The following is a 57671-nucleotide window of genomic DNA, read 5'->3' on the forward strand; positions in this document are numbered from 1 at the left end:
CGCCGGAACTCGGCGCGCCGTCAGAAGCCGACGATATTGTCGGTGACTATCAGTCGATGGGTCTTACGCTCGGACGACATCCTCTCGCGCTTCTGCGGCCCCAGTTGCTCGAAAACCGGTTGATGCCGGCGTCCACCCTCCATACCTACCGGAACGGCCGGCTCGCGCGCGGATGCGGCATCGTTACCGTGCGACAGCGGCCAGAGACGGCGAAAGGTGTCATCTTTATCACCCTCGAGGACGAGACCGGCAACGTCAACGTCATTATCTGGCCCAAGGTGCTGGAGCGGCAGCGCAAGGAGGTGCTAGGCGCATCGTTGCTCGGAGTGCTGGGTCTATGGCAGTGCGAAGGCGAAGTACGGCACCTTGTCGCGCAACACCTTATCGACATGTCGTACCTCCTTGGCGAGTTGCCATCAGTGAGCCGTAATTTCCATTGATGACGTACTCCTGGACCGGCGACTGACATCTGGCTCGTGTCTTCGCTTCAACCGGTTCACCGCAACATACGAAACCATCCACGTTCGTCGGCTCACACTCAATGTGCTACCGCAGCAGGGCTTATTGGGCCGACTGCCCACGAGGGTGGATTATCATGGGACGAAGACGGGAGGTTCATATGTGTTATTCGGCGCAGATTCTGGCTGACTATCGCAGGTTCGTACGGATGTTTGGCGCGACGATGAGCCTCAAGGAATTCGCACGCCTTTTCTTCGAGCGGGCGGAGGGCGGCAAGGCGAAGATTCCGAAAGCGATGGAAGATGCGTTTTCCGAGCCGCAATCGGCCGACGAATTCGAGATTAAGGCTCTCATCGACAAATTTAACGCAGACCAGGTGACGAAGCTGGAGCAAGACCTGTTCAAGCAACGTGCACGACTCGCCGATGCAGAACGCGCACTTCAGACGAAGGTCACGAAGGCAGCAACTGAAAGCATGCGAATAGCCACCGACAAAATCGCGTGGACCCTCGGCAAGCTCGGCGACATACAGCGGACCGAACCCAAGACACGCGATTCACGCATTTTCCCTGGGCACTATGCGCTAGTCATGGTTATGGAAAATGGCCAACGTGTCATCAAACCAATGCGCTACCAGTGCCGTGTCGCGGGCAAACCCGCCTCGTACGACGTGAAGTATCCCGGCACTTACAATGCACGCCGCGATAACCTCGAAGGTTTCTGGAAACCACTTTTTGGGCACTCGCACGGAATCCTCGTAGCCAGCGTTTTCTACGAGAACGTAAGCAGGGCAAAAATGGATGGTCGCGAGCTCGCGGAGGGCGAGAAAGCCGAAAACGTCGTCCTGGAGTTCAAGCCCAGTCCCGAGCATGAGATGCTGGTCGCCTGCCTGTGGTCGAAATGGACTTCGCCAGGCGAACCAGACCTGTTGTCATTCGCGGCAATCACAGACGACCCTCCGCCAGAGATTGCTGCAGTGGGACATGACCGGCGCATTATTCCGATCAAGCCTGAAAACATCGATGCGTGGCTCAACCCGAACCCTGAAGACCTGGCGGCATCGTACGCAATTCTGGATGACCGGGACCGGCCTTACTACGAGCATCGTCTTGCTGCCTGAGCGCCCTCAATTATCGACTACTACGAATGGACCTTTGGATTCAACCCTGCGCGCGATGTGCTGACCAATATGGAAAGTCGGCGGGTGAGCATCCGCATCAGGACCTCACCCTCAATGGCGCCGGCACGGTGAAAGATGCCAGAGCGGAAGAGCACTACACGTGCGTTCGCTGCCAAGCGGTGTTTGCGCGGATTCTTGTTGGGCCACCAACGCGTCAGATCTGGATGCTGTTGAACGCCGGCCAGCATTGACGGGTACTCTGCCGCATAGCTGTGTCAGCCAGGATGGCCCCAAAGAACCCGAGTTCGACGTGCCGTTCTTTGAGTCAGGCAGCCGTTCGAATGGCCCCTTGACGACGAAGCGAGGGCGGCTTCTGGCGGGTCTGAGTCTGCCAGCACCTTTCTTTTCCTGTTCGAAAACCCACCACCTTTCTACGTCGCCCGCTGTTATCTGTGAGCCTTTCTTCGGTCGTGCGTCTGCGTGAGCCGGCTATCCCTCAGTGGATTGTCTTTGTCTGTCCAGCTACATTGAACTCAGCGGCCATTTCCCCTCCGGTCGCACAAGGAGTGTCTCGTGGATCACGAAACGGAATTGATGAAAGCCCGGCTCAACGCGCTAGAGACGCTAGTGTCTGTTGGCGCGAAGAAAGATGCGTCCCTCCTCGCGGAAATCCGGGAGGTAATGACGCAGGAGTACCAGTTGGCGGTCAAGGAGTCCAACAGACGCGGACGAGCCTTCGTTCGCCCGACCCGTGATGATTGAATCGCGCGCACCACGCAACCTGCTGGCCGAACGGGCCAGGGTGGAGGCATGGGACGCGCTTTGCCGGAAGTTCGGAGCACTCTCCTGACGCGATTTTCCCTCTTCAGCGTTGGTGAATCCGTGCCGATAAGATGGATAGACACTGGAGGTTGAAATGATCTATGCCATCTTGACGCCGAAGATTGATGAACCGCTCGGCTACTACTCGGCAACCGTCGCGCCGACGCCGGAGGACCTCGCTGACCACATGGCAAAAGCATCCGGCTTTGCGGATCGCGATGAATGGATGGCTTCTGCGGGAGTCGACGTCATCGGATACGCGCCGGTGCACTGAAGGCCTTGGCCAGTCGCAAGGAACAGGTGAGAGTGTCGGTTTTGGCGCCGACGCTGACTTTCCACACCTGGTTCGCCCCGCTGCACTCAGTAATGCCACCAACCTGCTCGTTGACCCTGGCAGTAGTGACCTTCACATCTATGCCGTCAGGGATTGAGGCAGGAAGGTCGTTCAACTTGCGCAACTCATCTTTCACTTCCCCTACCCACTGCGTCTGGGCAGCCAGGCTAATGTCGGTGCCCAATTCGTCTCCGCTACGTGCGCGCCGCTAGCCCGCGCACCGGGCACGGGACTACGGTTATCTGGCTACCAGCCGCCCAGCAGTGCGCCCAGCTATTGGCCTGCCGCGGCTGTTAGCGCGACGACGACGTCAGCGTCGCGCAAACCTCGCCGTCAGCCGCTCTACGATCTCCACAATCATCTCCCGGTCTCTACTGGCCACCCCCGATAGTAACCGCGCCAGGTGCTTGGCCTGATCGCTCGACCTGCCGCTGACCTCTGTCAGAAGATCGGCGATATCGCAGTCGAAGATATCCGCCAGCTCCATGAGCCGTGCTACGTTGGGCATGACAAGTCCCCGCTCGATCCTCGAGACCGCCTCGTTTCCTATTCCCAGCTGTTCTGCGACCTGCTCCTGGGTGAGACCTGCCGCGACGCGGTTTCTCGCAATCGCCCGTCCCACCATCCCGGTCAACCGGTCCATGTCGGTATTCGCCATCCCCCCTCCTGTCCACCCGAATGGTTGGCGATCACCTCATCTATCTGAAGGGTCTAATAGGTTGATATTCAACTTTTCAGGATGTTTGCCGTTATCTATTTTGTCCGCCGGTTTTCAGTCTGCTCCTACAGACCCGCGAGCACGACGGCCCGACGTATATGGCCGGCCTGTCCGCCATTTAGTAAAGCAGCCAGGTAACCCGGTCCCTGACTGGCCGCAAGGGTGTCGGACGCCCCGGTCGTACAACCACTGACAAACCATAGAGAGGGTAAGAAATTGAAGACTTATGCGAATGCAGGACTTGCGAAACTGACACTGTGCGCGTCGGCAGCCGTCGCGCTTGCCGGCTGCGGGGGCGGCGGTGGTGGATCTTCGGGGTCCCCCACCAACTCGACACCTGCCGCGACGACCCAGCTCAGCGGCAAAGCGATCGACGGCTATCTGGCTGGAGCCACCGTCTGTCTCGACAACGGCTCGGGCGCGTGCGACACCTCGCAGCCGACCACGACCACTGACGCCAGCGGCAACTACTCGCTGCAGGTTACCGGCAGCGTCACGGGCAAGACACTGGATGTCCTGGTTACCCCGACGACGACCGACACAACGAACGGTAATACCGCCTTCGCAAGCAGCTTCACGCTCTCGGCGGTGCTGCAGGGCGGCACGACCCAGAACGTCACCCCGCTTACCTCGATGGTGGCCGCGCAGATGCAGGCAGGGCTGAGCTTCCAGCAGGCCACCACCGCTGTGCAGGGTGTCATCGGCAGCAGCGTCGATCCCGGCGCCGACTATGTCGCCAATGCCGACAGCAAGACCGCGTCGCTTGCGTCCCAGGTGGTCAGCACCATGGTGGGTTACGCCGCCAACGGTAAGCTGGCGCCGACCATGGCTCGCAACGTCCTGAATGCGATCGTTGCAACCGGCAGTCCGGCAGCGGTGACACCGGCGGCTGTTCTGGTGCAGGCAAATGCGCTGGCCACGCCGGTAGACGCCTCCACGGCACTGGCCAGCCCGCTGTATGTGACTGATGACTTTCTGGTGAATGTTTCCGCTTTCACGACTGGCCAGACCTCGGCTGGCCCCACGGTCAATATCGCGCTGCGGGATGCCTACACGCTCTCCGGCTCCACGCTCACTATTGGGCAACAGCAGTTCGGCTACCCGAACGGAAGCTGGGCACCGGTCTCGCCAGTGGGCGTCTGGGATGAAGACCGGGACACCGGGCTCGGCGTCAGCCTGCTCGACGGGGCCACGGGTGTGTACGAGATGAAGGCGGACGGCACCTGGACCGGCTTCCTTTCCAATGCCCAGCTGTATCCCGCGATCAGTCTCAGTTCGACTGGCAGCAGCCTTGCCGGTACCGATCCGAACACGGGCGTCGGCTATACGTTGCAATACCGTCAGACAGATGTGAGCGGCCAGCCGCTGGTGAGCGCCGTCCCCTTCTATTACAGTTTCGCCGGCCAGAGCCCGGCCACCGCAATAATGCAGGGAGTGTTCGCTTCAGGCACGACCGAATATCTCGGCAATGCTTCGTACTCGGACGATCAGGTGATCCTGCCGGTCGACGCCGACACAGTCCAGACCAGCATCTACGGCAGCGACACCACGGCCGATTTCGGCGAAGGCATCACGCTCAACGGCGTGGCGATTCCAGACCCCAACAACCTGGGCACGGTCGGCCAGACGTACACCTCCGTACAGCAGGTGATCGGCATGCCGCTGACCGTGAGCACCAGCCCGACGACCGGTGGCCCGGGCGGCACGCTTGTGCTCTCAGCCAATGGACAGTTTCAGATCACGGGCCTGCCCGTTTATGCCACTTACCCGCCCACCGTTTCCGCCACTCCCGCCGGTACGGCGCCAGCCACGACCAGCGTGAATGTCACCGGTACCTGGACAACCTATGCGCGCAACCCGAATGTGCTGGTCCTCAGTCTGCCGGCCACGTTCACCCAGGCGATCTATTCACAGGACAACGTGACAGAAGCCATCCGCGACGGCGCGAAGTTTGTCATCGCGCTCCAGAACGGGCGGCTGAAGTCCGGCTTCCTGATTCCGGCCGGTACGGTGAATATCACGCCGCAGTTCACAGGACCGGTCGCCAGCCAGATCGCGAGCGCACTTCTGGCCACAGGCCCGCAGATCGTCTCGCAGACGCCCGTAGCTGCCGTTCAACAGATCTCTGCACGGCAGATGAAAGCCGCTCAATAGCAATGTTCTAGTGGCTCGCGCCGCCGTCGTGCGGCGCGAATCCAGCGGCCAGCGTAATGCGATCGGCCGGCGGCATTTCATGTCAGCCCGCGTCCCATTGGTGCGTGGCGGACGAACTACGGCGGCCATCACGCTCCACCTTCACTCAACATGAACATGAAAACCTTCAGGCATAGACTTCTGCTGGCAGGCATTGCCAGCTTTATGACATTCGGACTTGCGGCGTGCAGCAGCAAGCTCCTCGACTACCAGAACATGACGGTTTCTGGCGGCAAGATTTATGAACAGGGAAGCAATACGCCGTTCTCGGGAAAGGTCACAAACGTGCCGTCCCGGCAGGTCTTCGCTGGTGCGCCAGCGCTTGACACGATTCTCAAGACTGCCGCTGACCGCAACGGACTGACGTACTACACCGCAGCGAACTGGTTCTCGACCGTATGTGACATCGGCGTCAAAGACGGGTATCGCGACGGCGCTGCCGCGTGCAGCAAGGCTGACACCGGCGTGAAATATTTCGACCTCGCGTTCAAGGGCGGCGAGCTTGATGGCGACGTGACGATCTACTCCAGTAACGGTAGTGGGAAACCTGCCGCCACCGCCACTGTTTCGGACGGGAAAATCGACGGAGAGTTGAAAATCTTCAGCGTATCAAACGGCGCGCTTGTCACCCGTGCGAAGTACAGGGAGGGTGTCCTGATATCCGATGAGGATTTTGACGCTGACACAGGCAAGACTGTCCGCACATTCAGCGACGACGATCAGGGGCAGATTGATGGAAAGATGCTCGGCTATTCTCCGGACGGCACGCTCACCAGCTACGCCGAATACAGTCACGGCAAGCAGACCGGCGAAGCTTACTGGTTCTATCCGGATACCGGCAAAGTCAAGCGGTGCATCGACACGCAGACGCCCAGTGTGCCGGTAACGTGGGACGAGAACAGCAAGCTCATTGATAACGTCGAAACGGAAATAGACCAGGGTTCCGGCCAGCCGCTGAAGGAGCCGATCCCCCAATCCAGTATTGACGCCTGCGTCGCTCATCTTCCCCCGGACACGGCCGGAGCGAGTACCCTCGAAACCCGCTCCGCCGCGAACCCCGCAGTTGACGACTGCGTAAAAAACTGGATTTCCACCTATCAACAGGAACGCATGGCACAAGGGCTAAACATCCTGATCTCGAATGACCAGACCGCTGACTGGCGACAATGGTGCAAGCAGGGAAAGACGCCTGCCACGCAAGCGAGTGACAATCAGCCGCCCTCTGCGCGTCCCGCCCCCCTTCCCGCGATGAGTAGCCAGACCAGCACAGTAACTGACGCCTGCGTGAGAAGTTGGACCATCGCGTATCAGAATGAGCGTGAAAAGATGGGCCTGAGCGAGTCCGTCTCGGACGATCAACTTGGGGAATGGCAGGATTGGTGTCGCGAGGGGAAAAAGCCGGGATAGACCGGAGCAAGCTATACTGGTCCGTCGCCGCTTGCCGCGCACATCGTTCGTACTGGAAGAGATAACGCGATTCTCTCTGATTCTGGCACGGCCCTCGAAATCGCCAGAATCTTTAGCCGACCTTATAGGTCGGCTTTTTTACGACGACCAATGCCAAACGCATATCCGCCATCGACGAAAGCGTGGTCTACCGGTTGATGGCCAGATGCATCCGCACGGCATAAGACGGCTGTCAGGACATCTGTCTCGATGCCTTGTTCGAAGAGGGTCGGAGCCGCAAGCCACGCACTTCACGCCAGTTCGACCTCGATAACGATCTTGCCAGTGGTAAAGATGTCGCGAGCTGTGTTTCCAATTATATTGGTGACAGTCGCGCCAAACGCCCCACCGATCACTCCACCAAGAAATGGAACCATCTTGGTCAGGTTAATGACGCCGGTAGTGTCGGCCTTAGCGACAAGCCGAAAGCCGACAGCCTAGTTGATCTTCAGAATCACGGCGCCACTGATTTTGTTGATGGCGATCTGCGCAGCCTTCTTACCGACCTGAACCCCCACATCCCGGAGAATCTCCATGGTCGCATCGCCCGCAAGACAGGCAAGCACCAAGGTACGGGCCTTGTCGCTTCTCAGATCGTGCCCACCCATTTTTGCGATCGTCGCAATCATGCGAATCTGCAAATAGAGAACCGAAGCGAGGTTTGCCGGAATCGCCACGGTCATGCTTACCTGATGATAGCCGGCGTGACAAATCCTCCGTGGATCTTTATGCTGCGCTGAGTGACGAGGGGCTACGCTCGGCCGCAGCCTCGCCACAAACTGGGCACCTCTTGCAAGGCAATAAATGTCCACTGCTACTTTCGACAGAAAGCGCGCCAGACGCGCATTGAAGATTCGTGATGCGATTCCGCTGGAAAGCGCGGCCATCAATCAGTTCGAGAAACTGGTGCAAGTGGTGGATCGGCTCGCGCGCCTTTCTCCCCCAGAGAAACGCATCATCACGGGACAGGTCTTTGTTCCGGTAGGAACCCAGCAATGCAAGCCGGAGCGTTTGCGCTACAGTCAGGAGTACGAGTTTATCCGAACGATGACAGCCCGCGCAGATAGCAGGTACACGAAGCCACGCGAGACCAAGGAACTTGTTTGCGCATTATCGGTAAAAAGCAATCCCGGTGCTTGGGCGCTCAGTTGCGGCGACTTTGACGCGGTTGTCGTAAGTACCGCTCTCATCGACAAAGTCAGTAAGCTTGCCGAGTATTTCGTGAACACGATGTTTGGTCCAATGTCGCGGGATGGCATGCCACCAATTACCTTCACAAGTACGTTTCTCGGCCGGTTCCGGGACCACTCGAATGAGTCCCGCAACGCATTGAAGCACCTCATCGACCGAACCGCGCTCAACTACATTCTCGGGCATGAGTTCGGGCACCTCGCACAGGGCCATCTAACGCGCGCGGCGGTTGGAGAGCCCCCGGATGACGGGGCCGAAACCGCCGATGGTGAACCGTTGATGTCGGTGGATAGTGTAGGATCCTGCAGCAATAGCCCACAAAACCAAGCGAGAGAACTGGACGCCGACGTGCAAGGATGGCACTGGGCCAAGAACGCGTTTTTGGCTTTACACGCACCGGATGGTCCCGATCGCGAGCGCATTGCCTGGCAGGTCCTCGACTGGATTCAGGAAGATATTGCTAGAGTAAGTTTTGCACTGACCGCCGCGACTCAAATTGCGTATCTTTCCCTAGGTGCCGAGCAGTTTGATGTTGTGCAACACATCCGAGACGGCACACACCCTCCAACGAGTCTGCGTGCGATGGTCGCCACTGATACCATAATCGTCGCGAGCTTGGGCTCGAACGAGGTGGCAAACAGGGGCGCACTCGACTATTCGGCCGAGGCTCGCCTGACGGCAGCGCTGGCTGCGACTATCGATGCACTTGAAATGCGCTCTGACGATGATAGCAATGCTCAAGATCTTGCTCGCGAGCTTAAGGGAATGAATTTCCGCGACGCTGGCAACAGAGGGATGGTGGTTCTGGGTGTCGCACCACCTACGCCGAAAAATCGTGGCGAACTCGACACCTACCTGAATACTCTCGCTAGCGAGAAGCGTCGCATCGAAGTGACTGCCCGGTGGAATGTGTTGCACACCGTACAATGGACGACATCAGGCATAGCGGCCATGAGGGACTCTCGAACCTGATTCAGGTTTGTAGCGACGTGTGGCAAGCTGCCCGCCATAACGGCTCAGGCTAACGAACGTGGGTGAATCACCGTCACCTGATCAGCTTGCGCCCTTACGGCACGTTAGGTTTGCAAACGGCCTCACGACGGCAGACTCCCTAATCGATGAGCATCCTAGAGTCAGATGGGCCCGAGTCCCAGCCACCCGCCCGGCCCGATCCCCTTCTTCGACATATACGAAAACACTACCGCGTCGAGCACTGCGAGATTTTCGATATCTGACCGCTCCGTATGAACGCGAACGAGTGCCGACCGAAGTACATTCTCTACCGCAAGGTAGCGCTCAGTATTCTGAAACGTGGCGGAGTTCGTCACCATAATATTGCCGAAGAAATTCTGCCACCGTGAATCCAAGGGCACCACGTTGTGGGCTAGCCCGGAGTTCACAAGAATATTTCGTATCTGCTTGTTGCCGATGTACGGAAACGCGGAATGATCGAGCGATTGACTAAACGTGGCAGACATGGCGACATCGTGGTCATCAATGTCGCCACGCGCGAGGTCACAGAACACTTTCAATGCACCGGCCCGCCGACACAGGTCAGCGAGCAGATCGCCTGGCGCGCCAGCCTCCACGAAGTGCGGATATGCGCCCAGCACAAGGCCGACCTTATTACGTAACTGCCTGCTCAAGTGAGTCCGAACTTCGCGTGTCACCCAAGCACTGTCGCATCGGTTGGCGCATACTTGAGCGAGATCGAGAAGCGGGCCATTTGCAGCAACAAAGCTGCTGAGCGCGCCACCCTCCTCGCTATTTTCCTGACTCGAGAACCCGCAAATCACGAACTGCCGCCACAGCTCGCTGAGCGTTTTCGTTGGGCTCTGCTGAAGGGCAAGCCGGGTGACTCCATTAGGTACACTCAACGCGTGGGGAAGGGTCAGAATAATCCCGGTTACTGCGTCAATCGCATTCTCGGGGATCGAGAAGCTCCGCGGCAGTCCAGCGCCGGCCGCGACAATACGGTTGGTCTTGCGCGTGCGCGCGCGGGCTGACTTACGTTCGGCTTCGACCTGATCACAACGCCTCACAATCTCCATGTTTCCGCGCTTGATAGCATTTTCGCGAAGCGATTTCAGCTCTACGTCGGAGAGGAGGCGGATCCTCTCGATGGTCCAGTCGATACCTTTGGGTTTGTCACTCATTTCACACGATGTCGGGATGGCGGATTTATATTACGAACTGCGGCCACGCGCCGCACGTCTCAAATCATGAGCGTTCGACGAAGACAGGGCGACTCGTGCTTCTCGCATCGTCATCTTGAGGTGGCGCAGGGTGAGCAGCCGGTACCGGCATAGAGGTAGGAGCGAAACATCGCACAAGATGGGGGCTCGCTTTACCTTAGGCGCTGCGCGATATTGAATACTAATTCACGAGACGTCAGTCAGTGGAGAATTCCGCTATTACGCGCCGATCTGATCAATGATTCGATTTCGATAGCGAGCTCTGTGGCTTTCTTCACAGCAGCTGCGGAACCTAGCTTGCTGTCGACGACCACTCGTCTCACCGCGCTCTGTCCAAACTTGGTCAACTTCGGAAAACTCTGCGCCACGTGTTGCCGCAGCGCTTCCAAATCACAGCCGTCTTCTTTAAAACTCTCAGCTACCCAAATGAGCCTTACAGTGAACCGGGAGTTTTCGTCGTCGCTTTTCGTTTCACGGAAGATATTGACAAAAATTGGCCAATACCCATCCGCAGTTCGCATGAGGGATTGCATGGCATCGGTCGCGAACCGAAGCCACGTGCGTCCGTGTTCAATCTCGTCGTGCGAAAGAGCGGGCAATGTCTTTCGCAGGCCAACCAGGACCGACCCAATTCCACGGGCCTGAACCAGGTGATCGCACAATTGCCGGTTTTGCTGTATGAACAGCAGAAGCTCTCCGCGCTCACCACTGAAGCTGGTGGGAGTCCATTCAGTCGGCTCAACCTTTCTGAGCTCCCGGATTGTTTCCACGACGGCCTCATGCTGCGATGCCAGTTCCGCCGATAACTCAGACACCTGCTTCTCGTTTGGGCTTTGCCACCCGGTTTGCTTTTGACAATACGCCATCAGCAGTTGAGCAGCCTCGTTATTGCGCTCCATGTGGCGACGGGCGCGATTTGCGGAAGCCTCGAGCCAGCTATAGTCCAGAAGAGCCCACTTGTTTCCGAGCGCTTTCAAATCCTCTTCGGCGTATTCTTCCAGATCACGATCTACAACCACGTATGCGAAATCGTAGTCTCTGAACACCGGTCGGCGACCAATCTGATCGCTTACGCGGTCGTAGTAGCCGCTCAACTGCTCCTCGGTTAGAGAGGCCCCCGCTTTGTTTTCGATAGTCACAACAATGCGATTGCTTGGATCAATCAAAAACAGGTCCAGTCTGCGCCGCTTGCTGATTTCTCCGGTGCTCAGGCTAAACTCCCGCGCAATGAATGCGGAGCCGAAGCTTGACGTCCGGATCCGACCCGGCGTCCATCTTTCGAAGAACGTCTTGTTTGAGAATTTGTTGGTTGGCGCCCCCGCGTTGTAAGTCGCAATCAGAAAGTCCTTCACAACAGCGTCTCCCTGACCGTGGCCCTCGTTGGGATGGAGGCACCAGGCGAGCATATCCGAGTGCTGCGTCTCCGATAGCGACACAACATCGAGAAAGTCGTCGGATATCTTTACCCGTTCGACCAGATCCAGAAGGCGCGCGTCCGACAGGAAAGTGTAGAGGTCTTGTGGTGTCATCGTGTCTTTGAAGTTGCCGTGTCGATATCGAAAGGGCCGATGACAATTCGAAGGCTACACGCGCCGATTGCGCGGAATCGCAAAGGAGCATGCTGCTTTCCACCGGTACCGGTGATCATCACTCGCATTCGATTTTCCATTTCTTTGTCCAGCTCAAATTCCACATTGAGGTAGCCTTTAGATTCATGCACCTCGCATTCGTCCACTTCGAACGCTCATCACGGGATATCGGAAAGGGAACGATGCTTCTGAATAGTGCAGAGTGAAAAAATAAGGGCAGACACTGACGACGGCCGTAGTACCCTTACGCGGGGAAATAAGTCAACAGCTACAACGAAGCTATATGGCGCTCATCAGATAGGCATGACGCATCCGCGACAGGTGACGGTGCCCGAGATGTGATACCAAGTCAGTTAGCCAAGGGCGCTGTTCGCAACGTCCTGTTTCCGAGAACGACAAGAGGAGAGCACGCTTTGAGCACGGCGATCCGACCACCCATCTGGGAACTTCTGAAAGACGCAGTTCAACATCTTGGCGGTGAATGCACCTACGCGGCCATCAAGCAACATCTGTGGGCGCAATACCCTGATCTTAATCCGGCCACGATCACGTGCCAGTTGATCAGTTGCTCGGTCAACCATGCCTCACGCATCCACTACCACGACAACAAGGAGCCGAGGCTGAGCGTCGGTGAAACCGATTTCTTGTACAACACCGGCCGAGGCAAGGTGGTCTGGTACGAATCGGACAAGCATGGGATGTGGGAAATCGTTCGGGCCAGCGACGGTACCCTGTCTGTGCAGCAATCGCAAGCGGGCGACTACGGTATAGACGTAGGCACCGACATCGTGGAACTTGCTGACGACGCCTACGGGGCGTTCGCTCTCGAAGCGCATCTTCGGGATTACCTGGCGAAGAACCTACCCACGATGCCCGGGCAAAATGCGCCGTTAAAGCTCTACACGTCGGAGGGACGCGACGGCGTGGAATACCAAACAGACGACGTCGGACCAATCGACATTCTGGCGGTAGCGCCCAATGGTGATTTCTACGTGCTTGAACTGAAACTCGGTCGTGGCCCAGACGCGGCACTGGGTCAGATTCTGCGGTACATGGGCTGGGTGCAAGAACACCTCGCCCAAGGCAAGCCCGTCTACGGCGTGATCGTCGCCTCGGAAATTTCCAAAAAGCTCAAATACGCCACCACCCAGACGCCGAACGTCCGGTTGATGGAGTACCAGCTGGCCGTGACGCTCAAACCGGTCTCGCTCCACACCTGACTGCCACGCCATGACCTGCGCACGGTACTTCGCGCCGTTACACTCCTTTCTCGACCGATTGCGCGACGCCAGTGGCCTCGGCTTCCCCCATCGGGTCCGGGTCGCGTGTACACGTAAGCCAGAATCCGTGCACGTGCTGGCGATTGCTTGCGCGCTCCTTCGATCACATAACCGTCGTCGAGACCCGTCTAGTCCTGCTGATCGAAAGGCAACCGCCGGCTCGGGTGCGTGTCCGGTATTCCGATGAAACCCTTGGCCATACGCTCGTCCGAATACATACAGTCAGTCGGCAATTCGTGGAACGGACGGAAGAGTCGAGACGCTCGGGTTCCTCTCCGACCCGTCGGGGTTGTAAAGCATTTCGAAGGCGTCCTCCCCGTTGTCGTACGAGAGGAGGTTCAGCAACGGCGCCTCAGTTTCAAATTTGATCAGCCGTTCGCGGTATAGTCCAAGCCGAGCAGAGCGCATGTAACCGGCGGGCAGGGGAATGTCGCGCGCTCCGTCCATGGCGTCCATGCCTTCGAATGTGAGCATGCCGCTATCGTGGTTCAGAAAACACGCCGGAGGCATCGAAGGTTCGGCGAGCACAACACGTTGCTTCCGCTCTATAAAGTGACGGGCATCCCCATTGGGGAAAACCGATTTTCTGAGATGTGTCCACATTGTGTCCCATCGGCTCTTCCGGCTCTCGAGGTCGGTGCCGTAATGATCGATCCCACTTCTGAACAGAGTGAGCGGGACTGAATACAGCATCGGGTAGCCCGCCTGCACGTATAGGTGGAGCTGAAGGAACTCGTAATGTCGACCCAGTGCATGGACCTCCTGCTTAAGCAGCGAACTTCGTGTCGCATGATCCTTGTGGACCACCCCTGTCTCGATCAAATCTGGGAACATCAACATCGGCAGGAACGAGTGCACATGCAACTGCTGTCCATCCGCACACGCGGTAGCGAGTCCGTCCTGTTGCGCCTTGCGAGATTCGCGAACGATGTCGCCGATGGCCTTTGCGACGCATATTCCGTTGGGCAAGCCGCCCCCGTCTTCCTCTTCCCACCGCCGCACGCGATCCCACAAGTCAGCCACAGGAATTCCGAGAAAATAGAGACCCAACCAGGTCGCGGTCAGCAGTTCCACGAACAGGCGATCTCTATCGTCCTTGCGCACTTCCTTGCCGAAGCCTTCCATCAACCTCTCGTTCGTACTAAGGAAAGCCTCCGCCGAACCCGCCTCGACCAGCACCTCGGTAAACCGCAACAGCCGATCAGCGATCGCTCTTGATCGCGATCCATCCGCTTGCGCATCCAGCGGCGACTCTTCTAACGCTTTCCGCACGGCAATGGAAATAGCGTCCCGTCGCGGCGATTTGGTGGCGGGGAGCCCACTTATGGTCACTTTGCTCACGACCCGTTCCAGTAGTGCAAGGTCATCGAGCATTATCGCCACTGACCTTGACGGTTGATCCAACATCATTCGACCTCTTTCGCAAGGGAATTGATCGTTCCGGCATAGTTCCCATCACTCGAGGGCGCGTGACCAGTGGATGCGATCGCGAGGAAGTGGCGAAGAAGCAAGCTGCAGCGCTGGCGGGCGCGCGTTTCATCAACGCCTGGTGGTGGTGTTGTATCCAGCCATTGTTCAATGCCAAGGCTGTCGAGCAACCCTGTCGTCGTCGGGCCATCAACCTGCCGGTTTCCGTCGACAGTTAGCGTTTTATCGGCCTCAAGCAAGCGGGCACAGATATATTCTTTTGCTGTGGGGCCTCTCATCGCGACGTCCTTGATGTCCTTGCGCGCCCATTCTGCAAGTGCCGCTCCGGAATCCTTGAGGTCGAACGTCAGGTTGCGAACCCTGAGGTGCTCCGCCTGTGCGCCGAGTATCTGATAGACACTGTTGCCCACCACGTGAAGCCATTGCTGCGTGCGCGCGACCCGGATGCTGTAATTGACGAGATCTTTAGTATTGGCAGCCTGAAGCTTCTGTTGGACGTACCAGAGAACCGTCCAGTGCCACATAAGTCCGAGCAGCTGGCCGAATTGGCGGCCCCGTGTCTGGTCGTCGAAGGCTGTCTGCGACGGCCACTTGAGCGATGCGACAATCAGCACGTTTCGGCGCTCCCCCTTCACGAGAGCATCATGCAAGGTGCCCTGCGTGAGGTCCCGGTAGGCGTCCCAACTTCGAGCAGTCCACCATTCGGAATCGATAGTGAAAAATCTGTATACCGCGTGGATATCGCGATTTTCCGGGGCCCCGCCAGCGGCCGGTTGCTCTGGCCCGATAGGAGGCTTGCGGGCATACGCCTCATAGATTTTTTGCGTGCCATATTGCGTACCGAGCGCGTTCTCGATGCCGCCAACTTTTTCAGCCAGGGCCTTATTCAACTTTGCCAGTCGGCCTCGTTGAACTGCCGCTACTCGTCGAAGGCGACGCGACGCACGCTGCTGCGCATCGAGGTTCGCGCCCGTCCCCCGTTTGATCCTTCGAAGTGCTCGCTCCTGTTCGTTCACGAGTTGTCGCTGCCGTTCAAGCGAGGAATAGTGCTCGGCCGCGACGTAGATTGCCGCAAGGGCGATCGAAAAGGCCGCGGCGTCCTTATATCCGTGCTGGATCATCGCCCCAAAAAGGACGCCCGCTGGCAGGAACCAGCCAACAAATAACCAGAACCAGTTTCGCGCTCGATCTCTCCACGTGCGCCGGTCGTGGTCATAAATAGCGTCTTCCTCCAAGTCGTCCTGCTCGACCGCCCCCGCGCGCTGAGTCTCAGCTCTCGCTTCCTCGAATTGGGCTCGGACAATATGCAGGCTGAAAGCAAGAAAAGTGAGCATGACAGCTAGTGCAGCGAGTTGCCAGCTCACGTCCGGCCCGACAGCTCCATCGCCGTTGAGTGGATGTGCGAGTCCGTACCAGGACGAGTAGAAGCAGATCTGCTTCGGGTTGGCTACACAGGGGCCATGCATCGACTCCATTAGCGCGGCTCGCCAGTATCGCGAACCAATCACCATGACTGCGCACCAAAAGACCCCGGTCAGAAGGATCTTCCACCAGGCAGGCCTGCGTGGCCTTGGATGGGAATTCGCCATTTAGCCTCCGCTTCATCACCGTTGCCTAGATTGGTGCCCGTTGTGCCGACTTGCGTGCTCGATAGGCCACGTGGTTGCGCCAACGTGCGCCTGCAACGGGTCGGATCAGCACAGCCTAGACAGGAACGAGACCACGTGCCCGCTATCGTAAACCCTGAGCAACGCTTTCACACAGACGTTGCCGCGCTGGCAATGTCCGGCATGCTCTGATGCTCAGCCGTCCGGAAGTGCCTGTAGCTTTTATCGTCGCGGAGCAATTGTGGCAACCCTCAACGCAGCCTATGAAATCCACAGGAACCTTAATTTGGCAACTCTAGCAATCGTAGGAGTCTTGTGAAATCCATTTCCCCGAGTAAAACACGACGCTTGGTCAAAGAGGCATCGGGTGCGCTCGCAACTAGAAAGCGATGTTCTTCAGAATTCCCGCTCTTGCGATTGAGCCATATCGCGACAATGTGGCGCTCTGGTATATGTAGTAGCTTGGCGTCAAACGGATTTTCCATATCGTCCAGCTTACGGTCTAGCCAGAGCGCAGCTTTGTGTATTGCACCCGTTAGGTGAGATTCAAGCAGGCCACCGATTTCTGGAGCGACCTCTGATTCCTCCTCCCGGTACTTCGACACAGCATAGTAGGCCGGCTGGCGTCCGCGATAGATCTGGTGGTGGAGGATATTAGACCGTTTGAACGCTCTCGGAAGCACACCGGCAGCATCAAGAGACTCTGCTTTATCGAAATCGTCGGCAAGCGTCAGGGTCCAAACGCTGTAGGTTTCGCCCAAACGATGGACCGGGTCTCGTCTAGGTTGGTAGCGGGGATGTCGGCGCAACCATCTTCCCAATTGACTCGAAAGGTATAGTGCGTGCTCGCTCTGGAGAAGATAAGAATTTGCCATGTTGCTAAACCCTGAATCCGTACCACGACGATGTCCATCTCCCAGAATTCCAATACCCGCCAGCAATTAGATCAAAATCAATCGGACCTTCACCATAGATGGGATCCATTATGTATACGTCCTTGTTGTCTTCGTAATATCCGACGATCAATGCGGTGTGAGCCTGTGCTCCCCAAGCGATCCGATATTGAAGCGGTCCATTCCGACCCGTTAGCAGGTTGACCACGTACGTAATATCAAGCGGTCCAGCTGAGACTGTCGGATCACCGGGCGATGGAGCAAAATTGATGTTCAATCTGCTGTATGCATTACCTGGATCCCACGCTTCGTCACACGCGAATGCATTGGTGCACTGGTCGCCGATGACCTCTTGCACGATTGTGTCGAGAGACTGAGGAGATCCTGTCAGGATCTGTTGTACCATTTGCGCACAACAAGCCCAGCACAAATCGGCATAGTGCGCCGTCGTTGAATACCATTGCGAAGCGAAACGTGCGGTCGGAATATTCTGGGGCGCACCAGTTTCGTCGGGATCCATTGGAGAAACGTTGGGATAGAGGGCGGAATCTGGAATGAGCTGCCCCTGCTCTGAATAAATGGTCATCTCAGTGGGCTCCTCCGTTCGTCGGTTCTGCAACCTGCCCATTTGCGTTGCACAAAGGGACGCTTCCATAAGGGTGCCCAACGGGTGGTCGCGGCCCAAACGTTTGTGCGGCACAAAACCCAGCAAGCTCTCCTGTCTTTTTGTCATAGTCAAAGGCGTAGAGGCCGGGAAGCAGGATATTTCCAGGAATGGGGACACCGCCGGTTTTGTTTGAGCCGCCACCACCACCGCCGCCACCTCCAGAAGAGCTGCCCGTTCCCTTCAATGCCGCGATGATGGTTCCCACGGCAGTCAGCGTCTCTGCAACCTTATTATCAGAGCTGCCGTTGACGCTCGTGAGCATCCACCCGTTCTGCAGATCAAGCTGGATACTCGATGTCCCTATCAATCCGCTATGAACGTTTACCGCCATCGGTTGGGTACGGTCGGGCAGATAAATGAGTTTAGCAACGTAGTTCATATTGCCTGCGAAAAATGAGGTGTCGCCGGTTACGACAGCACTGGTTTCGCTCGCCGAGGCGGGTGCGTTCGCTTTGTTCGTTGCGTCCGATGCGGGTGCCGCTGCGCCCGCTACGTGATTGGCAGAAGGAGCGTGCGCTACACGATGATTTGGTGCAGGTGCAGGTGCAGGTGCAGGTGCAGGTGCAGGTGCAGGTGCAGCAATAACCGGTGGATTGTTGTTGTTTGCGTTTGGTGCTGGAGCCCCAGCGCCTGGCGCTACGTTCGCTGCCGCAGGGGGCGTTTGAGGTTGCGACGAATCACTAGAGTTTGTTGGTGTTTGCGGCAGTTCTATAACCAGGAGGTATGGCTTGGGGAGGTAATATCGAAAGCCATCCTTCTGGGACGTATCGACCATACCGTTTGGCAGCAGCGGTGTCACGCTAACCCCCGCACATCCCGAGAACGCCATTGTGGACGCAAAGATTGCCACCCTCATCAACATGGCGTGCCCTCCGTTGAATTATTGTCCGGCGATCTAGAAGCGCGCTCACTTCACCCACTGGTTTGCACTGCTTGAGAATATTCGGATACTCGGTCCATGCAAGGAAGCTTTGCGGCGGTATGTGCGATACCGCACAGAGTTTGACTCACGCTTTGCATGCCCCGATATGGACTCTGCTGCTCGTTGATGCCACAACAATGACACGGATTGCAGTAGCCCTATACCCGAGTCAGTCCCTTCGTCAGTGTCGAACACCAAACCCTGGCCAGCGTAATGCCCTGCCAGCGTCGATCAAACCCGTCCGTGATTGCATCCGTACGCGCAATCGTGACGCCCCTAGCCGGATAGAGAAAGACGCAGAGGATACCTTGAGCTTCGTGCACGCCCCCGGCCTCGGCTTTGGTAGCGAAATCCACCATCGAATCGAATTACGTCAGCACCCCGCCGGTTATCAAGCAGGCTTGCCCGGTCCAGCATCCCCACGAGGACGTCCTGACTTCACCTTTGTAGGCAAGTGTCCCATATCGAAGGTGCGGACTCGTTCGGCGCCCCTGATCATCAGGTACTGCCCAGCCTTGGCGAGGTACAGCAGATTCTTACGTAACGCCCTTCGCTTCTCCGCGTCGTTCCAGTTGATCTGCCCCACGCCGACTCCGTGACCATATGTCTGGTATCGCCTCTTGAGCCAGGCTTCGTTACTACTCCAGGCGGCGCCTCTTCCTTGGGTAACCTCCTTGTCCCAATACTCGCAAATCTGCCTAGCGATGAACTGGTCATGACTGTGGTCTCCGGAATAGAACAGGATTACGTGCAGATGCAGTCCTGTGTCCTCACCCTGTTCGATTTTCCAGACATAGTTCTTGATGCCCGATATAAGCGCGTTGTATCGCCGCGCCCCAAAGAAGCGATCGCGGTGACGCTGAACGTCTTTGATCTTGATCGAACCGCAGACTTCTGGCTTATAGCGCAGCGTCAATGACAGCAGCAGCCAGCGAGACTTTCCTGTTTCGGAGAACATTGCCTTTTCCATAGCCAGAACATTTCGGCCGTTCCTCTCGGCGCGCTTGCGCCTCAAACGTCCGCTTTCCTTGAACTCCCGGGACTGACAGCGCTCCCTGATGCGATCAATCAACGTGTTGAACTTGTCCATGTGCTGCACGCCATCCGCACCCGCGATATCATCCGGCTTTCCAAATCGAAAAGGCGCTTGGCCCATTAGACCGAGCTCCTTGCATACATCGTAAAAAACTTCCGCTCGAGCAGAATAGCGATGTATGTCACGGTATTGCCTAATCCAGTTATTCAAAGATCGATAATATTCGTGACCTAGCCGCAGCTTTCGAACCTTAATATGGCGAGCATAACGGGTAATTTCCTTAACAAATCCCGCTGCCCACGTCTTTTGGATCGCCTCGACGAATCTTTCAATCTCGTGGAGGTGTCTGTAAACAAACGAGGCATGATTGGCATCGGTTACGATACTTCCGGCAACATTAGTTTTTCTAGAATTTACGCGTTGATCAAGGTTAACGAAGAACTCCCATTCCTCAGCACTTTCGTCGAAGTCATTCATTGTCGTATAAAGATAGTCCCTTGCACTGACCGCAAAGGTGGTTGACGGTCGCTCTCTCAGTTTTCGCTCTATCCGTCTGGCAGATTAACTGCCCAGCTATTGGTCAGGTAGAGGCTATTATTTATCGAAGTTCGCTTGAATTCAACGCGCAAAAATAGTTGCGAGTCCAGACATTTTTAAACTATGCTATGGTCACTTCCAGACATGTTTTCACAATTACTAGTCATTTATCTTTCATAATAAATATGACTATCCTATATCCTATATCCTATTCCTACTCCTATTCCTATTCCATAGGAAGCAATAGTCTGGCTGCATGCAACGGAAAGAGACTCACGATAATTCATCTGAGTTACTCGAGGAAGCTTTATATTTCGAGAACTTCTCTCATATACATACATACGCACGCACTGAAAAATGCGTTGTTCATCCCAGCGATGCAGTGAGCCGCGAATAACTTTGATATAGGCGGCCATCGACACCAACAGATTGTCACGAGAAGACGCCATGTCGCGGGAGGAGGGACGTCCGCGAATGTCCAGAATACTGCGGAAGAGGTATGGGCATGGCGCCCACGTTGATCATCACTCACTCAGGGAACAGGACAACGATCGTGTACCTGACGCTATCTCGGTCGAGAACGCATCCGGCATAGTTGGAGCGATTGGTAGACACGGGACACTGCTCCAAGGAAACGTGTCCGGTGACTTGAGCCAGGTGCCGCGTCACCAGAAGACGCCTTCATTCGGAGGTCTGCCGCTCAACGTAGGCTCTCCTCAACTCGGCGGCCTGGCCACGCCCGCACCAAAAGTAGGCCTGAGTGTCATTTACTGTCAGCTTGACCTGATTAACCTTAACAGCCTGATCAAGCCGTTCCAGGCGACTGTCGAACTCGGTGACAGATGCTTCGGCAAGCATCCGATGGATCGTGCCTTGGTCGTTCCTGGGGGTGCCCGACACCGTGCCGCGCCGTGCCTCAGGAGCACTCGAAAGGGAACGCTGCTCGAACCACAGCAGCCGGCACAGGCCCGCCGTTCCTTTGATTGTCTGTTCGCTCAATCGTAGCCAGTCCGTCAACTGCGCAGTGACGGGATCTTCCCGCAAGGCGTCACGCACGGCTATTGCACGCTCAGTAAGCTCGACCTGTCGATCTTCACCGGCTTCCTGGCGTTTCGCTTCATCCGTCTCGGTATCAAGAAATTCAAGCCGGGAATCGAGTTCCCCGCGACGCAACCGCAACGATGCGCAATGCACCAGACACCCCTGTGCGTTGATCGCGGCCAGTTCGCTCACCACCGCCTCCTGGTCGTGAGCAATAGCGATGCGGCTACGCGCCGGGAGACGCAATCCGGCTCGAACTCGCCTCAAAGATGACCGTACTAGCGCGGTGATCGCCGGCATGTCGCTCTGCGGCCATAGAAAATTCGGTTTGGCCATAGCAGGCAAACCCGATGACTACAACCCATACGACGGACGCCAAGCCACGCACACTGGAGCCGCGGTACGGAATAGGGTCGGCATCAAGTGCGCAGAAAGAACCATGAAAACGCTACCGGCAACCAGCACCAGCCGTTCCGGCAGTGATGCACCCCGCTCCCAGCCCGCGAGTGCAGACATGCAAATGGATATAACCGTGGCGCTCGCAGCCAACATCCAAACACTCGGCTGCATCTTGCTACCAAGCCAGCCACAGCCGAACGCTGCATTCAGCCGTCCCGCGCGCGTCCGAACGTCAAATTGGGCACGCGGGTAACCGTTCCCCTGATTTGTGTGGATATTGTTCATCGCGAATCCCGTTCTCTTTGCCATGTTCAGTCGAGCCGAGCGGCTCTCAATTGCGGATATCCGCGTGTTCAAGTGCCCTTCGGTATACCTCGCTCCAATATGGCCAGTCCGGGCGACCCAGCCAATCCTGGAAATATGTAATCAGGACGCTTTCGATGACCTGCCTCACAACGTCGTCCTCATCTTCACCGTCATACCCCTTACGATCCCGATATTCCTGCTTAGCCTCCGCAATCAGATGCGACAATTCACCCGGATCTAATTGGATTGGCCGTGTCCCAACTTGCTCAACTTGCTCAACTTGCTCAACTTGCCCAACTTGCCCAACTTGCTCAACTTGCTCAACTTGCTCACCGTTTTGCGGAGTCCGGTATTGCGGCGGCGTTGCTAGCTGGTCTTCATACGACACCTGCTGCGACGGGCATCCTGCGGGAAGATTCCGCATGTCCCACGACGAACAGATCGCGTTTAAGAACGGCACCCCGCTCGGCAAACCACCCTCGCCGAAATTACTCAACGAGTTCGGTTGATCGAATTGCATCGGAGAACGGTTATCCAATCTCCAATACCAGTGATCTGTCCCAATGGGGCGAAACTTGTTCACCCCCATTTCCCCGGCCGCCCGGCGGACCGTCGTGCCAGAGAAGCCGGCCTCACGTGCCGCAGCTTCAATCGCTTTAGTCGGCACAGGACCATGCGCAAGCTGGACCGCCAGAAAATCGACAGCGGCCTGCTTCCGGTTGTCGCGGACAAAAGCGCTACCGCCCTCGGCGTCACCCAGGACGTCCCTCGGCGCCCCCTGCAGTGGACCATCCCATCCGATTCGCGTGCTATGTATGGCGCCGCCCTGGAGAGTCGGAACATCGATTTGATCAATGTGGTACGCGAAGCCGCCATTGCTTGGGCCGAGATTAGACTTTGCCCGCACGAGGACATTTCGAGAGACACCATCGGCGCCGTCGCTTTCATCACGTGCAACAACCCATACGAGGCGGGCTAATGCACCGATAGCCACACTCCCATTCACTCGGTCAAGCGGATCCCTCTTCTTCGATCCCTTGTTAAGGTGCGTCAGCCCCAACACTGCGGCACCAGTCGACTCTGCAAATTCCACCATGGGACTTAAGGCCTTACGTATCCGGCTGTTGTTATTCGATGCAGGGACGGCCTGGGCAATCGAATCAATGATGACTAGCGCAACATCTCCGCGCGCGCGTACCGCGGCTTCCAGACCCGGCATGTCACGCTCGAAGTCGAACGGGCGACGGCGCCCACGCTCTGTGCCCCCGTACAAGATCAAAGCGCGCCGAAGATCGGCGCCCGCGGCACTTAGACGAGGCTTCACTGTATCCTCGATGCCATCTTCGCAGGACCAGACCACCACGCTCCCTACCGGAGCAGCGGTCCCGTCCGGCCAGGTGCCGAGAGCAGTACCACCATTTGTCACTATCGCTGCAACGGCCAGCGCTAGCGTTGTTTTCCCAGTCGACGGCGGTCCAGCGAGAAGATGGAGCTTGCCGCGAGCCAGCCAGAACTTCCACAACCAGATAACCGGCAGCGTGGGAATCTCGCTGGCGGGAACGAGAGCAACTCCACAACTGCCGCCTGTTAAGGCGTTCGAAAAGCGTTGGGCCCGGTCAAATGCGTCCATATTGCCCTCCTATCACATTGAATTCGGACTCCGGAAAGCTGATTGAACGCGCGGACAAATGGATCTTGCGAGGGAACGCGTGATCGCTCGAAATAAGTGGGTACATCCAACGCGACAGATTTTTACGCTCGATCGGATGCTTCTTGCGCATGATACGCAGCCTCTCGTCATGTAGCATGCAAGCGCTTCTCGGCGAGACTGTACGAATGTCGTTGCAATCGAGATGTGCAATTTGCCGCGGCAGACCGCGAGGTCTGTCGTCGGCTTGTTCCACGGGGCAGTACGAAGTAATTCGATTTGACCAGCGCAACTCGTGAAAATTTAGGCTCATGATGTGGTCACGATGGGAAATGGCGTTTTACCGCCATGTGAATGGATGGAGCTAAGAACACCAGGGAGAAATTCCCTGGAATCGGAACCCCAGCGAGATAGTCGCGGGAGTGCATAAACCGCGATCGAATTTGCGGGTGTCATAGGCCCATCTTAATGAGGTGAATGCAGCCGACATGAAAACCAAAGCTGACGGACAGGCTTTAACGGCTTGCCACACACGTAGCGACTCTGCTGACATAGCTCTCAGCTCCATTCGAACATGCAAGCTGGGCATGAACTGTCTTGCCAATCGTCGTCATCGTTAAAACCGGGTGGGTTGTCTTCCAGATCCTGAGCAATGACACAGGCTTCGATGTATTCCGAGCTATCAAAGACACTGTCCCCGTCTTCGCCAAGCTCGAACTCGTCATCAAAATGAAAATATAATTCTGAAAACATATGTAGTCCTACATAAATAAGTTTAACTTACAATGACGTAAGATAGGCCAAGATCCGCGAGGTCAGGTATCGCTTTCCGGGCGGAGTAGTAACTCGTGACGGCAAGCACAGCAAAGTCTAGCCGTTTGACTCCTCTAACTCCTGTGCAAAGATGCGCTGCGCAAGGAACTCGTTTTCCGAGCCGTCGTGCCACCGCCATTTCGCTAACGACCCCGGTTGGAGAAAGTCGCACGATATCGACTGCTTGCATCTTGAAAGACTGATCTACGGTCTCCCGCGCTTCATTGCTCCTTTGAGCGTTGGCAGTTTCGATAAGGCTCTAACTGTTTTTCTATATGACATTCGTACTCCTTAGTTTTCGTTAAAGTTAAGGTAAAAATGACGACGCGACAGATTCCAGACTATCCCGTCCTTTGTATAGCGCTTCAGTCGTGCTCCTCCTCTGGTGCAGGATAAAGCTGCAAAACTTGAGTTCCTGACGAGCGTCGTTGCCCGTGTCTTCGAAGGTTATATACAACTGAAACCGGCGGTCAAGTGCTTGAAAATCGAGACAAGGAGAACATCAATCCCGATCCATACCAGCCCATCCCGATCCATGCCAACTATTTTTTGCATTTTCAAAAATACAACAGCGCGGACACAAAAGCCCAAGGCAGAAATTCTTCGCGTACCACATTCGTAGCATGCGTGAGCCTAAAAGAATCGCGCGGATGACTGCTCCGACCAACGAGTGGTATCTGAAGAAAGCAAACCGACTGCAGCTATTGGTCGTAGTCCCATCAGGCTTTGCGCTCGAGCGGAAGGACTCGCTTCGGAGGCGAGTGGAAGAGACGACGTGCCGCCATGGCCATCAGGTGCTTGTCAAATGGACGGAGGCACAAAAGCGGAGCGCTGACGGTATTCAAGGCAATGGCATGATTGACACAAAGAGACCGGGATACCCCGATGGCGACCGAATTAGATTTTTACTGTCTCGTCGTCCCATCAAATGGAAATCATAGCTCCCAGTGTAGCCGATCACCGATTGGCAAGCTCACAGAGAGAGCCCGCATCAGGAAACGAAGTGCCGCGAGAGCGAACCACAAAAATCTAGGCTTGTCCTCCGATCCACTGCTGAGATCATTTCAGGAGGAGGGACGACGGGAATCGGAAGCGCTCAAACGATCACGCTAGGAACAGCAGACCGAGAAACACCAGCGGACCTTATCGAAAAGGCGGACGGAGGCAGCAGCAAAAAAACGTCGCCCGGAGAAGCCGGATGATTCTGGCCCATGGCACAGAGGGGGCCGCCTATTAATTGTCCGTTGGAGTTCCTTTCATGATGCGTTCGACTGCATCAACCGGCCATGCGAGCAACCTGTTTGGCAGCTTTGTCGCCTTAACACCGCAATAGTGGCCGTTCTTCGAGCGGCCTTTAAGAATGGTCTGTGGGTCAAGGTTCAACGCAGCAGCCAGTTCTTCAGTTGTCAGATAAGGCCGATGCGGATTGATTGCAAGTTGTGGCTCGCCATTTCCAGACACGACGGAAACGACGGCGACCGCCCCGCGACGAGTTGCCTTGAGCGTGCGGCGATCGATCTCGTCCAGCTTGTCGAGTATCACCTCCAGAGGTTGCGCCGTTTTGGCCGCATAGAGCGCTACTTCAAACGGCACATGACTGACCGGATAGCCAACCATATCCTTGAACACATCTACCCATCGGAACGGACTGTGCACGGCATAGCGCTCCTTGATCTCGTCCTCAACGCACCAATCGATGAATTCGATGGGTTTCATCTGGGTTAGATTGCATCCGCGATCCTGGCACCAATCGTTCCACTGCTGAAGAATCTTGCGAGCTTCGTAGAACGGTGTGTTGCCAGCCCCCTTGATCGACGTGCCATCTAGACCGATGCCCCCCTCCTCGGGAATTTCCGTGCAGCCTGGTTCGGGACGAATTCCGGCCAGCAGCATCGCGCCCATTACGGGCGTCCAAGCATCCATTTCGAGGTATGTGCGCAAACTCGAATGCAACTGCACACTGAATTCGATTAGATCTTGCGCCGTCTTTTTTTGCACCGGATGTCCTCCCGTATTTGCCCGGCTATTTGGCGGTCGCGCTACATGTGCGTGACCGTATAACTGGTGGCTCCGATCGCTTCCGGCCTACCATCTACGATTTTAGCGTGCCCCGTGGGTGGGAAGCGCTTGTGCCGAGACAACAACGACGGTAGGAACAACGAGACTTCAGGATGCGCCTTCCGTTTTTTCCGACAAAATCCGCGCTTCGCCACCCATGGCCCCATTGATCAAGATGGATCAAGCAGGAGCGAATCCGGTTACACAGCGGTTACACGAGCCGCAGAAACAGAAAAGGGTTACAGGTGATTTCCCTGTAACCCTTTGATATTCTTGGTGGAGAGGAGGAGGATCGAACTCCCGACCTTCGCATTGCGAACGCGACGCTCTCCCAGCTGAGCTACCCCCCCGACGACAAACGATTCTAGCACAAGGTTTTTCCGTTTTGCCAAGCCGCCAGGCCGCAGCAAAACCTCACCTGGAAGGCGCCCCGGCGAGCACCCAATCCACAACCGTGCGGATATCCACATCGCTCATCGTCGGATGCGGGGGCATCGGCAAAACACCCCACACACCCGAACCGCCATCCTTAACCTTGTTCACAAGTTTCGCGGGCGCTTGCGCATCGCCCTTGTACTTCGCCGCGATCTGCTGAAACGAAGGCCCGACGACCTTGCGGTCCACCGCGTGACAGCCCATGCAAGCATTGGCGCGCGCGATCATCTGACCGCGCGGTGCATCATCCGCCCGCGCCGCCGTCACCAACCCAGCAAGGCCCACCAGAGCAACAACCACGACCCCCGATTTCCGCACCCCGAGCATCACCACGCAACGCCGCATCAAGCCCCGCAACTTCATTGACTAACCGCCGGATTCCCCGGATGAACCGAGCTCGAATTCGTCACCGGCGCAGGCGCCTGCTGCTCAAGCGGACGCGAACTCACCGACGAATCGGGCACCGCACCCACCGTCGCATCCGGCGTCGGCGGAGGCTGCGACGCAACCGGCGCGCTGGCCGCCGGCGCGCTCGTCGCAGTTGCGTCTTGCGGCAGGATGTACTGGAACACCTTCACCACCTGCGTCACACCCGGCACGCGGCTCGCCACGTCGGCGCCACGGGCGCCTTCATCGCGCGTAACAAGCCCCATCAGATACACCGAGCCGTTCTCGCACACCACCTTGAAGTTGTTCGCCGAAATGTTCTTCTCGGCGATCAGTGCCGTCTTGACCCGCGTTTCAAGGTACGAATCGTTGGTCCGCGAAGACAGGTCGGCAGCCGGCCCGATCGTCAGCTCGTTGACGATGGAAGTGACATTGTTGAGCGATCGCACGATCTGCTCGGCCTTCTGCTTCGATGCATCGTCCGGCACTTCGCCGGTCAGCAGCACGCGCCGATTGAAAACCGACACGTTGACGTGCGCGGGATCCGGCAGGTTCTGGTTGATCTGCGCGATCGACTTCACCTGAATCTCGCGATCCTCGGTCTGCGCACCAAGCGTGCGCCGGTCGGTCGCAACCAGCGCACCGCCACCGGCCGCGCCGGCCACCAACAGGAAGCAACCCTGCAACGTCGCGGACAGCCCTGCCGCCAGCCCCACCACCAGTGTGGTCCTCACCAGTGTCGTCTTGATGCGGAATACGCTCATTAACTAGCTCTCCTTCGGAATCAGTCTTCGCCCAGCAACATGGCATCGATGCCGTCGCACAGACAATGGATGGTCAGCAAATGCACTTCCTGAATACGCGCGGTGCGATCTGAGGGCACGCAAATATGAATGTCGGTGTCGCCCAATACCTCGTGCGCTTTGCCACCGCTCCTGCCGGTCAACGCCACCACGATCATCTCGCGCTCGTGCGCTGCCGCGATCGCGGCCAGCACGTTCGCCGAATCGCCCGAGGTCGTGATGGCAAGTAGTACGTCGCCAGGCTGGCCGAATGCCCAGACCTGCTTCGCGAACACCTGCTCGAACGCGTCATCGTTGGCGATCGCGGTGATGATCGACGTGTCGGCCGTCAACGCAATGGCAGGCAAGCCTGGGCGTTCGCGCTCGAAACGGCCCATCAGCTTGGCCGCGAAATGCTGCGCGTTGGCGGCGGATCCACCATTGCCGCACGCAAGAATGCGGTTGCCGTTGGCAAGCGCCATAAACATCGTGTCGATCGCAGCGGCGATCGGCATCGAGAGGGTTTCGAGAGCTTCGGTTGTGACTGCCGCGTTGTCGCGGAAGTGCTGTTGAATACGTTCGACTGACATCGAGTCTCTATCTTTTGCCGCGTATGGACCGCTGCGCGCGGCCGTGTTGTGAAGACAGGTTATTCTGGCTGACGGTGCAGGCAACGCCGATGCGTCACCGGAACCGCCTGGGACGCGTTCGCCGTGTCACTCGTACGCGAGCGCAAGTTTATCGCACTCAGGCGCGATATCCGCAGCGTGGCTCAGACTTCATCGGCACGAAAGGCATCGCGTAACCAGACAAGTCGCCCCGATTCGAACGCGACGACATCGAAACGGCACGCCGGTACGACGCTCACGCGCGTCGCCAGATAATGCCGCGCAGCACGCACCAGCCGCTGACGTTTCTGCCATCCAACGCTGGCCGCCGCGCCACCATAGTGCCAGCGCGCACGCGCCCGGACTTCGACGAACACCAGCGAGCCATCGCGCTCGCGCATCACCAGATCGATCTCTCCGCCGCGACACGCCACGTTGCGCGCTACGAAACGCAACCGCTGGCGCTGCAAGAAGGCGAGTGCGTGAGCTTCGAAGGCGGCTCCGACGTCTTTGGACCCTCCGCGTCCCAAAAAGTTGTGAGCGCCGGAACGGGGCACCGGGCGCTCCGGCTCTGCGTGGCACAATGTCGGCCTTGCTTTGTCTGTCTGCGTCTTCTGTCTCATGACCCCTCTCTCCGAACTTGCGCAAGGGCAGCAATATCCTGCTGCCGCGCTCTATGTGGTGGCGACGCCGATCGGCAACGTCGCGGACATCACGTTGCGCGCGCTGCACGTACTCGGACTGGTGGACCGCATCGCCGCCGAGGACACGCGCAATACCGGCCAATTGCTGGCGCGCTACGGCATCTCGAAACCCCTGCTGGCGGTGCATCAGCACAACGAGCGCGCCGCGGCACTGCGCATCGTCGAACATCTGCAAGCGGGCGAGCGCGTCGCCTACGTGTCCGACGCCGGCACTCCGGGCATTTCGGACCCCGGAGCGAAGCTCGTCGACGCCGTGCGTGAAGCCGGCTTCCCAGTGATTCCATTGCCCGGCGCGAGCGCCCTGGCCACAGCACTCAGTGCCGCCGGCGATTGGGTCGCGACCTTCTCGTTTCTCGGCTTTTTGCCGCCAAAGGCGAAGCAACGCGCTGCAACACTGCAACCACTCGCGACGCATCCTCACGCCATGGTCTTCTACGAAGCGCCGCATCGCATCGTAGAAACAGTCGAAGCGCTGGCCGAAGCATTCGGCGGCGCGCGCAAACTATTGATCGCACGTGAGCTGACGAAGTTACATGAAGCGCTGCATTGCTGCACCCTGGCCGAAGGGCCAACGTGGCTGGCGTCGGACCTGAACCGGCAGCGTGGCGAATTTGTGCTGGTGGTGGAAGGCGCTCAACAGGAAACCGCGGGCGAGCACGATCACGACGCGCTGCTGCGCATCCTGCTGGAAGAGCTGACGGTGAGTAGCGCGGCGAAAGTCGCGGCGGCTATCACGGGAACATCGCGCAATGCGTTGTACACCCGCGCATTGGCTTTGAAGAAGGACGGGGAAGACAGCGAGTAAGAACAAGGGCCGCGCAAGCGGCCCTTGAGTGCGGACAAACGCGCGAGCAGAGCCCACGCGTCTTGCAACACCGGGGGCGAGCAGACGTGCATCACACGCACCGCTCGCTCCAGTCACATCATTTGACGTCGTTCGTATTCGACGCCAGCGTCTCGGCCTGTTCGGCTTTGGCTTCCTTTGGCGTCAGACCGACGATCTGCACGCGCGCCGTGCCCGCCCGCTGCATATGCAGCGCGGTAGCAGCCGCCAGCGAGAGGTCGATGATCCGGCCGCGCGCGAACGGGCCGCGGTCGTTGATCCGGACAATGACCGAACTGTCGTTGGCTGGGTTCGTCACGCGAACGTACGAACCGAGCGGCAGCGTGCGGTGCGCGGCGGTCAGCGCGTGCATGTCGTAGCGCTCGCCGTTCGCCGTGCGACGGCCGTGGAAGAACCTGCCGTACCAGGAGGCGCGCCCGGTTTCGTGGAAACCGGCCACATTGGGACCGTTTTCGGTGAGCGGCTGGGCGTCGGCGAGCGACGTACCGTTAGCTTCAGACGCCGATGCAGCTGGCGTTCCGAAGGCCTGCGGCGCCATCGTACCGGCGCTGCCTGCTTGCGCGCTCTTCGTGCTGAGCGGCGGATTACTTGCCTCGTTGGCTGCGTTCGGGGGCATGGCACACCCTGCGAGCACAAAAAAGGCAAAAAGACTCCCCATACTTCGGGATGACCGAGTTTTCATAAGACGTGCAATCACAATGTCGAGCCGCATCACGCGATAGCTGCGTGTTGCTGCGACTCCGGCGGAAAACGAACGACCACGCGCCGCGCGAAAAAGCGCAGTACGCCGAAGCCCGCACGCGGCATACTCTGCCGCTCCCGCACGGTTAAATTTCACGTCTGGCGCAACCTGTCCCCGGCAGCCTGACCAGACCCCACAAGCCGCCATCGAACGTGGCAAACACGTTCTTGCGCGCCAGACAGCAGCGCGCAGGAACGGCGGCGTAGGCCCCACCCAGCGTCACGGCAGAAGGCCGTTGCAGGCGCGTGGCACCTGGCTGGACGAGACGTGCGCATCGGACGCATCCGATGCTGGATTTGCCGTCGACAACACCGACGGCACTTACTTGACGACGATCAGCGCTCCATTCTTAATGGGGACGCATCGTCCTGTGGCAGCACGGTTTCCCGTACACATGACCGCATTATACCCAAAACACAATTTTGGGATGACAAGCGCTTGATAGCTTTGATGAATTTTCACTATTGCTGCAAAAATAGGTATCGCGGACCAGCCATTTGGCATATCGGCGGGGGGCCCGGTACGCCGGTACAATCAACGTTTTTGCTGCGGCCCACCGTCCTCATGAAAGTCACTCTGATCCCCGTCACCCCGTTCCAGCAGAACTGCTCGCTGCTCGTTTGCGAGGCGACGGGACGCGCCGCCGTTGTCGATCCAGGCGGCGATCTCGAGATCATCCAGGATGAGGTCAAGCGGCAAAACCTGTCGGTCGAAAAGGTTTTCCTCACGCACGGTCACATCGATCATTGCGCCGGCGCGAAAACTTTGGCCACGCACTACGGCGTCCCGATCGACGGTCCACATCCCGACGAGCGTTTCTGGATCGATCAGTTGCCCGCCCAGAGCACGCGTTTCGGCTTCCCTGCAGCGCAGGCGTTCGAACCGGACCGCTGGCTGCAGGACGGCGACACGGTTCAGTTCGGCAATGAGACGCTCGAGGTTTATCACTGCCCGGGGCATACGCCGGGCCATGTGATCTTCTTTAGCCGCGCGCATCGGGTCGCGCTGGTTGGCGATGTGCTGTTTGCGGGCTCGATCGGCCGCACCGATTTTCCGCGCGGCAATCATGCCGATCTGATTCGCGCGATCCGCGAGAAGCTCTGGCCGCTCGGCGACGACGTCACCTTCGTGCCGGGTCATGGGCCCACCTCGACGTTCGGCGCCGAGCGCCGCACGAATCCATACGTCGCAGACGGAGTGCGCGCATGAGCGCCGAAATCTATGTGAGCACCGACGTCGAAGCGGACGGCCCGATCCCCGGCCCGCATTCCATGCTCAGCTTTGCCTCGGCCGCGTACACGGAAGACAAGCAACTCATCGGCACCTTCTCTGCGAACCTGGAAACGCTGGAAGGTGCGACCGCCCATCCGGTTCAGGAGGCATGGTGGAAAACCCAGCCCGAGGCGTGGGCCGCCTGCCGTCTCGATCTGCAGCAGCCCGCCACGGCTTTGAACGCTTACGTAACGTGGGTTGAAGCGTTGCCGGGCAAACCGGTCTTCGTGGCCATGCCGGCCGGCTTCGATTTCACGTTCATGTTCTGGTACATGATGCGCTTCACAGGCCGCTGCCCATTTTCATGGTCTGCGCTGGACATCAAGACGCTCGCCTTCGCGATGACCGGTCTGCCCTATCGCAAGTGCATCAAGCCGCGCCTGCCGCAGCGGTGGTTCGACGACCATCCGCACACCCACGTCGCCCTCGACGATGCGATCGAGCAAGGCGCCCTGTTCTGCAACATGCTCGCCGAGTTGCGCGCCGGCCAGGCCGTTCTCGCCGCTCATGCAGCGGCGGAAACAGTCCCAAAAGATGGGGACGGCTCAGGGCAAAACGCCGCTGCCAAACCGGCAAATTAGGTAATCTCCCTCGTCAGAGCCGTTTTACATTGCGTTTCGTTTTCGTCGCCTCTACTATTAGAGCCACGGCACGCCAACGGAGGCGCAGTTGACACTCGATACGTTCTCGCAAAAGATCCTGCGCCTGCTGCAGCTTGACGCTCGCCGTTCGGTGCAGGAAATCTCCGACCAGGTCGGTCTCTCCAGCACCCCATGCTGGCGGCGGATCAAGGACATGGAGCAATCGGGGGTGATCCAGCGCTACACAGCACTGCTGGATCGCGAAAAGCTGGGGCTGCACGTGTGCGCGCTCGCTCACATCCATCTGACGCGGCACACGGAAGGCGGGGTTGAACAGTTCGAACGCGAGATCGCCACCTGTCCTGAAGTGACCGAGTGCTACAGCACCACCGGCGAATCCGACTACATCCTCAAGATCGTCGCGCCGGACATCAAGGCGTATGACGCGTTTCTGCACGAACGCATCTTCAAGATTCCGGCCGTCGCGCAAGTGCGCACAAGCGTCGTGCTGCGGGAAATCAAGTTCGATACGCAACTACCGCTTTGAGATTCTGATGGCGACGCCAGCCAGGCCGGCCGTCTTCACCTGCCCGGCGCTACCGCGCTAGGCAATGTCATGACGCTCCGGCGCTGCGGCTTCAGCCTGCTCATCCAGAGCAATAGCCCGCAATACGCTCAGATGCCGCACGCCCAGGCGGCTCTTTAGTTCTGCCAGATCAAGATGCGCGAGCCGCTGTGCGTCGCTCTCAATGGCATTGGGCGCGCTGGCAGCTAGCGTCACGTCGACATCGAGGCCAGTGCTCAGGTAATGGATATTGACGCCCGCCGCCCGCTCACCCCGTTCAGCAAGCGCCGCCTCGACCTCCGCGACGACCCGCTCACGGGGCGGCAATCCGATAGGCGGTCGCGCCAGCGCATCGTTTTCCGGATCGACGTGAATCAGCGCATCGAGCACCCGGCTGTCAGTGAGGACGCGCGCCCGGGCCGTCTCAGCAATGTAGTGACCTTCCGATACAGAGATCAGCGGGTCGACCAGGATATGTGCGTCGACGAGCGCGAAGTCACCCATCTTGCGCGTGCGCAGTTCGTGCACATCACGCACACCCGGCGTCGACATCAGCAGTTTGCGTACGTCGGCGGCAGCGGCATCGTCGAGTGCGCGGTCTGATAGATCCTGCAGCGCATCCCAGCCGAACGTCCAGCCCATACGCGCGACCATGAAACCGACAATCGCCGCTGCAATTGGATCGAGAAGTCGCACGCCAGCCAGACTGCCGATAATGCCGAGCGCAACAACCAGCGACGACGCCGCGTCCGAACGCGCATGCCATGCATTGGCAATCAGCATGGCCGAGCGCACCCGTTGAGCTTCGCGCAGCATATAACGAAACAGTGTTTCTTTCGAAACCAGCACCAGCACAGCCACGGCCAGTGCGCTGAGGTGAACGGCGGGAATATCCTGCAAATCGGCCAGCCGCGCTCCGGCGCGCCATAGCATGCCGACACCGACCGCAATTAGCAGCGCACCCAGAAACAACGAAGCCACGGTTTCATAGCGGCTGTGCCCGTAATTGTGATCCGCATCCGGCTTTGCTCCGCTATGCCGATTGGCGATTAGTACGACAAAATCCGAAACGAGATCGGCAAGCGAATGCACGCCATCGGCAACCAGTGCCTGCGAATGGGCGATCATCCCGATGATGATTTGCAGCGTCATCAACACCGAATTGAGCGCGATACTGACAAACGTGCTTTTGCGCGCAACGTGATGTTTTTCCGTGGATTGGGTGGCGAAGGTGGCGGGCATGCGAGCAGATGCGGTTTTTCAATGTGTGGATTCTAACCGCGCTCGCATGACAATCTGCGGAATCCCTTAAAATTCTCTTTTAAATCAGATGCTTATCTAAACGGGAAGTATTCGCGTTCCGGTTCAATAGAATACGCTCCCGCAAGTCACGGAATGCGAAGCTGGAGATCGGTCCGACAGCTAAACATGGACGTAAAAAAACCGCGCACCTTAAGGTTGCGCGGTTCTTCGGCCGAGGGCGCGCTAATGCGCCCACAGGGATACTGCAATTAACGCTGAATCAGAAACTTCTCACGATCCTGACCGGCGATCCAACGCGGCGGCTTACCACGGCCCGACCACGTGCTACCGCTATCCGGATCACGGTATTTCGGCGCGACACCAGCGCGCGGACGGCCCACTTTCGCTGCCTTACCACGGCCGCCGCCTAACTCAGCAAGCGTAATGCCGTAGTCAGCCATCTTCTGTTTGATCTCGTTCAACACTTCCGCGTATTCACGCGACTTTGCTTCTTCGATCTGCTGTTCCAGCTTCTCTCGCTGTGCGAGTAGTTCCTTGTAGGAAGACATAGGTTCCCTTGTGGTTTAGATAAGTGACTACCAGTCTAAGCCGGTTTGCCCTTTGAAAGGTGTTCATGCCTCGGAATTTGCAGGCGAGATTAACACAAAATAGAAAGCGTGGAAAAGTCCAGTTCTTAAATTAATTATGTTTCGTTTCGAAAAATTTCAGGAAACGGCACAGTCAGCAAGTTTTTCATTTACATCTTCTTTCGCAGCTTACGAAAAAGCGAACTCGGCTATGAGTAAATATCTGAATTAACTCCCAAAATATGAAAATTAATATGCCATTTGCACCGGAACATCTCATGGCATGAGAGCTTTCGGCGAACAACCTGCGAGCAGGCGAAATAAATAGTCGAAATGCATCGCGTCTGAGTGTTTTCCCGCAATAGTTCTAGTCACGATCGTTTCACGTTTCGCGTGATGCAATCTTTTAGTGCGGCATGCAAGGAGTCGGCATTTTTTGCGACCTCGTCAAATGTGAAGCGGCTGCGTGCACCTTCGTGTTTCAGATCCGCGCCATAGCGGTCGATGCCAATTAATTCAAGATGATCCGGCCGCTGCGGATGTGCGTCGAAAAACCCCAGCAACGCACGCTCTTCGTCGAAGCTGAGTGGTTCGAACGGATCCAGTTCATTGCCATCGAGCCAGCCCATCGCGCCAAAGCCACCGATATAACGCATCCGCTCGAGCGTCATCACCCAGAAGCTGAAATCGCCCAGCGCGAGGTAGCGCTCGGCGTCCGGGTGATAGCGCAGGTAACGCCCCACCACGGCAGGCGTCGGCTCGACCGTCTCGAACGAGCCTAGCAGCGTGACCCGCTGGCCATTGAGCACATCGCCATCCGGAGCGTGCGCGACTAGGAAGCCCGCACGAGGATCGCCTTGCAGGTTACGGGTGTGTTCGGCCAGGCGACTCACGAGGATCGTAGGACGATGCCGCGCGTCCGGGGCAAACGGCAGGATCGACGGATACGGAAATCCCTCCGGTTGGCGCGAGTGCGTCGCGAGCGTGCCGGCGGCGACCTGGTGGAGCAGATGAAGCGGCGCGTGAGCGGGGATATTCAAGAGCGCGTCCTCGAAGGATGGCGTGGATGGCGTTCGGCCGGCTGGCTCAAGGTGAAAGCGCGGCCGTGGTGCCGTAGAAATTAGATATTAATTCAGCGCTCGCCTGCAGGACCCCGGCCGCTTCGTTAGAATCGGAACTTCGCTTTCAGCCGGCTTTCGCGTCGTTGTCCGGTTCCGTTTTCGCTTTACGCCAACGAGACTTCCGTGTCCGATCGTTCCCCCGACCTTTCCGCGCTTCCCGCCGCCCATCGCGATCTGCCGGCCACCTCGTTGCAGCGCGCCCGCTATGCAACGATGGCGCTCTTCTTTATCGCCGGGATGATGTACGCGTCGTGGGGGGTACACGTGCCGACCGTGCGCGACCGCTTCCATCTGAATCCGGCGCTGCTGTCGATCGCACTGCTGGCGGTGGCAGGCGGCTCGATCACCGCGATGGCGACCAACGCCTCGTGGATTGCGCGGGTCGGCACACGCCGCGCGTGTCTCGCTGGCGGCCTTGCGATGGCGGTCTGCGCCGCGTTGATCCTGATAGTTCCGTTTTACTGGATGCTGCTGGTTGTGCTGGCAGTCTTTGGCGCCGGAATGGCAACGCTAGATGTGGCGATGAACGCCGAAGCGAGCGCAGTCGAGCAGACGCTCGGACGGCCAATCATGTCCCAGTTGCACGGTATGTTCAGCGTTGGCGGGATGGTGGGCGCCGCCGTCGGCGGAGTGTTGCTGTCACGTGGTATGGCGCCGGCCGTTCATCTCGCTCTCGTTGCCATCCTGAGTGCGCTCGTGCTGCTGGTGGCGTGTCCCGCGGTTTTGCCTCATGTGCCGCAGGCGGATCATCCGGATGCCGCGACGCCGCGCGCCAACCGCTGGCACTCGCCGGCGCTGTGGGCGCTCGGAGCGACTGCGCTGGTGGCGCTGATCGCCGAAGGAGCGATGTACGACTGGGCCACCGTCTACATGCGCGACGTCGTCGTCGCGACGCCGGCGCTCGCGAGCGCGGCGTACGCGGCGTTTTCGGGCGGCATGGCGGCGGCCCGCTTTGCCGGCGATGCCGTGCGCGCCCGCTTCGGCGCCCCGCAGCTGGTGATGGCAAGCGCGTCGCTGGCGTGTGCCGGGATGATCGGCGCGCTGCTGTTGCCCTACTCGTTCACAGCGTTGACAGGATTCACGCTGATGGGCCTCGGGCTGGCCAACATGATGCCGGTGCTATTCGCGGCGGCCGCGCGGGTCGAAGGGATTCATGCGGCGGAAGGGCTTGCGCATGTCGCGGGGCTCGCTTATTTCGGACTACTGCTCGGGCCGGTGATCATCGGCGGGGTCGCGCAGGTGACCAGCCTGCCGATCGGGCTATCTGTGGTCGCGATATGTTCGGCGGTGATCGCGTTCGCCGGGCCGAAGGTATTGCGTCGTTTGAAGATCTGACGGAGACGGGCGCAGCGAGCCGGTCAACGGCTCGTGGCAGCGTCCGAAACGTGCCGCCTTACGTTACGTTACATGGGCTTGCCGCACGATCCCGTTCCGCGACACATGAATGCTTGCGACACTCGTCGATGACTCTGCCGGGAGTCGTAGTGCTTTGATTTTTATCGATTTATTCTGCACGACAGGGCGCTCCGTACAAATGGCATAAGCCTTGCAGTTAGCTCCCCCACTGGTTCAATCAGGGGGAGCATAAACATGAATCGCAATTTCAAGATGACGGCCATCGCCATGTGCGTGTCGTCAGTGATGGTACTTCAAGGCTGCGGCGGGTCCACGGTCAATAAACCGCCGACGACGGGTAGCGGCTCGGGGAGCGGTGGCGTAATTGGCACAGGCGGCGGTTCGGGCGCGGGTGCAGGCGGTGGCTCGGGTACGGGCACGCATACTCCGACACCGACTCCGACTCCGACACCGACACCGACTCCGACTCCGACACCAACGCCGACTCCGACTCCGACTCCGACGCCAACACCGACGCCGACGCCGACGCCAACACCGACACCGACGCCGACGCCGACGCCGACGCCAACACCGACACCGACTCCGACGCCCACACCGACGCCGACCCCAACGCCGACGCCGACGCCGACGCCAACACCGACACCGACTCCGACTCCGACTCCGACTCCGACGCCGACGCCGACGCCGACGCCGACGCCGACGCCGACGCCAACGCCGACGCCAACGCCAACGCCAACGCCGACTCCGACTCCGACTCCGACGCCGACGCCGACGCCAACGCCGACGCCAACGCCAACGCCAACACCGACGCCAACGCCGACGCCAACACCAACCCCCAGCGCCAACGCCGTCGGCGTAGTCATCCAGAACGCGGGCAACGTTGTCTCGTCGACCGGCCAGACCGTCTCCTCACTGGGCAGCCAGATCGGCCTCACGCCGCTGCCCGGCGGCAACTCGGCGACCACCACGGCGCTCGGCAACATCCTGTCGAACTTCGGCAACGGCGTCACCGCTGTTGGCATGGGCGCGACGAACGGCCTCGGCCAGCTCGGCCTGTCGAGCAATCCGCTGGGCATCACGATCTCGAGCAGCGGCAACCTTGTCTACGACGCGGGCCAGGCAGTCAACAGCGCCGGGAAACTCGTGACGAGTCTCGGCAGCGGCCCGACAGCTGCGCTCAGTCCACTGACGACACCGCTCGGCAGCACCGTCTCCACCGTTGGCCTTGCAGTCGCCGGACTCGGCACCCAGCTTGGCAAGACGCTTTCGACCGGTCCGATCGAGCAGCTCACGACCTCGGTCAGCACCGCCATCACGCCGATCACCTCGACCCTCGCGCAGACGACGCAAACCGTCGGCGAGGCTACCGGGCTCGGTGCGCCGCTGAACGGCCTGCTGTCGACGGTCGGCCACGGACTGGATAGCGCCGGCAACAAGATCAGCACAGCAACCGGCAACCCGGTCGGCGAGAATCTCGGTACCGTCGTCACCAGGCTCGGCGATACCGTCACTTCGGCTGGCGGTCTGCTGGTAGGCGGCACCGGTAGCAACCCGCTGGGCGGCAACCCACTCGCGCCGATCACCAGCATCCTGACAGCCCTGCCCGGCACGCTGAGCGGCGGCCTGACAGGCGGCAGCGGTAGCTCGGGTGGCCCGCTTGCGCCGATTACCGGCGTGCTGAGCACGGTGACCTCGTCGTTGACGGGTGCCCTCAGCGGCGCCAGCGGCGGCTCGGGCAACCCATTGGCGCCAGTCACCTCAGCGGTTTCCTCGCTGACCGGCGCACTGGGTTCGGTGACGGGAAGTGTTTCGATCTCCGGCTCGGCGAGCGCGTCCGGATCCGGCTCCGCAAGCGGCAGTGCCAGTGCCGCCGCCAGTCTGCTGACGCCAATCACAGGACTGGTGAGTTCGCTGACAGGTGGACTGGCCCTCTCGAGCTCAGGCAGTAGTTCCAGCAGCAGTAGCTCGAGCAGTAGCTCAGGCGGCCTGCTCGGCGTGCTGGCGCCCAAGAAATAACGACGGCAATTAAAAGAAGCAGTACCAGGGGGCGGCGGACCGGGTAACCGGTCCGCCGGTTTTTATTGCGCACCGGCAAACGCAATCAGGCGGGAAATACAGCGCATTGCGCGCCTAGAGTTCGTTATAGGTGTCGTAGGTATTGCAGAAGTCGTTACGTACGACGAAGTTGGTATACGTCATCGTGACGGACGGCTCGAGTCCTTCCACGTAGTGCCACCATCCGATCGGCAGAAACAGCAGGTCGCCAGGCCCGATCGTGCATTCGATCAGGTTTGCCTGCTGTACAGCCGGAAACCGCGTCGCATCGATCGCGTTGCCGTCCACCTGCGTATAACAATGCAAGTGGTTGTACATATACGGCGTATCCGACATCGGAATCAGCTTGATCCGCTTGCGCCCAATCACCTGGGCCATGAAGTTGTTGGTGAGATCGTGATGAAACGGCGTCTTTGTACCGCCCGGTCCAAACCAGAAAAACCCCGTATCCGGCGACGCAGGATCGAGATACTCGCGAATCGTCGGCGCGTCTTCCCATAGCGCCGCAAGCGAGGCGCGATTAATCGACGTGTTGTTCGCCGTCATATAAAAGTCGTTGGTCGGCCGGCTGCGTTCGACCAGATCCACATATTCGCGGAACGGCATCTTGCGCTTCAGGTTCGGCTGATTGATCTCGTAGTTCGGATCCGATTCGCGGCCAAACTGGACTTCAACTTCGCAATCGCCGCAACGCGCGCGAAAGTAATCGAAACTCCATTGCGTGCGTGCCGGCCATGAGTCGAATGCGCCCGTGATAATCACCGGCCGGTTCTGAAAGTAGTACTGCTCAAAGAATTCTTCGCGCGTAAGCCGCTCGCGCCGCTCGACCGCGGCGCCGCTCGCGCGCATCCTGCTTAGCTGGCCATATACGGATAAGGTCCAGTCGCGCTTGCGCAAACGATTGCGCAGGCGCGTGCCACCCTGCAGATAGGGGCTGGCAAGTGCGGTGTTGATTTCGAGCGCGGCTTCGTCGGCATCGAAACCTTCGTTGAGCATGGCAGCGTGGAGCGACTGCGCGGTTGCCCCAAGCAAAAGATTTTCAGCAATCCAGCGACGCATATCGTCGTTCGTGCGAGTCATGGTCGGCCCCCCTCTCTCTGTTTTTGATTTGTCCGATCGTTAGATTCTCATGCGCGCGCCCAAAAGAAAAGGCGTGCATTCCTGAAAGAATGCACGCCTTGAATCGTCCAGCAGACGGCAGGCAAAACGCCCACCGTCATGCGGCAAAAACTTACATCTTGACCACGTCCAGCAGCGTCTTCTTGCCGCCCTTGTAGTCGTACAGCGAGATCACGCCGTGCTGCAGGTCGCCGTGCGAATCGAACGTCGTTTCGCCAATCACGCCCTTGTAGTCGGTCGTCGGCATTGCTGCCAGGATCTTTGCCGGATCCGTCGAGTTAGCACGCTTCATAGCATCGACAATGATGTACACAGCATCATACGTGAACGGAGCGTAGATCTGGATCGGCTGACCAAAACGCTTTTCGTACTTGGCTTCGAACGCCTTGCCGCCAGCCATCTTCTCGAGCGCCATACCGGCTTCCGAGCAGACGATGTTGTCGGTTGCGTCGCCAGCCAGGTCGGATAGGCCGTCGGTACAGACACCGTCACCCGCCAGAACCTTCGCGCGCAGGCCGAGCTGCTTGGCTTGCTTCGCGAACGGGCCGCCGGTGGCGTCCATGCCGCCGTACATGATCGCGTCAGGGTTTTCGCCCTTGATCTTCGTCAGAATGGCGCGGAAGTCGACAGCCTTGTCGTTGGTCGCGTCATGCGACACCACGTTCAGGCCGAGCGACTTGGCGGTCTTCTCGAACTCGTTTGCCAGACCCTGACCGTAAGCGGTCGAGTCGTCGACGATCGCGACGCTCTTCACCTTCAGTTCTTTGGCTGCGTAGTTAGCCAGTGCCGGGCCTTGTTGCGCATCGGTCGCCACGACGCGGTACGTCGTCTTGAAGCCCTGTTGCGTGTAAGCCGGGTTCGTTGCCGACGGCGAGATCTGCACGATACCTGCATCGCTATAGATCTTCGAAGCCGGAATCGAGGTGCCCGAGTTCAAGTGGCCGACCACTGCAACGACCTTGTCGTCAACCAGCTTCTGGGCAACCTGCGTTGCCGTACGCGGGTCAGCCGCGTCGTCTTGTGCGTCGAGTTGCAGCGTGACCTTCTGGCCGCCAATCGTCAGACCCTTGGCGTTGATTTCTTCAACCGCCAGACGAGCGCCGTTTTCGTTGTCTTTACCCAGGTGAGCAATACCGCCGGTAAGCGGTGCGACGTGGCCGATCTTGACGACCTCGTCCGCCACCGCGCCCGTTGCCAACGACGCAAACAACATGGCAGCAGCGCTGATCGGCAACAGCTTTTGAATCTTGATGTTCATGTAAGTCTCCAGTTTCGGTCCCAAAAACAACGTAATCGCCCTGTGCCCCGCTTCCTTCTCGTGTCGCTCAGTCCCGTGGACGACCACGCCGGTTGCATCGTGTATGCACTTGGACAGTACGTCAATCGGCCTGTTTGTGGCAGGCGGCTATGCGTACTTGCGCGCAAGTGTAGGCTATCAAATTAATTTGTGGGATTTTTTTGAGTAAGTGGGATGAACACTAATAGCGTTTATCCCACAACGTCGAATGAGAAGACGCGAAACACCCCGGAGAACACCAGCCGGCGCGGGTTTCCCTCAAACGGGTGGTTTGCCGCGAGGGCCGGGTAAAGGTTTTTCAGGCCTATGCCATTAATTCGCGGAATAAGGATTGAGCGGCGCAAACGATAGCGCCATCGCACGGACGCGACACCCGCCCGATGCCCCGGTCGACGCTACGCAATTTATCCAGCAAGAGCGGCGATATTCGCGGCCGCCTCACGCCATTCCGCGTGCAACTGTTCGACCAGTTCCGCCGCGGGCAGCCCTTCCTTACGCTTGCTTCCGAGCGGCGCGGCCTGCCCCGACCATAAAGACAGATAGTCGCCGTTATTGGCGCGGCTCGCGGTCTGCCGCAATTCCTGCGTCAGCGCGTTTTGCACCGGGTACGGCGCAACGTTTCCAGGCTGTTCGCTCAACTGCCGCATCAGCGGATTGCGTATGCCGCGTGCATGCCGGCCGGTGATGGCACGGGTGACCTCGGTCGCCGTATCGGGCAACGTGCGCACGCGGGTCTTCCAGTCTGCGGGAATCGCGCTTTCGGCGCAGGTGAGGAACGCGGTGCCCATTTGCGCGGCTTGCGCCCCAAGCGCAAGGGCGGCCACGATGCCGCGTCCATCCATGATGCCGCCCGCGGCCAGCACCGGCAGACCGGTGGCGTCGACCAGTTGCGGCACCAGCGCCATCGTGCCCACCAGCGCATCCTCGAAGCGGCCGATGAAAGTGCCGCGATGCGCGCCCGCTTCGGAGCCTTGCGCGGCGATCGCATCGGCGCCGATGTCGCGCCACGCGACACCTTCGGCCGTATGCGTCGCCGTGCCGATTACATAACTGCCGGCCGCGTGCAGACGCTCGACATCCTGCGCGGAGATCAAACCGAAAGTGAAACTCACCACCGGCACACGCAATTCGATCAGCATGTCCAGTTGTTCCCGGAAGTCGGGGGCGTAGCGCGCGAGCGGCTGGCCTGGCGGCAGGCCCAGTTCGGCGCGCAGCGGATCGATGCTACTCAGCGCGCGGCGCACGGTGGCGTCGTCCGGTGCCGACGGCTCCAGCACGAACAGATTCACGCCGAACGGACGGCTGGTGAGCGCGCGAATCGCTGCCACTTCGCTGGCGAGTTTCTCCGCGGTAAAAGGCGCGGCGGCGAGAAACCCGAGGGCGCCCGCATTCGAAACGGCAGCCACCATGGCGGGTGAAGTCGGGCCCCCCGCCATCGGCGCCTGCACGACCGGCACGCGCAGATCGAAACGTTCGGCAAACGGCGAGGCGAAACGATGTACGTTACTCATGATGACGTCCTTCGGCATGGGGTGCCCACATCGCGCGTGGGCTGTTGCTGACGACTCTACTGGAGCGCCGTAACGCCGAAAAATGAATTATCGAGAACGTTTCCATCGTCGAACGAGAAAGCCGGGCGCGGCAAGGAGGCAGCGCGCGCCGCGTCTGGCCGCTCTGCACGGCCTTTCTTTTAGTGGCAAACTGACCGCCCGCCGCGGGCTTTGCCCGCTTGCACCTACCGCAATTTGAAGGAGAGTGACGTGAGCGTGACTACCCGTTGGATCGACATTCCCGCCGGCGACGACAGTTTCGAGGGTTATCTGGCGCTGCCCAAAAGCGGCAAGGGACCGGCCGTCATCATCATTCAGGAAATCTTCGGTGTTAATAGCCATATTCGCGCGGTCGCCGAACAGTACGCGCAAGATGGCTACGTGGCACTCGCGCCGGATATTTTCTGGCGTACCCAGCCGCGCGTCGAACTGACCTATGTCGGCGCCGACCGTGACAAGGGGATCGAAATCCTGCAAAAGACCGACGTGGGACTGGCCGTGGCCGACATCAGCGCAACGGCGGCCGCTCTGCGCGCGATGCCGGAAGTGACCGGCAAGGTGGCGGCCATTGGCTATTGCTTCGGCGGCCGGCTCGCCTATCTGACTGCCGCGCAAAACACGATCGACCTGGGCGTGAGCTACTACGGCGGCGGCATCCAGAATCTGCTCGACGAAGCCGCGAAGATCAAGGTGCCGATGCAGTTCCACTACGGCGAGCTCGACCACGGCATTCCTCTGGAAGCAGTGGGCCAGGTGCAGGAACGTTTCGCCGGCCGTGGCGATGCGGAATTCCACATCTATCCGAATGCCGATCACGGCTTTAACTGCACCGACCGCGCGTCGTACAACCAGCACGCCGCGGCGCTGGCCCACGGCCGCACGCTGACGTTCCTCGGCGAACGTCTGTAAGCGGCCCGGCGTGCTCTCCGACTACCTCGCCCATGACGCGATGGGTCTCGCCGAGCTGGTGCGCGCGCGCGCGGCCAGCGCGCGCGAGTTGCTCGACATCGCCATCGCTCGCGCCGAAGCGGCCAACCCCGCGATCAACGCGATCGTTCTTAAGGACTACGAGGCCGCGCGCGAACGCGCGTCGCGCGATGATGCAAGCGCGCTCGGCGACGGCCCGCTCGCGGGCGTACCTTATCTGATCAAGGATCTGGGTGCGCCGGTGGCGGGGTTGCGGATGTCGATGGGCAGTCGCCACTACCGGCACTTCGTGCCCACCGAAGACGCGCCGGTGGTTGCGTTGGCGCGCGCCGCAGGTCTTAACATCTTCGCCAAGACCAACACGCCGGAACTCGGTCAGATGCCCTATACCGAGCCCGAGCTGTTCGGCCCTTGCCGCAATCCGTGGAGTCTCGATCACACGCCGGGCGGCTCGAGCGGCGGAGCGGGCGCTGCAGTCGCAGCCGGTATCGTGCCGTTGGCGCATGCTTCCGACGGCGGCGGTTCGATCCGCATTCCCGCCTCCTGCTGCGGTCTCTTTGGTCTTAAGCCATCGCGCGGACTGGTGCCGGGTTTGCATGCGCCCGGGGCCGGCGAGTTGGGCGTCGATCACGCCATCTCACGCAGCGTGCGCGACAGCGCACTGCTGCTCGACCTCGTGACCGGGCAAACGCAGCAAGGCGCCATCGGCACACCCGGTACGTTTCTGGGTGCGGTGACCGAGCCGTGCCGGCCATTGACGATTGCCTATGTGACCGAGCCGATGCTGGCACCCACGTTATCTGCCGACGTACGCGCGGCGCTCGATGATGCGGCGAAACTCGCAGCATCGCTCGGCCATCACGTGGAGCCGGTCTCGCTCGGTATCGATTTCGAAGCAGTCCGCCATGCGTTCCTGATGCTGTGTTCGGTGACCACTCGCGACATGGTGCTCAACGCAGATCGCATCACCGGTCGCAAACCGATGCGCGAAGAGTTCGAAATCGCCACGTGGGCGATGGCGCAAATCGGCCGCAAGCTCGGCGAACGCGCATTGCCTGCCGCGCTCGAGGAACAACGCCGCATCACCGCGAAGCTGACCGATCTGCTGTCGCGCTACGACGTGATCCTGTGCGCGACGCTGGCCTCCGCGCCGATCAAGATCGGTGAGATGCAACCGAGCGCAAGCGAGCGCATGCAGATGCGTGCGGTCGTCACGATGCCGATCGAGGCGCTCCTGAAAAGAATGCTCGCTGAAGCCGCCGACAAGGCATTCGCCTGGGCCGGCTGCACCGAGATATTCAATCTGAGCGGACAGCCTGCGATGTCGGTGCCGCTTTACTGGAATGCCCGTGGCTTGCCGGTGGGTGTGCAATTCGCGGCGCGTGAGGGTGGTGAAGCGACATTGTTGCGCCTGGCCGCGCAACTTGAAACCGCACGTCCCTGGTTCTCCAGAAGACCGCCTTTGATGCCAGCACGCATCTAGCGGTATCTAAGCTTCTCTGCGCACAGCATCGCTAGCTCATGCGTGTTTGCGACGCGCGTCGAGATCGGCGTGGCGCATGCCTGGCGTATAGGCAAGCGCGACGATCGACAGTGCGAGACCTGCCATGACGTAGTAGGTTGGCGCGAGCGGCGAGCCCGTGGTTTGGGTAAGCCACGTAACGATCAACTGCCCGAAGCCGCCGAACAGCATCACCGCAATGTTGTAGGCGAGCGAGAGCCCGGTCGAACGCACATTGGCGGGGAACAGTTCGGCAATCATGGCGCCAAATGGGCCGTAGTAACCGGACAGCGTGATCGACAGAATCGCTTGCACGAGGACCAGTTTCGCCACGCTCGGCGACCCGGCGAGCCAGGAGAACAGCGGGTAGATCAGGATCAGCGTCAACACCAGCGACCAGATCGATAGCCCTTTGCGGCCAATGCGATCGGACCATGCACCGGTCAGCGGCGAAAGCACCATCAGCAGCAGGTTGCCTACGATCACCGCATAAAACGACTGCGCATAAGGCAGCTTCAGTTGCTTCACTGCGAAGGTCGGCAGATAGCTGATCAGTACGTAGATCGTGACCGTGAGCGCGATCACCGTGCCGAGTCCGCAGACCACTTCGCGACCGTGGCCCGAAAGAACTTCACGCAATGTCGCGCGACGGGCCGTCTGTTGGGCATGCAAAAACGCTTCCGAATCGGCAAGGTGGCGGCGAATATAAAAACCGACCGGCCCGATCACGAGGCCGAGTATGAAGGGCACACGCCAGCCCCACGATTTGAGCGCTTCCGGCGAGAGCCCGTGCGTAATCGATGCGCCGACTACAGCGCCCAGCGCCAGCGCGGCCGCCTGGCTTGCCATCTGCCAGCCGCCGTAAAAACCTCGCTTCGAGAAAGGCGCTGCTTCGATTAGCAGCGCAGTCGAACTGCCGAACTCGCCGCCGGCCGAGAAGCCTTGCAGCAGACGTCCGAGCACGATGATCAAAGGGCCGCCGATGCCGATCGCCGAATAAGGCGGCGCAATCGCCAGCAGCAGGATGCCGAACGTCATCAGCGCGATCACCAGCGACAAGGCCGCCTTGCGTCCCGCACGATCCGCGTAAAGCCCAAGAACGATGCCGCCAATCGGCCGCATGACAAATGCGACGCCGAAACTCGCAGTGGTGAGAAGCAACGACGAGTAATCGCTGCTGGCCGGAAAGAAGAGCTCCGCGATTACCACCGTCATCAAGCCAAAGACCGTGAAGTCGTACCACTCGAGCGCATTGCCGATAACCGCTGCTGCAACTGCTCGTGTGTTGAGGCTCTTTGACGCCGGCATCAGGATCTCCAGCCTTCGAAAAGTGTTGCGCGCTGTGTTGAACGTAAGCCGCCCGGCGAGACGACGCAATGCCGCCATGCGAAATGCATTGCGAGTGTAAAGATGGCTGTAAAGGTTTTCAAGCAGCAAAAAGGCGCCGGCCACTCGGTGTGGCGGACGCCTTGGCACATCTTTGCAAGTATTGCGCCGTCATGCTGCAGCGCAATTTACCGCGACAGGCATGCTGAACGGACCCTACCGGGCCTTACGCTTTCTTGTTGTATGCACTGCACCAACCTTTGGCCGACACCTGCTTGCCGCCGAACATCGGGCAGGCGCCCCACGGATCGGTTGCCTTGCCCTGATAAAAGCTGCAGTTGCCGCAAGCCTGGCCGGCCGCGTACTTCGCATACTTGGCCTTGTCGACCTGAGTCGCGTCGGCTTTGTAGCCGAGCGCCTGGGCGGTGGGATCGGCTTCGGTGACTTTAGGGGCGTCGGCAAAAGCCTGGCGCGACAACGCGAGCGTCGACGCAACGCCAATGCTCGTAATCAGGAACGTACGACGGGATGACTTCATGGGGACTCACTCCATTTTGTATGGGACTAAACGCCGTTCTAACGACAGCGATCCCCAAGCATAACAATGAAGCCCCAACGCGTGACGGTCCAAATGATAGAGATAAGCGATTTCGTAGTTCGACGCCGGCCCGTTGCCGGGCGCGGCGCTCAATCCGCAGTATCAACCTGCAGCGCCGCCTCGATAACTACGCCACTCCTGCCACTTCGCAGACACGCTGCGCAATCGCCAGACACGCCGTCAGCCCAGGTGACTCGATCCCGAACAGATTCACGAGGCCGCGCACGCCATGCGCAGCGGGCCCCTGAATCACGAAGTCCGCAGCGGGTTCACCAGGGCCGGAGAGCTTGGGGCGAATGCCTGCATACGCCGGCTGCAATGCGCCATCGGGCAACGCGGGCCAATAAGCACGAATCGCTGCGTAGAAGGAATCGGCTCGATGCGGATCGACGTCGTAGTTGATCGCATCGACCCATTCGACGTCGGGACCGAAGCGCGCCTGGCCGCCCAGATCGATAGTCAGATGGACACCCAGACCCGCCTCGTTCGGCATCGGATAAATCAGGCGGCTAAACGGCGCGCGTCCCGAGATGCTGAAGTAGTTGCCGCGTGCAAGATACAGCGGCGGCACATGCCGCGCGTCGAGTCCGCGAATCTTGCGTGCGAGCGCATTGGCCTGCAGACCCGCGCTGTTGATCACAGACGCCGCGCTGATCGTGGTGGGTGCGGCACCGCCCACTTTCACGACGAAACGCCCGTTGCTCGACTCGATCGCCTCGACCGGTGCATGAAACGCGCACACAGCGCCATCGCGTTCGGCATCGCCCTGAATCGCCAGCATCAGTTGATGACTGTCGACAATGCCCGTGCGCGGCGAGAACACTGCCTCGACACATTCGAGCGCCGGTTCCAGTGCTTGCGCCTCGGTGCCGCCAATCCGCATCAGGTCGAGCACGCCGTTTTCCTTGCCGCGCGCCATGATGCTTTCGAGTTGCGGAATCTGGTTGCGCGAGGTTGCGACAAGCAGCTTGCCGCACCGCGAATGCGGCACGCCGTGCGCCTCGCAATAGTCGTACAGCATTTCACGACCGCGCACGCACAGCGCCGCTTTCACCGAACCGCGCGGATAGTAGATGCCCGCGTGAATCACTTCGCTATTGCGCGAACTGGTGCCCACGCCGATGGCTTCGGCGCCCTCCAGCACGATCACTTCGCGACCGCGTGCCGCGAGAGCACGCGCGATGGCCAGGCCCACGACGCCGGCCCCGATCACTACACATTCGATCTGATCCATGTCCCTTGACGCGGCCTACCGCACCGCGTGACCCCTCGTCCACCTGATGAAGATGAAGAACGGCCGCGGCTATCTCGTGCCGCCCACCGCTCGCTGTCGAACGCGTCCTGCGCACATGACAAAATTCTACGACGCGGCACAGAAACGAATGCCCGCAGTCACAACGACTGCGGGCATCGGATCGGGTGCCAGATCTTGAGTCTGTATGCCGGACGGCTTCAGTGTACGCCGTCAAGGGTTAATGCGGTCAAATCATGTGGGCATCGTTTCGCTCACCCGGTCCTCAATTCTGGACAGCAGTGCCGATGAGTGAGCCGCTGCTTTGAGCGCTAGCGTGTACGGTGTTGATCTGCGCGCGCGGTACGGTATAGCCGCCCATCGCGAATTGCTGCGGATACGCCGGCGCGTTCGGGTTCATGCTCAGTTCACCGTCGGCGCGCGCTTGCGCCAGCTCCGCCTTGACCTCGGCGCGCGTCTTCGGACCGTTCGCAACCGGGTTCGCGATGTCATCGCCTGCGAAGGCGGGCAAGGCAACAGCAGCGGAAATCAGCAGGGCAGCAAGAGGAGCGAATTTCATGATGGATTCCAGATTCGTCGGGACTGTTCGGGGCGGAAATGAAGCGGCGTCGCTGCATTTTGGATAACCCAGTGTAGGCTCCGACTATCAAAGAATCATTCTGATTGAAACAACTAACAGTTACGCCCAGAAGAACAATCGCGATTTGCCCGGCGTCGCGATGGAGATTGGAGATCGCGCAAATTCTCCGGACGCTCCGGCAATGAAAAACCGCCCGAAGGCGGTCGTCGTGCAACAAGCAAATCCTGCCGCCTAGAAGCCGATCGGTTTGCGCCGGTTGCCGTAATCCAGCCGGATATCTTCTGCGCCGATCCAGTCACGGTCGTCGATGCGCGCCGCACCGAAGCCGTTCAGAATCGCGCGGCGCATTTCACGCGGCGAAGCGTGCTTTAGTGCGTCGAGCGCGGCGTCACCGAGTTCGACCGGGAAACGCAATCCCCAGCCGTGCGCAGAGCGGATTTCGTTATAGATCGACTGGGCAATCCGGCGTGCACCTTCCAGATCCGGCGGCGGAATTTCGTAGACGTTCATCCGGTTGAGAATCGGCTCGGGAATCGAGCGCGCGTCGTTAGCAGTCGCGATCCAGATCACGTGCCCCGCGTTGATCGGAATCTCGGCAAATTCGTCGATAAAGGTTTGCGCCGTATCGTGCTCCAGCAGCGCATACAGCGCACCGAGCGGATCGTATTGCGAATCGCCCGTGGCCTTGTCGATTTCGTCGACGGCAATCACCGGATTCGCGTAGCTCCCATGCACGAGTGCATCGAAAACTTTACCGGGCTTCGCGTTCTTCCATTGCGACGATGCACCCGAAAGAATCCAGCCCGCGGTCAGCGAACTCATCGCGACGTAGTGATACGCGGTGCCCAGCAAGCGCGCGAGCTGCTTCGCAAAATGCGTCTTGCCGATACCGGGGTCGCCAAGCAGCAGAATCGGCATCAGTTCGAGCCGGTCCTCGGTTTCGAGGCACAACGCAACCTGTTTGCGCACATCGTCGAGCGGCTCGCTGAAGTTCGGCAGCGCTTCGACCAGATCGTCGATGGACGGCATCCGGTTCGGCTTCACGCAAAAGCGTAAATTGCCGGTCTTCAGCATTTTTTCGTAAGTGGAGCGCAGCGCATCGTTCGCGCCTTCGCCAAGATCGTTCAACGCGGTTTCGACCCGATCGAGGTCGTAGACCTTGCTGAACGACGCCACTGCGATTTCCTGTTTGACCATTGCTGTTGTCATAGATCACCCCGTCGTACTGGTCTTGCGGCTGCGGCGCCGGCCCGGCGCCGTTTCAAGTCCAGTGTATCGAGGCAATATTCATGCGCAAGCCAGCAGCCGTGCGGGTCTGCTGCTAACACCGGTCTGGCGGTCGGGCCGCGAGCCAGACGCCAGGCGGGTTGCGGCGAAACCGGCATTGGCTCGAACGGGACCGCCCCCATCTGAAATGGACTATTGCTGAACCCGGCCCGCGCAGCGGTGTCAGAAAGAGGTTGCGACCATCAGGCGTAAGATGGGCGCCTGTCTCATCACGCTGGACGCCACACCCCGGAGAGCCGTCAAACATGTGGAAAACCAGTCTCGTCGCCGTACTGTGCGGCACGTCGTTACTCGCTCAGGCCCAGCAACCTGCAGCTCAGCAGGTCGTGCACTGGCAATTGCAGGTGATGCGCGACGGCCAGCAGATCGACTCGTTCGAGGCCGATACAACCGTGGGTCAGGCACGCACGGACACGCATCATCAGGTGGTGCAGCACAATGTCGGCTGCAAGGATGCGCCTGGCGGCAGTATCGATCTGTCGCGCACGCTGACCGTCTCGCCGATCCAGGCCGATGCCAATCAGGTCACGCTCGCAATCGACGCGCAGGAAACGCTCGAGGACGACAGCGCGCCGAAAACCGACACCGGTTGCAAGTTGCCGCCGCAGCCGCGTCAGGTAGCGGCCAATCATCCGGGGCTGCAGGTGCCGGCCGGTCAATGGGCCACATGGCAAATCGTCGACAAGAATCCAACCCTTGTATATCGAGTCCGTGCCAGCCTCGCCAATCACCCTTGATATCAACGAAAACCGTGGACCACGCGGCATGCGAAACCCCGAAGAACTCATCCGCGAGAGCGCCCAGCCTAAGGATTTCATCGCAGTAAGCTGGAACCTGCACAAGGGCCGCACGCCGCTTGGCTTTCAGGCCTGGCAGGCGATGCAGCGCTGGGTGCAGTCGACCCACGCCGACGCCTATTTCCTGCAGGAAGCGATGGCGCGGCGCATGCCGGCGCCGGTGTTGTCGGGCGGCTTTGGCGCGCCGTTGCGCGATCCGCTCGACGACATCTGGCATTGTCAGGCTACCGAAATCGCACGCTCGCTGGAGTTGCAGATCGCGCTCGGGCCGAACGTATTCAAGCCGTCGTGGCGGCATGGCAATGCAATTCTCTCGCCGCACCCGCTCGATCTCGGCGGACGCTGGGACATCTCCGCACATCGCTTTGAGAAGCGCGGCCTGCTGGTGGCGCGCGCCACTTTCGCGGGTCATTCGGTGACGTTGCTGTGCGCGCATCTGGCGCTCACGCGCGCGGCGCGGCTGAGGCAGATGCACTGGATCGCGCACTGGATTGCAAAAGAGGCGCCAGAAGGGCCGCTAGTTTTGGCTGGGGACTTCAACGACTGGCGCAACGACTCGGTGCCGCTCTTCGGCGAACATGGCATGCATGAAGTGGCAACGTTGCTTGGCGAATCCGGCCGGACCTTCCCGGCGTTTTCACCAGCGCTCGCGCTGGACAAGATGTTCGTGCGAGGCATGAAACCGGTCGAATGGATCCAGCCCACCCAGGAGACCGCGTGGCTGTCCGATCATTTGCCGTATATGGCGCGTTTGCGGGTGGAATGAGCGCGGCGCTCGCCGCACGGCGGGTACGATGAGCGCGGCACTGAAGGCGCCGAAACCGCTGCAGCCAGCTCGGTAACCAGGCCAGTTGCGTCGGTACAAGCCAGTGCCCGAGCCACCTCGCCGATCCTCCTAGACCCGCTGCGGCGTCCAGTTCACCGTCGCCGTCATCTCCTCGTCCGGCATCAACACGCAGCCACCCACGTGCTCACGCGGGTCGGTGGCGTTAAAGCAATCGGTGGTGTTCGTAACCGGTTCGACGCACAGCAGCGCCTCGGCAGCCGGCGCGAATACCACCAGATGATCGAACGGCGCTTGTGCCGTCAACGTCAGCCGGCGACCCTCGTCGGGCCAGGCAATCGTCGCGCTGCGCGACCAGCCGGCAAAGTTGTTGTCGAGATCGAACGCACCGGCTGACATGCCTTCGCGCATCGCGTCGACCGCCGGATGCGGGCCAAGATGTGTCGGCAGCACCTCGCCGTCGGCGTGCCACATCCCTTGAACCTGCGCGTATACGCGGGTTTCCGCGGTGCGCGGGTAATACGGGTGATGCCCCATGCCAAACGGCATCGGCTGCCCAGCCAGATTCCGCGCGGATAAGGTCACGCGCAACGTATCCCCCGCCAGTTCGATCCGTTGCATCGCGCAATAGCGAAACGGCCAGTCACCCTGCGCATGCGGATCAGGCTCATGTTCAAAGTGCAGCTCCACCGAATTCGCCGTCACCGTGCCGACCTGCCACGGCCGACGCCATGCGTGCCCATGCAGCGCGTGGGCGAAACGGTTGCCATCGCCCGCCAGATCGACCGTTCGGCCTTCGAAGACGAAGCGCGCATCGCGGATACGGTTGCAATACGGCAGCAGCGGGAAACTTGCCATACGCAGCGGATCGCGTTCGGCGAGCGCAGCGTCGGTCGCGGGCCGCATCCAGTGGACCGGTCCGGCTGCTGCGACCTCGTAGTACGCCGCAATCGCACCGCCTACATGCGGCGCGACCAGCACGCGCATCGCGCCGCTCGCCAGAGCGATCAGGTTGGGATCGTCCAGCGAGAACGCGTCTGCCGCAGATGGCCGGATCGGATTCAGGGAAACATCGCGCATGGTGAAAATAATCAAGGCCTCGGGCAGAATGCGACCCACGTCCGCTCACGGGGCCCGCGCGACCGAGAATCGCACGCTACGCGCCTCAGGTCAATATTATTAGTAATATTCTATTCACACGGAAGGCAATAAGACGCCTTCCCAGACTTCCCAAATGACGGGTTTTTGCGCGTTGCCGCCCACATATTATTAGTGGTACCGTCATCACGATCATGCCCGAGGGCATTCCTGCTTTAGCCGCCGTTGCCGGACGGCCCGCACAATGAAAAAATCGACTCAACGCCGTCCCACGATGACCGACATCGCCAAACTCACTGGCGTGTCGCAGTCGACGGTTTCGCTCGTCCTGAACAACGCGACCGGCGCGAAATTCTCCGAGACCACCCGCAACAAGGTACTGAAGGCGGCCCACGATCTCGGCTACCGGCTCTCGCCGCGCGAACCGGTTTTTGCCTCCAAGGACGAACGCAACCTGATCGTCTATCTCGCCGATGAAATCTCGACGAGTCCGCATCCGGTCGTCAATATCGACGGCGCCCGCGACGCGGCCTACGCGAGCGGCAAGATGCTGGCGGTCTACTCGACTCACGGGAACGCGGACGTCGAGCAGCAGGTGCTCGAAACCACGCTGTCGAACCCACAACTGTTCGGCGTGATCTATGCAACGGTCTACACGCGCAAGGTGACGCTGCCCGCCGCGCTCTCGCGCGTGCCGACCGTGCTGCTCAACTGCTACACGAGCGAGGGCGGCCAGTCGTCGGTGGTGCCAGCGGAAGTCGCGGGCGGCCATATCGCCACCGAGTACCTGCTGAATGCCGGCCACCGGCGCATCGCCTACATCAACGGCGAACCCTGGCAGGACGCGTCGAAAGACCGCCAGAAAGGCTATCGCACCGCGCTCGCCACCGCCGACCTGCCGTTCGCCCCTGAACTCGTGCGCGACGGCGACTGGAGTTCGGGTCTCGGCTTCGAACACACGCTCTCGCTGATGCGCGAGACGAATCCGCCGACGGCGATCTTCTGCGCCAACGACCTGACCGCGCTCGGTGCGATCGAGGCCATCAAGCAGCTAGGGCTGCGAGTCCCGGAAGACGTTTCCGTGCTCGGCTACGACGACCAGGAAATTGCCCGCCACACGCACCCACCGCTCTCGACCGTGGTGCTGCCGAACTACGAGCTGGGCCGCTGGGCAGTCGAAACCCTGCTGCAGGAGGAACAGAACCGTGCGGCCGGCGCACCGGTGCGGCACCGCATGGTGAAGCTCGACGGCCCGCTCGTCGAACGCGCCTCAGTGAGGGTAATTACCGAGGCAAAATCACCCATAATTAATATTATTAGTGATTGACCGATAATAATTCCGAGTGGAATAATCGGCACGTCCGGTCACGGGGCGCGCAAGTGCCGATCGGCAGGAGAAGCACAAAAAGCAAATACACACCTACCTCACCAGGTACTGGAGGAAGACATGGCATCGCTCAAACGGCAATCGCGCGGACAACGGGTTCATCAACTGACCGCATCCCCACTGGCTGCATCCCTTGTGGCACTGGCACTCGGCTTTGGCGTCGCGACGGCACACGCCGACGATGCCCTGCCCAAGATCCCCAACAAGACTCCGCTGAAGGTCGGCTTCGCCCAGACCGAAAGCAACAATCCGTGGCGTCTCGCGGAAACCAAGAGCATGAAGGACACCGCCGCCAAGTGCGGCTGGCAGCTGGTCGTCACCGACGCCAACGGCTCGAACGCCAAGCAGGTCTCGGACATCCAGAACATGATCGCGCAGCACGTCGATCTGCTGGTGTTCCCGCCGCGTGAAGAAAAGCCGCTCTCGCCAGTCGTCCTGCAAGCCAAGAAAGCCGGCATTCCGGTGATTCTGGTGGACCGTGACGTCGATCACTCGGTCGCCAAGCCGGGCCAGGACTACATCACATTCATCGGCTCCGACTTTATCAATCAGGGCCAGCGCGCCGCCGACTGGCTGGTGAAGGCCACCAACGGCAAGGCCAAGATCATCGAACTCGAAGGCACAACGGGCGCCTCCGCGGCCAACGATCGCAAGAAGGGCTTCGACGACGTGATCGCCAAGCATCCGGACATGCAGATCATTGCCTCGCAGGACGGCGATTTCTCGCGTGACAAGGGCCGCCAGGTCATGGAAACCTTGCTGCAAGCCCATCCGGACGTGACTGCGGTCTACGCGCATAACGACGAAATGGCACTTGGCGCGATTGCGGCGATCAAGGCCGCTGGCAAGCAGCCAGGCAAGGATATCCAGATCGTGACGATCGACGGCACCAAGGGCGGCATGGATGCCATCGCAGCGGGCGAACTCGGTGCAAGCGTGCAGTCGAGCCCGTTCTTCGGCCCGTTGGCCTGCGACGTCGCGCAGAAATTCGCCAAGGGCGAAAAGATCCCGACCTGGGTCAAGGTCTCGGACCGCTTCTACGACAAGAGCAACGTGCAGCAGAACATGCAGTACGGCTATTGATGCAGGCCCGGGCCGTCTGCACGCCTGATCGGGAGTGTCGTACCTGACAGGCAACGCCGATGGTCCGGCGCACCCAGAGTCCGGCACCGGACAGGGTGTTCCGATCCCAGAGGTGGTCCCCTTTTGGGGTTCACGGAACACCTGAAGGCTCCTAACTCCGAAGGCGGTCACCTTTAGGGCCGGGAGCGCACTGCAGTACGTCCCTCTTACGTCTCCGAGGGGGACGGGAAGGGTTCGGAGCGACGTGCCCGTGCCACGACGGGCTGTCGCTTCGCTTTGTCTTACGGACTACTATGGGAAGGTGGCACGAGCCGCGCCGCCGCCCGCCGTACAGTATCTGCAGCAGGAGAATTGACGTGACGCAATCCGGCAGCCCTACGCCGCCGTCTCCCAGCGCCGGACGTTCGCCGCTGCTGGAGATGCAGGACATCCAGATCAGTTTCGGCGGCGTGCCCGCCTTGCGCAACGCGAATCTGAGCGTCGCCGCAGGTGAAGTGCACGCGCTGATCGGCCAGAACGGCGCCGGTAAATCCACCATGATCAAGATCCTCACCGGCGCCTACCGGCGAGGCGGTGGAACGGTGCGTTTCGAAGGCCGCGAGATCGATTTCCGCACGCCGAAGGAAGCGCGCGAAGCGGGCATCAGCACGATCTATCAGGAGATCAATCTGGTGCCGTTCCGCTCGGTGGCCGAGAACATATTTCTGGGTCGTGAGCCGCGCCGCTTCGGTCTGATCGACTGGCGCGCGGTGCAGCAGCGCGCCGCTGCACTGCTCGAATCGTTCGGTTTGCAGATCGATGTGAAGAAACCCGTGCGCACCTATTCGACCGCCATTCAGCAGATGGTTGCGCTTGCTCGCGCGGTGTCGTCCGACGCGAAGATGGTGATCATGGACGAATCCACCTCGTCGCTCGACGAACGCGAAGTGGAATTGCTGTTCACCGTGGTGCGCAAGCTGCGCGACGATGGCCGTGCGGTGATTTTCGTGTCGCACCGGCTCGATGAGCTCTACGCGTTGTGCGACCGCGTCACGGTGATGCGCGATGGCCAAACCGTCGCACAAAGCACGATGGCCGAGATGGACAAGCTGCAGCTCGTGAC

Annotated in this window: 54 protein-coding genes, 1 tRNA gene and 1 pseudogene (2 of these 56 cut by a window edge); 22 read left to right on the forward strand and 34 right to left on the reverse strand. The window is 59.6% G+C overall.

Annotation, left to right across the window (positions count from 1 at the left end):
• From P3T20_RS19950 to P3T20_RS19965, 4 genes are all read left to right on the forward strand, one after another.
• Positions 1-440, forward strand: the final stretch of a protein-coding gene (locus P3T20_RS19950) for an error-prone DNA polymerase (RefSeq protein ID WP_429287631.1). It extends 2710 nt beyond the left edge of the window; 440 of the gene's 3150 nt are visible here — the last part of the coding sequence; the start codon falls outside the window, past its left edge; its stop codon occupies positions 438-440.
• 179 nt (positions 441-619) lie between these two features.
• Positions 620-1579 carry an SOS response-associated peptidase family protein gene (locus P3T20_RS19955; protein WP_429287632.1) on the forward strand — a complete coding sequence of 320 codons (960 nt, stop codon included), beginning with the start codon at positions 620-622 and terminating at the stop codon, positions 1577-1579.
• Positions 1580-2152: 573 nt separating this feature from the next.
• Positions 2153-2341, forward strand: a complete 189-nt coding sequence (locus P3T20_RS19960) for a hypothetical protein (RefSeq protein WP_429287633.1) — start codon at positions 2153-2155, stop codon at positions 2339-2341.
• Between the two features lie 154 nt (positions 2342-2495).
• Positions 2496-2675: a beta-lactoglobulin I gene (locus P3T20_RS19965; RefSeq protein WP_429287634.1), complete on the forward strand. Its 180-nt coding sequence runs from the start codon at positions 2496-2498 to the stop codon at positions 2673-2675.
• On the opposite strand, the gene P3T20_RS19970 is transcribed toward P3T20_RS19965, so the two are convergent.
• Positions 2650-2919: a hypothetical protein gene (locus tag P3T20_RS19970; RefSeq protein WP_429287635.1), complete on the reverse strand. Its 270-nt coding sequence runs from the start codon at positions 2917-2919 to the stop codon at positions 2650-2652. The two genes, P3T20_RS19965 and P3T20_RS19970, sit on opposite strands and share 26 nt — an antisense overlap.
• A 126-nt stretch (positions 2920-3045) precedes the next feature.
• Positions 3046-3393, reverse strand: a complete 348-nt coding sequence (locus tag P3T20_RS19975) for a helix-turn-helix domain-containing protein (protein WP_429287636.1) — start codon at positions 3391-3393, stop codon at positions 3046-3048.
• 276 nt (positions 3394-3669) lie between these two features.
• Between P3T20_RS19975 and P3T20_RS19980 the strand changes: the two genes are divergently transcribed.
• The 4 genes from P3T20_RS19980 (at position 3670) to P3T20_RS19995 (ending at position 9255) form a co-directional block, all read left to right on the forward strand.
• Entirely contained in the window at positions 3670-5607 is a 1938-nt protein-coding gene (locus P3T20_RS19980; RefSeq protein ID WP_429287637.1) for a hypothetical protein, read from the forward strand.
• Between the two features lie 150 nt (positions 5608-5757).
• A complete protein-coding gene (locus tag P3T20_RS19985) occupies positions 5758-7053 on the forward strand; it encodes a toxin-antitoxin system YwqK family antitoxin (protein ID WP_429287638.1) in 1296 nt (431 codons plus the stop codon).
• 254 nt (positions 7054-7307) lie between these two features.
• Positions 7308-7832, forward strand: a complete 525-nt coding sequence (locus P3T20_RS19990; protein WP_429287639.1) for a hypothetical protein — start codon at positions 7308-7310, stop codon at positions 7830-7832.
• A gap of 64 nt (positions 7833-7896) precedes the next feature.
• Positions 7897-9255 carry a hypothetical protein gene (locus P3T20_RS19995; protein ID WP_429287640.1) on the forward strand — a complete coding sequence of 453 codons (1359 nt, stop codon included), beginning with the start codon at positions 7897-7899 and terminating at the stop codon, positions 9253-9255.
• A 161-nt stretch (positions 9256-9416) separates the two neighbouring features.
• Here the strand turns inward: P3T20_RS19995 and P3T20_RS20000 are convergent, their stop codons facing one another.
• The 3 genes from P3T20_RS20000 to P3T20_RS20010 form a co-directional block, all read right to left on the reverse strand.
• Positions 9417-10439 carry a hypothetical protein gene (locus P3T20_RS20000; protein WP_429287641.1) on the reverse strand — a complete coding sequence of 341 codons (1023 nt, stop codon included), beginning with the start codon at positions 10437-10439 and terminating at the stop codon, positions 9417-9419.
• 239 nt (positions 10440-10678) lie between these two features.
• Positions 10679-12007, reverse strand: a complete 1329-nt coding sequence (locus tag P3T20_RS20005; protein ID WP_429287642.1) for a PD-(D/E)XK nuclease family protein — start codon at positions 12005-12007, stop codon at positions 10679-10681.
• Positions 12004-12213 (reverse strand): hypothetical protein, encoded by a 210-nt coding sequence (locus P3T20_RS20010; RefSeq protein ID WP_429287643.1) that lies wholly within the window; start codon positions 12211-12213, stop codon positions 12004-12006. Before P3T20_RS20010 ends, P3T20_RS20005 begins: the two co-directional genes overlap by 4 nt.
• A 267-nt stretch (positions 12214-12480) precedes the next feature.
• Here P3T20_RS20010 and P3T20_RS20015 point away from each other — a divergent pair, with 267 nt between their 5' ends.
• Positions 12481-13287: an endonuclease NucS domain-containing protein gene (locus P3T20_RS20015; protein WP_429287644.1), complete on the forward strand. Its 807-nt coding sequence runs from the start codon at positions 12481-12483 to the stop codon at positions 13285-13287.
• Between the two features lie 282 nt (positions 13288-13569).
• Here the strand turns inward: P3T20_RS20015 and P3T20_RS20020 are convergent, their stop codons facing one another.
• The 16 genes from P3T20_RS20020 to P3T20_RS20095 all read right to left on the reverse strand — a co-directional run bounded on the left by P3T20_RS20020 (position 13570) and on the right by P3T20_RS20095 (position 29537).
• Entirely contained in the window at positions 13570-14688 is a 1119-nt protein-coding gene (locus P3T20_RS20020; protein WP_429287645.1) for a hypothetical protein, read from the reverse strand.
• Between the two features lie 65 nt (positions 14689-14753).
• Entirely contained in the window at positions 14754-16364 is a 1611-nt protein-coding gene (locus P3T20_RS20025; RefSeq protein WP_429287646.1) for a hypothetical protein, read from the reverse strand.
• 299 nt (positions 16365-16663) lie between these two features.
• The gene (locus P3T20_RS20030; protein ID WP_429287647.1) at positions 16664-17143 is read right to left on the reverse strand and encodes a hypothetical protein; all 480 of its coding nucleotides are present in this window, start codon (positions 17141-17143) and stop codon (positions 16664-16666) included.
• A 118-nt stretch (positions 17144-17261) separates the two neighbouring features.
• Positions 17262-17861, reverse strand: a complete 600-nt coding sequence (locus P3T20_RS20035) for a papain-like cysteine protease family protein (protein ID WP_429287648.1) — start codon at positions 17859-17861, stop codon at positions 17262-17264.
• Between the two features lies 1 nt (position 17862).
• A complete protein-coding gene (locus tag P3T20_RS20040; RefSeq protein WP_429287649.1) occupies positions 17863-18321 on the reverse strand; it encodes a hypothetical protein in 459 nt (152 codons plus the stop codon).
• A gap of 934 nt (positions 18322-19255) precedes the next feature.
• The gene (locus tag P3T20_RS20045; protein WP_429287650.1) at positions 19256-20377 is read right to left on the reverse strand and encodes a hypothetical protein; all 1122 of its coding nucleotides are present in this window, start codon (positions 20375-20377) and stop codon (positions 19256-19258) included.
• 741 nt (positions 20378-21118) lie between these two features.
• On the reverse strand, positions 21119-21670 hold the full coding sequence (locus P3T20_RS20050; protein WP_429287651.1) for a hypothetical protein: 552 nt from the start codon (positions 21668-21670) through the stop codon (positions 21119-21121).
• Between the two features lie 538 nt (positions 21671-22208).
• On the reverse strand, positions 22209-23813 hold the full coding sequence (locus P3T20_RS20055; protein WP_429287652.1) for an AAA family ATPase: 1605 nt from the start codon (positions 23811-23813) through the stop codon (positions 22209-22211).
• On the reverse strand, positions 23800-24144 hold the full coding sequence (locus P3T20_RS20060; RefSeq protein ID WP_429287653.1) for an AlpA family phage regulatory protein: 345 nt from the start codon (positions 24142-24144) through the stop codon (positions 23800-23802). The genes P3T20_RS20055 and P3T20_RS20060 overlap by 14 nt, the downstream gene beginning before the upstream one ends.
• A 245-nt stretch (positions 24145-24389) precedes the next feature.
• Entirely contained in the window at positions 24390-24584 is a 195-nt protein-coding gene (locus P3T20_RS20065; RefSeq protein WP_429287654.1) for a hypothetical protein, read from the reverse strand.
• A 1293-nt stretch (positions 24585-25877) separates the two neighbouring features.
• Complete coding sequence (locus P3T20_RS20070; RefSeq protein ID WP_429287655.1) at positions 25878-26642, reverse strand: hypothetical protein; 765 nt, start codon at positions 26640-26642, stop codon at positions 25878-25880.
• 334 nt (positions 26643-26976) lie between these two features.
• A tRNA-Ala gene (locus tag P3T20_RS20075) sits at positions 26977-27052 on the reverse strand.
• A 64-nt stretch (positions 27053-27116) separates the two neighbouring features.
• Positions 27117-27464 (reverse strand): c-type cytochrome, encoded by a 348-nt coding sequence (locus P3T20_RS20080; RefSeq protein ID WP_074265908.1) that lies wholly within the window; start codon positions 27462-27464, stop codon positions 27117-27119.
• A gap of 32 nt (positions 27465-27496) precedes the next feature.
• Complete coding sequence (locus P3T20_RS20085) at positions 27497-28288, reverse strand: BON domain-containing protein (protein ID WP_074263121.1); 792 nt, start codon at positions 28286-28288, stop codon at positions 27497-27499.
• A gap of 20 nt (positions 28289-28308) precedes the next feature.
• A complete protein-coding gene (locus P3T20_RS20090) occupies positions 28309-28896 on the reverse strand; it encodes a phosphoheptose isomerase (protein ID WP_074263120.1) in 588 nt (195 codons plus the stop codon).
• A gap of 182 nt (positions 28897-29078) precedes the next feature.
• The gene (locus P3T20_RS20095; RefSeq protein ID WP_083611344.1) at positions 29079-29537 is read right to left on the reverse strand and encodes a YraN family protein; all 459 of its coding nucleotides are present in this window, start codon (positions 29535-29537) and stop codon (positions 29079-29081) included.
• Here P3T20_RS20095 and rsmI point away from each other — a divergent pair.
• Positions 29536-30423, forward strand: coding sequence for a 16S rRNA (cytidine(1402)-2'-O)-methyltransferase (rsmI, locus tag P3T20_RS20100; RefSeq protein WP_074263119.1), 888 nt, complete (start codon positions 29536-29538; stop codon positions 30421-30423). The genes P3T20_RS20095 and rsmI overlap by 2 nt on opposite strands.
• A gap of 118 nt (positions 30424-30541) precedes the next feature.
• Here the strand turns inward: rsmI and P3T20_RS20105 are convergent, their stop codons facing one another.
• Positions 30542-31144 (reverse strand): septal ring lytic transglycosylase RlpA family protein, encoded by a 603-nt coding sequence (locus P3T20_RS20105; RefSeq protein WP_429287656.1) that lies wholly within the window; start codon positions 31142-31144, stop codon positions 30542-30544.
• 624 nt (positions 31145-31768) lie between these two features.
• Here P3T20_RS20105 and P3T20_RS20110 point away from each other — a divergent pair.
• From P3T20_RS20110 to P3T20_RS20120, 3 genes are all read left to right on the forward strand, one after another.
• Positions 31769-32413 (forward strand): MBL fold metallo-hydrolase, encoded by a 645-nt coding sequence (locus tag P3T20_RS20110; protein WP_074263117.1) that lies wholly within the window; start codon positions 31769-31771, stop codon positions 32411-32413.
• Positions 32410-33057, forward strand: a complete 648-nt coding sequence (locus P3T20_RS20115) for an exonuclease (RefSeq protein ID WP_074263116.1) — start codon at positions 32410-32412, stop codon at positions 33055-33057. Before P3T20_RS20110 ends, P3T20_RS20115 begins: the two co-directional genes overlap by 4 nt.
• 88 nt (positions 33058-33145) lie before the next feature.
• Positions 33146-33604: an Lrp/AsnC family transcriptional regulator gene (locus tag P3T20_RS20120; RefSeq protein ID WP_074263115.1), complete on the forward strand. Its 459-nt coding sequence runs from the start codon at positions 33146-33148 to the stop codon at positions 33602-33604.
• Positions 33605-33661: 57 nt separating this feature from the next.
• Here P3T20_RS20120 and P3T20_RS20125 read toward each other — a convergent pair whose 3' ends face one another.
• The 3 genes from P3T20_RS20125 to P3T20_RS20135 form a co-directional block, all read right to left on the reverse strand.
• A complete protein-coding gene (locus tag P3T20_RS20125; RefSeq protein WP_074263114.1) occupies positions 33662-34864 on the reverse strand; it encodes a cation diffusion facilitator family transporter in 1203 nt (400 codons plus the stop codon).
• Positions 34865-35133: 269 nt separating this feature from the next.
• Positions 35134-35433: an H-NS family nucleoid-associated regulatory protein gene (locus P3T20_RS20130; RefSeq protein ID WP_074263113.1), complete on the reverse strand. Its 300-nt coding sequence runs from the start codon at positions 35431-35433 to the stop codon at positions 35134-35136.
• Between the two features lie 389 nt (positions 35434-35822).
• Complete coding sequence (locus P3T20_RS20135) at positions 35823-36491, reverse strand: HugZ family protein (RefSeq protein WP_074263112.1); 669 nt, start codon at positions 36489-36491, stop codon at positions 35823-35825.
• Positions 36492-36695: 204 nt separating this feature from the next.
• Between P3T20_RS20135 and P3T20_RS20140 the strand changes: the two genes are divergently transcribed.
• Both P3T20_RS20140 and P3T20_RS20145 read left to right on the forward strand, forming a co-directional pair.
• Complete coding sequence (locus tag P3T20_RS20140) at positions 36696-37907, forward strand: MFS transporter (protein WP_074263111.1); 1212 nt, start codon at positions 36696-36698, stop codon at positions 37905-37907.
• A 768-nt stretch (positions 37908-38675) separates the two neighbouring features.
• Positions 38676-39944, forward strand: a pseudogene (locus tag P3T20_RS20145) (collagen-like triple helix repeat-containing protein); the annotation flags it as partial.
• A 114-nt stretch (positions 39945-40058) separates the two neighbouring features.
• On the opposite strand, the gene P3T20_RS20150 reads toward P3T20_RS20145, so the two are convergent.
• From P3T20_RS20150 to P3T20_RS20160, 3 genes are all read right to left on the reverse strand, one after another.
• Positions 40059-41063 (reverse strand): cupin-like domain-containing protein, encoded by a 1005-nt coding sequence (locus tag P3T20_RS20150; RefSeq protein ID WP_074263110.1) that lies wholly within the window; start codon positions 41061-41063, stop codon positions 40059-40061.
• A 151-nt stretch (positions 41064-41214) separates the two neighbouring features.
• Entirely contained in the window at positions 41215-42360 is a 1146-nt protein-coding gene (locus P3T20_RS20155) for a branched-chain amino acid ABC transporter substrate-binding protein (protein WP_074263109.1), read from the reverse strand.
• Positions 42361-42803: 443 nt separating this feature from the next.
• Positions 42804-43910, reverse strand: coding sequence for an NAD(P)H-dependent flavin oxidoreductase (locus P3T20_RS20160; protein ID WP_074265906.1), 1107 nt, complete (start codon positions 43908-43910; stop codon positions 42804-42806).
• A 249-nt stretch (positions 43911-44159) separates the two neighbouring features.
• Between P3T20_RS20160 and P3T20_RS20165 the strand changes: the two genes are divergently transcribed.
• Both P3T20_RS20165 and P3T20_RS20170 read left to right on the forward strand, forming a co-directional pair.
• Positions 44160-44858: a dienelactone hydrolase family protein gene (locus tag P3T20_RS20165; RefSeq protein ID WP_074263108.1), complete on the forward strand. Its 699-nt coding sequence runs from the start codon at positions 44160-44162 to the stop codon at positions 44856-44858.
• 40 nt (positions 44859-44898) lie between these two features.
• Positions 44899-46359: an amidase gene (locus P3T20_RS20170; protein WP_074263107.1), complete on the forward strand. Its 1461-nt coding sequence runs from the start codon at positions 44899-44901 to the stop codon at positions 46357-46359.
• A 36-nt stretch (positions 46360-46395) separates the two neighbouring features.
• Here P3T20_RS20170 and P3T20_RS20175 read toward each other — a convergent pair whose 3' ends face one another.
• The 5 genes from P3T20_RS20175 to P3T20_RS20195 all read right to left on the reverse strand — a co-directional run bounded on the left by P3T20_RS20175 (position 46396) and on the right by P3T20_RS20195 (position 51342).
• Positions 46396-47685: an MFS transporter gene (locus P3T20_RS20175; RefSeq protein WP_074265905.1), complete on the reverse strand. Its 1290-nt coding sequence runs from the start codon at positions 47683-47685 to the stop codon at positions 46396-46398.
• Positions 47686-47929: 244 nt separating this feature from the next.
• The gene (locus P3T20_RS20180) at positions 47930-48241 is read right to left on the reverse strand and encodes a high-potential iron-sulfur protein (protein WP_074263106.1); all 312 of its coding nucleotides are present in this window, start codon (positions 48239-48241) and stop codon (positions 47930-47932) included.
• Positions 48242-48428: 187 nt separating this feature from the next.
• The gene (locus P3T20_RS20185; RefSeq protein ID WP_074263105.1) at positions 48429-49535 is read right to left on the reverse strand and encodes an NAD(P)/FAD-dependent oxidoreductase; all 1107 of its coding nucleotides are present in this window, start codon (positions 49533-49535) and stop codon (positions 48429-48431) included.
• A gap of 283 nt (positions 49536-49818) precedes the next feature.
• Positions 49819-50112 carry a DUF4148 domain-containing protein gene (locus P3T20_RS20190; RefSeq protein ID WP_074263104.1) on the reverse strand — a complete coding sequence of 98 codons (294 nt, stop codon included), beginning with the start codon at positions 50110-50112 and terminating at the stop codon, positions 49819-49821.
• 252 nt (positions 50113-50364) lie between these two features.
• Positions 50365-51342, reverse strand: a complete 978-nt coding sequence (locus P3T20_RS20195; RefSeq protein WP_074263103.1) for an AAA family ATPase — start codon at positions 51340-51342, stop codon at positions 50365-50367.
• 323 nt (positions 51343-51665) lie between these two features.
• Between P3T20_RS20195 and P3T20_RS20200 the strand changes: the two genes are divergently transcribed.
• Together P3T20_RS20200 and P3T20_RS20205 are read left to right on the forward strand one after the other, a co-directional pair.
• Complete coding sequence (locus tag P3T20_RS20200) at positions 51666-52157, forward strand: hypothetical protein (RefSeq protein ID WP_074263102.1); 492 nt, start codon at positions 51666-51668, stop codon at positions 52155-52157.
• A 28-nt stretch (positions 52158-52185) separates the two neighbouring features.
• Entirely contained in the window at positions 52186-52983 is a 798-nt protein-coding gene (locus tag P3T20_RS20205; RefSeq protein WP_074263101.1) for an endonuclease/exonuclease/phosphatase family protein, read from the forward strand.
• 129 nt (positions 52984-53112) lie between these two features.
• On the opposite strand, the gene P3T20_RS20210 is transcribed toward P3T20_RS20205, so the two are convergent.
• The gene (locus P3T20_RS20210; RefSeq protein ID WP_074265904.1) at positions 53113-54081 is read right to left on the reverse strand and encodes an aldose 1-epimerase; all 969 of its coding nucleotides are present in this window, start codon (positions 54079-54081) and stop codon (positions 53113-53115) included.
• 292 nt (positions 54082-54373) lie between these two features.
• Here P3T20_RS20210 and P3T20_RS20215 point away from each other — a divergent pair, with 292 nt between their 5' ends.
• From P3T20_RS20215 to P3T20_RS20225, 3 genes are all read left to right on the forward strand, one after another.
• Positions 54374-55426, forward strand: coding sequence for a LacI family DNA-binding transcriptional regulator (locus tag P3T20_RS20215; RefSeq protein ID WP_074263100.1), 1053 nt, complete (start codon positions 54374-54376; stop codon positions 55424-55426).
• A 120-nt stretch (positions 55427-55546) separates the two neighbouring features.
• Positions 55547-56569, forward strand: a complete 1023-nt coding sequence (locus P3T20_RS20220; protein WP_074263099.1) for an ABC transporter substrate-binding protein — start codon at positions 55547-55549, stop codon at positions 56567-56569.
• Positions 56570-56925: 356 nt separating this feature from the next.
• A protein-coding gene (locus P3T20_RS20225) for a sugar ABC transporter ATP-binding protein (protein WP_074263098.1) crosses the window boundary here: on the forward strand, positions 56926-57671 show its beginning. 883 nt of this gene lie beyond the right edge of the window; 746 of the gene's 1629 nt are visible here — the first part of the coding sequence; it begins with the start codon at positions 56926-56928; the stop codon falls past the right edge of the window.

The sequence above is a fragment of the Paraburkholderia sp. GAS206C genome (assembly GCF_050435645.1).
In the GTDB taxonomy this organism is placed as follows: Bacteria; Pseudomonadota; Gammaproteobacteria; order Burkholderiales; family Burkholderiaceae; genus Paraburkholderia; species Paraburkholderia phenazinium_B.

Excerpts from the sequence above, each read along its gene's own strand:
- P3T20_RS19955 (WP_429287632.1), top strand. The coding sequence starts at position 620 with ATGTGTTATTCGGCGCAGATTCTGGCTGACTATCGCAGGTTCGTACGG.
- P3T20_RS19965 (WP_429287634.1), top strand. The coding sequence starts at position 2,496 with ATGATCTATGCCATCTTGACGCCGAAGATTGATGAACCGCTCGGCTAC.
- P3T20_RS19975 (WP_429287636.1), bottom strand. The coding sequence starts at position 3,393 with ATGGCGAATACCGACATGGACCGGTTGACCGGGATGGTGGGACGGGCG.
- P3T20_RS19985 (WP_429287638.1), top strand. The coding sequence starts at position 5,758 with ATGAACATGAAAACCTTCAGGCATAGACTTCTGCTGGCAGGCATTGCC.
- P3T20_RS19995 (WP_429287640.1), top strand. The coding sequence starts at position 7,897 with ATGTCCACTGCTACTTTCGACAGAAAGCGCGCCAGACGCGCATTGAAG.
- P3T20_RS20000 (WP_429287641.1), bottom strand. The coding sequence starts at position 10,439 with ATGAGTGACAAACCCAAAGGTATCGACTGGACCATCGAGAGGATCCGC.
- P3T20_RS20005 (WP_429287642.1), bottom strand. The coding sequence starts at position 12,007 with ATGACACCACAAGACCTCTACACTTTCCTGTCGGACGCGCGCCTTCTG.
- P3T20_RS20025 (WP_429287646.1), bottom strand. The coding sequence starts at position 16,364 with ATGGCGAATTCCCATCCAAGGCCACGCAGGCCTGCCTGGTGGAAGATC.
- P3T20_RS20035 (WP_429287648.1), bottom strand. The coding sequence starts at position 17,861 with ATGACCATTTATTCAGAGCAGGGGCAGCTCATTCCAGATTCCGCCCTC.
- P3T20_RS20040 (WP_429287649.1), bottom strand. The coding sequence starts at position 18,321 with ATGAACTACGTTGCTAAACTCATTTATCTGCCCGACCGTACCCAACCG.
- P3T20_RS20045 (WP_429287650.1), bottom strand. The coding sequence starts at position 20,377 with ATGAATGACTTCGACGAAAGTGCTGAGGAATGGGAGTTCTTCGTTAAC.
- P3T20_RS20055 (WP_429287652.1), bottom strand. The coding sequence starts at position 23,813 with ATGGACGCATTTGACCGGGCCCAACGCTTTTCGAACGCCTTAACAGGC.
- P3T20_RS20060 (WP_429287653.1), bottom strand. The coding sequence starts at position 24,144 with ATGAGCCTAAATTTTCACGAGTTGCGCTGGTCAAATCGAATTACTTCG.
- P3T20_RS20065 (WP_429287654.1), bottom strand. The coding sequence starts at position 24,584 with ATGTTTTCAGAATTATATTTTCATTTTGATGACGAGTTCGAGCTTGGC.
- P3T20_RS20080 (WP_074265908.1), bottom strand. The coding sequence starts at position 27,464 with ATGCTCGGGGTGCGGAAATCGGGGGTCGTGGTTGTTGCTCTGGTGGGC.
- P3T20_RS20085 (WP_074263121.1), bottom strand. The coding sequence starts at position 28,288 with ATGAGCGTATTCCGCATCAAGACGACACTGGTGAGGACCACACTGGTG.
- P3T20_RS20090 (WP_074263120.1), bottom strand. The coding sequence starts at position 28,896 with ATGTCAGTCGAACGTATTCAACAGCACTTCCGCGACAACGCGGCAGTC.
- rsmI (WP_074263119.1), top strand. The coding sequence starts at position 29,536 with ATGACCCCTCTCTCCGAACTTGCGCAAGGGCAGCAATATCCTGCTGCC.
- P3T20_RS20095 (WP_083611344.1), bottom strand. The coding sequence starts at position 29,537 with ATGAGACAGAAGACGCAGACAGACAAAGCAAGGCCGACATTGTGCCAC.
- P3T20_RS20105 (WP_429287656.1), bottom strand. The coding sequence starts at position 31,144 with ATGAAAACTCGGTCATCCCGAAGTATGGGGAGTCTTTTTGCCTTTTTT.
- P3T20_RS20110 (WP_074263117.1), top strand. The coding sequence starts at position 31,769 with ATGAAAGTCACTCTGATCCCCGTCACCCCGTTCCAGCAGAACTGCTCG.
- P3T20_RS20115 (WP_074263116.1), top strand. The coding sequence starts at position 32,410 with ATGAGCGCCGAAATCTATGTGAGCACCGACGTCGAAGCGGACGGCCCG.
- P3T20_RS20125 (WP_074263114.1), bottom strand. The coding sequence starts at position 34,864 with ATGCCCGCCACCTTCGCCACCCAATCCACGGAAAAACATCACGTTGCG.
- P3T20_RS20130 (WP_074263113.1), bottom strand. The coding sequence starts at position 35,433 with ATGTCTTCCTACAAGGAACTACTCGCACAGCGAGAGAAGCTGGAACAG.
- P3T20_RS20150 (WP_074263110.1), bottom strand. The coding sequence starts at position 41,063 with ATGACTCGCACGAACGACGATATGCGTCGCTGGATTGCTGAAAATCTT.
- P3T20_RS20155 (WP_074263109.1), bottom strand. The coding sequence starts at position 42,360 with ATGAACATCAAGATTCAAAAGCTGTTGCCGATCAGCGCTGCTGCCATG.
- P3T20_RS20160 (WP_074265906.1), bottom strand. The coding sequence starts at position 43,910 with ATGAGTAACGTACATCGTTTCGCCTCGCCGTTTGCCGAACGTTTCGAT.
- P3T20_RS20170 (WP_074263107.1), top strand. The coding sequence starts at position 44,899 with ATGGGTCTCGCCGAGCTGGTGCGCGCGCGCGCGGCCAGCGCGCGCGAG.
- P3T20_RS20175 (WP_074265905.1), bottom strand. The coding sequence starts at position 47,685 with ATGCCGGCGTCAAAGAGCCTCAACACACGAGCAGTTGCAGCAGCGGTT.
- P3T20_RS20180 (WP_074263106.1), bottom strand. The coding sequence starts at position 48,241 with ATGAAGTCATCCCGTCGTACGTTCCTGATTACGAGCATTGGCGTTGCG.
- P3T20_RS20185 (WP_074263105.1), bottom strand. The coding sequence starts at position 49,535 with ATGGATCAGATCGAATGTGTAGTGATCGGGGCCGGCGTCGTGGGCCTG.
- P3T20_RS20190 (WP_074263104.1), bottom strand. The coding sequence starts at position 50,112 with ATGAAATTCGCTCCTCTTGCTGCCCTGCTGATTTCCGCTGCTGTTGCC.
- P3T20_RS20195 (WP_074263103.1), bottom strand. The coding sequence starts at position 51,342 with ATGACAACAGCAATGGTCAAACAGGAAATCGCAGTGGCGTCGTTCAGC.
- P3T20_RS20200 (WP_074263102.1), top strand. The coding sequence starts at position 51,666 with ATGTGGAAAACCAGTCTCGTCGCCGTACTGTGCGGCACGTCGTTACTC.
- P3T20_RS20205 (WP_074263101.1), top strand. The coding sequence starts at position 52,186 with ATGCGAAACCCCGAAGAACTCATCCGCGAGAGCGCCCAGCCTAAGGAT.
- P3T20_RS20210 (WP_074265904.1), bottom strand. The coding sequence starts at position 54,081 with ATGCGCGATGTTTCCCTGAATCCGATCCGGCCATCTGCGGCAGACGCG.
- P3T20_RS20215 (WP_074263100.1), top strand. The coding sequence starts at position 54,374 with ATGACCGACATCGCCAAACTCACTGGCGTGTCGCAGTCGACGGTTTCG.
- P3T20_RS20220 (WP_074263099.1), top strand. The coding sequence starts at position 55,547 with ATGGCATCGCTCAAACGGCAATCGCGCGGACAACGGGTTCATCAACTG.